Here is a 55,526-nt window from a genome sequence, read left to right on the forward strand (position 1 = left end):
GCGCCGCAGTGGATCAATCACCGCCAGGCAATCAAACAGGTGCTGGGTCAACATTTCCGCCGGATCGCGGACCGCCGTCAGGTTGTAGGTCGAATTCCAACGCTGGAGCAAATTCAGGTAGGCGATCAGGCGATCGGCAGTGGCCGTATCCAGCAGCAAGCCGAGTTGCGCAGAAGCGTCGGCAAGCTGTTGCCGACGGGAATCCTGGGCTTCATTCATGGGGGTGAGCGTTCGATTCGAGGCAGTTAGGGATGTGCGCCGTCAGGTGACATGGCGATTCTTGCGGCTCGGCGCGCAAGACCCTGAATCTCGGGAAAGACAGCGCGCACTGGACGGTCAGCCGAGGGGGCTGACCTGCCAAGGACCAACCATCCCGAGTGAGGAAATGAACATGCATTTGCGCACCTTGAGCACCACGCTCGCCTTCGCCTCGGCACTGCCGATGGCCACCCAGGCGGCGGAGGTCTTTGGCTCGACCACCTTCACCTTGCTTCCGGGCAGCATCGCCGGCGCGGACTTTCCGGGCAGCTACGGCGGCGACGTCGCCGGCGCCTTCCCGGTTGCACTGGACGATGCCACCGCCCGCAGCTACGTGCTGGGCGGACCGGACGGCAAGTTCCTGACGCTGCCCGGCCAGACCGGCACGCCCTCCGGAGCACCCTTCCCCGGCGCTTACGTCGAGGTGGGATTCGGTGCCAATTTCGCCGCCAGCGGCCTGCTCAACATCTACGAAACGGGCGACAACGCTGAAAGCGCCCAGATCTTCCTGTGGAGCGACAACGGTGGGAATGTGCAGTTCGACGTGACGCGAGGCGCCAGCGGCAGGATCTCCGTCGACCTGAGCAGCTATGCGAGCACCCTGGCGCTGATCGGAGGCACGGCCTTCACCAAGGTCGGCATCGGAGGGCTGGACCTCAACGGCGCCAGCAAGGGCTTCGACCTGGATGCGGTATCCATTTCCGCGGTGCCGGAGCCGGAAACCTACGCCCTGATGCTGGCCGGACTGGGCGTGGTCGGCTGGATGGCGCGCCGGCGCCGCAGCACCTGACCGCCAGCGGTCCGCACAGACGACAAGGGCTCGGATTTCCGAGCCCTTTGTCTTTGTTGCGATGAGGGGCTCAGGCTGCGGCATCCGTCGTGGCGCGGTCATTGGCGGCAAAGCCCTTGAAGCGGCCCTTCTTCAGGTGGATGAGCAGCAGCGACACGGCCGCAGGCGTGACACCAGAAATCCGCGAAGCCTGGCCCAGCGTCTCCGGACGGTGCTTGTTCAGCTTCTGCCGCACTTCGAAGCTCAGGGCCGCGACTTGGCTGTAGTCCAGGTCATCCGGCAGGCGCAGGTTCTCGAAGTGGGCAGAACGGGCCACTTCGTCGATCTGCTTGTCGATGTAGCCGGCGTACTTCACGCTGATCTCCACCTGCTCGATCACGGCATCGGCCAGCGTTGGGCCGAATTCGGTGCGCAAGGTTTCACGTGAAACATCGGACGACACACCCGCGATGTTCGCGACCTCGGTGACCGCATCGAAGTCCACGCCCGGACGCCGCAGCAGGTCCGTCAGGCGGTATTCGTGCTCGATGGCCTTGCCCAGCAGACGTTCCGCGGCCGACGCCGGCAACGTGTCCGGCCGAACCCAGCTCGACTTCAGCCGCTCGGCCTCCCGAGCCACGGCATCGCGCTTGCGGTTGAACGCATCCCAGCGGATGTCATCCACCAGCCCCATCTGCCGACCGGCCTCGGTCAGCCGCATGTCGGCGTTGTCCTCGCGCAGCTGCAGGCGGAACTCGGCACGGCTGGTGAACATCCGGTACGGCTCGGTCACGCCCTTGGTGATCAGGTCGTCCACCAGCACGCCCAGGTAGGCCTGGTCACGGCGCGGCACCCAGGCTTCCTTGCCTTGGACTTGCAGCGCGGCGTTCAAACCCGCGAACAGCCCCTGGGCCGCAGCCTCTTCGTAGCCGGTCGTCCCATTGATCTGACCAGCAAAGAACAAGCCGCCAATGGATCGGGTCTCGAAGCTCGCCTTCAGCCCGCGCGGGTCGAAGTAGTCGTACTCGATCGCATAACCCGGCCGCAGGATGTAGGCATTCTCCAGCCCGCGCATGGATTGCACCGCAGCGATCTGGATGTCGAAGGGCAGCGAGGTCGAGATGCCGTTCGGGTAGAACTCGTTCGTCGTCAAACCTTCAGGCTCCAGGAAGATCTGGTGCGAATCCTTGTCGGCGAAGCGGTTGACCTTGTCCTCGATGCTCGGGCAGTAGCGTGGCCCCACCCCTTCAATCACCCCTGTGAACATCGGGCTGCGGTCAAAGCCGGAGCGGATGATCTCGTGCGTGCGCTCGTTGGTGTGCGTGATCCAGCACGGCACTTGGCGTGGATGCTGCGACGCATCGCCCAGGAAGCTGAACACCGGCACCGGGTCCAAGTCGCCGGGTTGTTCGGTGAGCATGCTGAAGTCGATGCTGCGGCCGTCGATGCGCGGCGGCGTGCCGGTCTTGAGCCGGCCCTGCGGTAGCTTCAACTCCTTGAGCCGCGCCGACAGGGTGATGGCCGGTGGATCGCCCGCACGCCCGGCCGAATGGTTCTGCAGTCCGACATGGATCTTCCCGTCGAGGAAAGTACCCGCAGTCAGCACCACGCACTTCGCCGCGAAGCGAATGCCAACTTGCGTGACAGCCCCCACCACACGGTCACCTTCGACGATCAAGTCATCGCAAGCACCTTGGAACAGCCACAGGTTCGGCTGGTTCTCCAGCCGACGGCGAATCGCCGCCTTGTAGAGGATCCGGTCCGCCTGGGCCCGCGTCGCACGCACGGCCGGGCCCTTGGAACTGTTGAGAATGCGGAACTGAATGCCCGCCTCGTCGGTCGCAGCAGCCATCGCGCCGCCCAGCGCATCGATCTCCTTGACGAGGTGACCCTTGCCGATCCCGCCGATGGACGGGTTGCAGCTCATCTGGCCGAGGGTCTCGATGTTGTGGGTGAGCAAGAGCGTCGCGCAGCCCATGCGCGCCGACGCGAGGGCGGCCTCGGTGCCGGCATGGCCGCCACCGACCACGATCACGTCGAATTGCTTGGGGAACAACATCGCATTGCCTATTTTTTGAGCAAACCGGGATTGTAGGCAGCGCAGCAATTTCCGTCACGCGCCACGGCCGTTCGAAGGCAGCTGACCAGAGGAGTTTCACCGCCCTTTTGCCAACACTGCCACCACAGCCGCCGCAAGCCACATCCGGTTTCAAACCCGCCCTCAACCCGTTCACTGATCCGCCCGATAACCCCAGGACAATCCCTCTGGCCTGGGCCACCGCCATGAATCGCCGACCCGTCATCCGCACTGCCACTTTCCGACCCGCCCTCACCGAGGCCCAGTGGCAGGTGCTGCGCTGGCTGCCGTTCGCCTTCGCGTCCCTGTTCAGCATCGTCATGTCGGCCATGGCGCCGGACGGCCGCCGCGCGTTCCAGATCGACTGGAGCCTGACGATGGACGCGCTGGAGTTCTCCATCGGCAAGGCGCCGCACATCAGCGCCTGCGCCGTGCTCGGCCTGCTGGGCATGATGGCCGCAGGCATGCGCCGCTGGCACGTCGCCCTGGCACTCACCGTCGCCACCGGCGCCGCCTGGGAGCTCTGCCAGACCACCGTCATCGGCCACTACGCGCGGCTGTCGGACCTCGCACCCGACACGCTGGGCGGCCTGCTCGGCTGCATGCTGGGCGCCGCCGTGCTGTGGACCATCGAGGACTGGAAGCGCGAACGCGGCTGACACCATGGAATGCCGCCCAGGCTGCGGTGCGTGCTGCATCGCGCCCTCCATTTCATCCCCCATTCCGGGCATGCCGATGATCAACGGCATCAGCAAACCCGCGGGCGTGCGCTGCGTTCAGCTCACCGAAGACAACCGCTGCAAGATCTTCGGGCACCCGGACCGACCGCAGGTGTGCTCGTCACTGCAGCCATCGGAAGACATGTGCGGCGACAGCCGCGAGCAGGCGATGCGTTGGCTGGGCTACATGGAGCGCGAGACGCGCCCCTGATCACTTCGCCAGCGTCGCGCTGTCCACGCTGCGCAGGTCCTGCGCCACCCGCCCGTCCTTGAGCACGATCACCCGGCTGGCCGACGCGATCGTCTCCGGCCGGTGCGCCACGATCACCCGCGTCAGCTCCAGCTGCTTCACCGACTGGTTCACCAGCCGCTCGCGGTCCACGTCCAGCGCACTCGTCGCCTCGTCCAGCAGCAGGATCTTCGGGCGCTTGTACAAGGCGCGCGCCAGCAGCAGCCGCTGCTTCTGCCCGCCGGAGATGCTCGTGCCCATGTCGCCGATCAGCGTGTGGAAACCCATCGGCATCGCGGCGACCTCGTCATGCACCGACGCGAGCCGCGCGCACTCCTCCACCCAGGCCAGGTCTGGCGTGGCATCGAAGAAACTGATGTTGTCGATGATCGACCCGGCGAAGAGCTGGTCGTCCTGCATCACCGTGCCGATCATGTCGCGCCAGGTGCGCAGCCCCAGGTGCGCCAGCGGCACACCGCCCACGCGCACCTCGCCCACCTGCGGTTCGTGGATGCCGAGGATGAGCTTCAGCAAGGTCGTCTTGCCGCAGCCCGACGGCCCGACGATCGCCACCGATTCGCCCGGCTCGATCGCGAAGTTCACGTTCTTCAGCACCACCGGCTCCGCATCCGAATAGCGGAAGCCCACGCCGCGCAGCTCCAGGTGCGCGCTCAGGTCGGCGCGCGGCGGCACCAGCACTTCCGTCTCGGGCGGCGTGAGCACGATGTCCGCCAGCCGCTCGCCCTGCAGCTTGAGCATCTTCAGCTCCACCGCCTTGTCGATGAGCCCGCTCACCCGCAGCGCGAACTGCTCCTTGTAGGCGATGAACGCGAACAGCATGCCCACCGAGAAGCTGCGGTCCAGCACCAGCAGCGAACCCACCCAGATCACGGCCACGCGTTCCAGGCCGAACACCAGCTTGTGCAGCACGCCAAACATCAGGTCCAGCTTGCGCGTGGCGATGTTGGCGTTCATCGCATCCACCACCAGGTTCATGAAACGGCCCTGCCGGTCTTCCTGGCGGTTGAAGAGCTTGATGGACTGCACGCCACGCAACGATTCGAGGAAGTGGCTCGCCTTCTTAGCGTCGTGGATGATGGCCTCCTCCGTCGCCGTGCGCAGCGGCTTGAAGAAGGCCCAGCGAAGGCCCGCGTAGGCGGCCACGCAGCCCAGGGCGATCAGCGTGAGCGTGCCGCTGTAGATGCTCATCATCACCAGCGTCATCACCACCAGCAGGCCGTCGAGCACCACCTCGATGAACGAGGTGGTGAGCGTCTGCTGGATCTGCTGGATGGCGCCGAAGCGCGACATCACGTCGCCCGTGTGGCGCTTCTCGAACCACGACACCGGCAGGCGCATCAGGTGCGCGAACACGTTGGACAGCCACTGCAGGTTCAGCGTGGCCGACAGGTACAGGACCGACCACGAGCGGATCGCACCCGTCGCCACCTGGATGAACACCAGGAGCCCGAAGCCCAGGCCCAACGTCACCAGCAGGTCGCGGTCGGCCGCCACCAGCACGCTGTCCACCGTCCACTGCATGAAGAAGGGTGACAGCAGCATGAACACTTCCAGCGCCAGCGCCAGAGCGAACACCTGCAGCAGCGAACGCTTGAGGCCCGACACCCGCCCCAGCAGCTGCTTCAGCGTGACCGACTGGCGCTCCACCTTGCGCTCGAACTCTGCCGCCGGCGTGAGCTCCAGCACCACGCCGGTGAAGTGCTTGGACACCTCGTCCATCGACAGATGCCGGATGCCGCGCGCCGGATCGTGGATCACGGCCTTTCCGTGCCGGATGTCGGCGAGCACGACGAAGTGGTTCAGGTCCCAGTGCAGCACGCAGGGCATCTGCAATTGCGGCAGGTGTTCCAGCTCGGCACGCAGCGCACGCGGGTTCAGCTTCATCTGGCCGGCGATGCGCGTGAGGTCCACCATCGTCACGCCCTTGAGCGACAGCGAGAAGCGCTGGCGCAGCGTGGGCATGTCGGTGTGCAGGCCGTGGTAGGCCGCGACCATCGCCAGACTGGCGAGGCCGCATTCCGCGGCCTCGGTCTGCAGCAGCATCGGCACAGAGTGCTTGCCGAAGCCGAGCTTGAGGGAAGAGAAGAATCCGCTCATGGTGTGATGTTCAGACCCGTCCGGTGACGCTCAACAGCGGCTCGAAGATCCACTCGATGATGCGCCGGCGGTCCAGCATCACGTCCGCCTCCAGCTGCATGCCGGGGGCCAGAGGCTGCGCCTGGCCATAGGCCTTCACGAACTGCTCGTTCAGCGTGACGGTGATGGGGTACAGCGGCTCGGCCGAGGGCGTGGCCTTCATCGACTCCGGCAACGGCAGGCTGGCCAGCTCCGCCGCATGCAGCGGCGTGCGCGACACCTGCACCACCTGGCCCGCATGGTGGCCGAACTTCTGGTACGGAAACGCCTGGTACCGCAGCTGCACCGCCTGGTCCGGCCGCACGAAACCCACGGCACTGGAGGGTGCGAACAGCTTGGCCTGCAGCCGCGCCTCGCTGGGCAGCAGGCTGGCCAGCGCGGTGGCCGGCGTGACGCTCGTGCCCACGTTGGCCAGCACGGCGGTGACCACGCCGTCCTGCGGCGCGCGGATCACCACCGTCTGCCTGGCGGCGTTCTCGGCCGACGCACCGGCCAGTGCGGCCAGCTCGCGCTCGATCTCCCCCTTGGCCGCCATGCTTCGCAGCGGCTCTTCCCGACGACGTGCCTCGATCATTCCCATCTCGCGCGTCTGCGCGGAGCGCTTGAGCGAAAGGGCCTGCAACTTGGCCTGGACCTCCAGCACCTCCGCCTTGCGGGTGCGCAGGTGGGCGTCCGACACGAAGTTCTCGCCACGCAGCGACTCGTACTGCGCCAGGTCCTGCTGCTTGAGCACGAGCTGCTGCTGGTACAGGCGCGCCTCGGCATCCATCTGCGTCAGCTCACGCTTCATGTCGGCGAGCTGGCGGTCCAGTCCGGCCGCCTGCTCCTGCTGCAGCTCGGTGGTGCGGCGCTGCGCTTCCTCCAGGCTGAGCTTGCGCGCGGCGATGCTGCTGAGCACCTGGGCCTGCGTATCGCCATTCAGGGTGGACCGGTCCAGCGAAAGCACGAACAGCACGTCGCCGCGCTTGACGTTCTGGCCCTCGACCGCATGGCTTTCAGACACCACGCCGGCCTGTGGGGGCACCAGGCGCAGCACGCCCCGGTCTGGCACCAGATAGCCGGTGATGTGCGCTTTTCGCGTGTAGCTGCCCTGGAAGAGGAAGCCGGTCACCAGCGCGGCGATGACCAGCACCAGCACCGTCAACACCACCAGCGGCACCGGCCGCACGAGCTGGATGCTGCCCAGCCACGCCTGCTGGCGGCCCTCGATGACTTCGGAACGGAAGAGGCTGGACATGGAACCCCTGGGCGGACTCGGACGACTTGCACGGGATTCCAACATTCCCGGGCCGCGGCGGCAACTGCCAGGGTTTACAGGCTGACGCCGGCCGTGGCGAGGCGCAGACTGCACAGCAGTCAGAAAATCAGGGCGCGGTGCGCGCCCTTCCGCCGGAACACATGCCCGGCCGGAGACAAACCGATGAACACCCTTCGCCGCGTGGTCCTGGCCGGACTGTCGGGGTTGGCCGCCTGTTCGGCCGCGCCGACGGGCGTGCACACGTCCGCGGGGCTCGACGCGGTCACGGCCGAATGCCTGGCGTCGTCGTCCGGCGTGTGCCACCTGGTGTTTCAGCCCCGGCGGGATGCAGCCGTCACCCGGCTGGAGATCCCGATGAGCGCACGAATTCGGATTGCCGATGCGGCCCGCGGGTTGCCCTATTGCCAGTCGTCGGATGCGGAGATCGACTGGCAGACCTGCACGAAGAACACGCTGGGGCAGACGGTCATGGGAAACGGGGCGTTGGTGGTGTGGCCGTAAGGCGGCGGGACCGCGGGAGAGGCAACTACAAAGATTTGCAGTTCGTAATCGCGTGCGCAAACCGATAGTACGGTCAGGTTGAACCATGCGGCACGCGCGAGATGACGCCCGAGCTTTTCCAGTGGAGCGGCGAATTTGCCGACGAGCGGCAGGAGGCTGCATTTCGCGCCGAGTATGTCGGCGACACACGGCGCCATGCCCGCCTCACGCTGCTGATCTGCGCCATCCTCTACATCGCCATGCTGCCCAGCGACCTGGGCTATCCCCATTGGCTGGCAGAGCGCCTGCCGCTGCGGCTGCTGGTCACCGCGACGGGGCTCGTCCTGTTCTGGCGCTGCGGGCGCAGCCAGCAGCCCGCGGACCACGACCGCATGGTGTTCGCCTTCGGCCTGGTTGTGGTGGCGAGCTTCTCGCTGATCGCGGCGCAAACCGGCGCGGTCACCACCAAAGGCCATGTGAGCTTCTTGCTGCTCACCGCCGCATCGTTCATCGGCCTGCCGATGTCGCTGCGCTGGAGCGTCATCCTGGCCGGCACCTGCCTGGTGTCCTTCATCACCATCATGATCGCGCTGGCTTCGCCTGACTGGACCGCCACCAGCGTCGAAATGGTGTTTGTCGCGCTGGCCAGCGGACTGCTCATGCGCTACCTGCACATCCTGCGACGCCGCGCCTTCTACAGCCTGTGCCGCGAGCAGGCCGCCGCCAGCGACGCCAGCCGCCATCAGCGGGAAGCCGAATGCGCGCTGCATGAACTCGCCCGCGCCCAGCAGCAACTCGTGCTGCAGCAAAAGATGGCCTCGGCCGGCACCCTGACCGCCGGCATGGCCCATGAGATCAACAACCCGGCCAATTTCGCGCATGCCGGCGCACAGGCCATGCAGGATCACCTGGAGCGCTTTCGCGCCTTCCTCCTCGGCTTGGCCGAGGGCGCCGAAGCCGAGATCCTGCAGGCGATGAACCTGCGCATCGACGAGCTCGCCGCGCAGGTGCGCGTGATCATCGAGGGCACGTCGCGAATTTGCACCCTGGTGAAGTCGCTGCGCAGCTTCTCGCGACTCGGCCACGCGCCCTTCCAACCGACCGCGATCGACGAGTGCCTGCAAACGACGATCCAGCTCGTGCAGTCGCGCTACACCGAGTCGGTGGACTTCTGCAGCCACATCGATGCCGACCTGCAACTGGACTGCCGCGCAGCTCAGCTCAACCAGGTGTTCATGAATCTGATCGTCAACGCTTGCCAGGCCATCGAAGCCAGCCGGCGCAGCCGGCTTGCGGCGCCGCGCGGCACGCTGCGCATCCACGCCCGCCGGCAAGGCCCTGTCCTGGCCATCGACTTCGAGGACAACGGCTGCGGCATGAGTCCAGACGTCTCGGCACGCATCTTCGACCCCTTCTTCACCACCAGAGCGGTGGGCGAGGGCGTCGGGCTGGGCCTGGCAATCTCATTCGCCATCGTGCAGGATCACGGCGGGCGCATCGACGTGCGCTCCATCGAGGGCCAGGGCACGCGCATCACCGTCAGTCTTCCGCTGAGTCAGGAGACCGCGCCGTGAAGCGGCCGATCAAAGTCCGACAACCCGAGCACCCGGCGACGCTGTTGAAGCCAGCGCGACCGCACGGACCACCGCCTGCGCGATCTTCCCGCCGCCGATGACGGAGGGCTCGATCGGGTTGGCAAAGTCTTCATCTGATGTGCAGACCAGCCGCAGCTCGATGACCTGCAACTGCTTCTCGACAGCGACCCGAACGATGGCGTCGTTGAACGCGGCCAGCGCGATGGTCACGCGCCGTTGGAAGGTCGGCTCCGGGAAGCAGCCGTTGTAGACCGTGCAGACCACCAGCGGCAGCCCACGCGCCAGGCAGGCATCGACCACCTGCCGATAGGACGACCGGAAGCCGTCCACCGCATCGGCCAGCATCAGCAGGGCCTCGCCGCTGGAGGCCACGGGCGATTCCAGCACCTCGGCGCGCAGCAAGGCGTTGTTGCCGCCCACGCTCAGGACGAGATGCGTGGCGTCGTCAGGGATGTCGGCCAGCTGCGCTGCGATGTCGTCGGTGGTCGATCCGTCGATCGCGCCGAGGGTGGCGCGCCAGCCGGTCGGCAACTGGGCCTGGAGCTGCTGGATGACGGCCGGGCCGCCGTTGGCGTAGGCGCCGTTGTCGAAGACGGAGTCGCCGAGGAGGATGAGGTGGGGCATGGTGGATGGAACAAGGCGGACGGACTTTCGAGTCGCAGCATACCGAGCTTTGCCACCCGCTCTTCCGCCCCTTGGGCTTTGCGCCGCTCGATGAACCTCAGCGATTCAACTTCAACATGAACGGCAGGTCCATGACGCAGGGCTTGCCGGCACATTTCGCAGGTTTGTAGGGCGTGTCCATCAGCACGCGGAAGACGACGGCCTGCAAGTCATCGTTCGGACTGTCGACCACCCCCACTGACTGCGCCACCCCGTCGGCCCCCACATGGATCACCAACGACAGCCGGCCGTCGATGAGCAACGAGTGCTGCATACGCGAGACAGCGGCCGCCAGTGGTTTCAGGCCGTAGAGCGGAAACGGCGGTTCGTCGGTGGGTGACAGAGACTCATATCGCGATCGCAAGTCCGCGATCTCTTCCTCCTTCAAGTCCGCATACCCACGGTCAAGTGGAATGGATGTGGCGCCGATGGCTCGCCGGATGTTGGAGCCCACATCCGGCTCTGTTTGCCGCAATCGATAGTCACCGGCGAACGCCACGCCCGAAAACGCGAGCACTGCAAAGCTCGCAGCCAGCGCCCGCAACAGGCGCGGTTTGTTATTCAAAAGTTCTTTGTGCATTTTGACTTTCCTCGTTCCCCCTGCGGCGCGCCGTCTGCCGACATGCATGTGCACCGCGCTTGACGCCATTGCATCGCAGCATGCGCATGAAGGCCATGCCCAATCTGTGCCATTGACAAACGATCGTGCGACGTGATCCGGCGGCGTGATTCAAGTGCCTCGTCGCGAGGCGCCTCGCGACGAGGCTCACTGACCCTGCAGCGCAACCAAGTCAGTCGGCCTGGAATTCACCGAATGCAGATCGACGACACGGCCTTCACTCAACCTCACCACCCTCTGAGCGCCGGCGATCGTCTCCGGTCGATGCGCGACGACGACACGCGTCAACTTCAAGCGCCCGAGCGACTGGGACACCAGCCTTTCATTGGCAACGTCCAGATGGCTGGTTGCCTCATCGAGTGCAAGCACCCTGGGACACTTGTACAAAGCACGCGCCAGCAAGACTCTCTGCTTCTGCCCGCCACTCAACGAGGAACCCATGTCCCCCACCAGAGTTTCATAGGCCATCGGCATCTTCTCGATGTCGTCATGCACCTGAGCCAATCGGGCGCACGCCTGCACTCTTGCCAGATTGGGCTGGTTGTCAAAGAAGCTCACGTTGTCCGCAATGCTTCCAGCCATCAAGACGTCTTCCTGCATGACCGTTCCCACCAAGCGACGATAGTTCTGCACGCCGATGCGTTGCATCGGCTGGCCTCCGTAGAGCACCTCTCCCTCCACTGGTTGGATCAGACCGAGCAGCACCTTCAGCAGCGTCGTCTTGCCCCCGCCGCTGGGGCCGACGATGGCAACGTTCTCTCCCGCGCTGATGTGCAGGTTCACATCCTTGAGCACCCAGGGCTCGCCATCGGCATAGCGGAAGCTCACACCGCGCAACTCGATGTCTGCTTGCAGATGACGAAGGTCCCGCCGCCTTTCGGCCTTCTCGGGTTCGGCCAATGCAATGTCGGCCAACCGCTCAGAGTGCAAGCCGAGCATCTTGATTTCGACTCCGTAGTCAATCAACGCAGCTACGCGGCTGGTGAACTGTGTCTTGTAACTCACGAAGGCGAACAGCATGCCGACCGTGAACACGCCTGCAGATCGGGCGTCCTCGCGCATCGCCATACCCGCACCGAGCCAGAGAACGAGGAGGTTCTCGATGCCGAAAATGAAGGTGTTCGCTGCGCTGAACATGATGTTGAGCTTCGCGGTGCGAATGTCCCGGTTCTGCACATCCACCAACAGGTTTTGCCATCGCGCATGGCGTTCCCGTTCACGTCCGAAGAGCTTGAGCGGAACGATGGCCCGGAGCGATTCGAGGAAGTGGGAATTTTCCCGTGCCGCAACGATCAACCGCTCGGCCGCTGCCTCCCGGAACGGTCGAAAGGCGAGCCAGCGCAGGCACGCATACGCGAGTACTGCGCCTACGACCACGGCTGTCAAAGTGGTCGAGTACAAAAGCATCATCGCGAGGGCCAGAAGACCCATCAGGCCGTCGAGAAGCGCTTCCACCACGCTTAGCGTGAGCGTTCTCTGGATCGACGACACGGAGCCAAAACGCGAGACGATGTCGCCAAGATGTCTTCGCTCGAAAAACGATGCGGGTAGCTTCAGCAAGTGCCCGAACATGTTGCTTGTCCACTGAAAGCTCAGACTTTGCCCAAGCACCATCACCATCCAGCTTCTGGCCAACGCAACCAAGGTCTGAATGAACAACAAGAGTCCGAAGCCAAGTATCAGCACGGACAGCAACTCGGCGTCATGCGAGGCCAGCGCGTCATCGACGATCAGCTGATTGACCATTGGCGCCGCCAGCGAGAACAGCTCCAGCACACATGCAAGCATCAGGATCTGAGTCAGCGACCGCCGCAGCCCCAGGACACGCCCCGTGAGCGACTTCAAGGCAACGCGCGGAGGAGCAGAGCGAGGCTTGAAGTCAGAGGTGGGAGTGAGCTCCAGCGCTATGCCTGTGAAATGCGGCGAGAACTCCTCCAGCGTCAACCGACGCTTTCCTATCGCAGGATCGAGGATCGTCACATTCCGGCTGTTGGCCGCCACCAGAACCACGAAGTGATTCATGTCCCAGTGCAGGATGCAAGGCATCTTCAATTGAGACAGTTCGTTCACTTCGACGCGCACCGGGCGGGCGTTGAAGCCCAACTCTTCAGCGTTTGCGATGAGTTGCCGCAGGTTGGAGCCTTTGAGCGAGACGCTGAAACGGCGCCGCAGTTCACCTAGATCGCCGTTGTCACCATGCGCCGAAGCCACCATCGCGAGGCAAGCCAGAGAGCACTCGTTGGCTTCAGATTGGAGGATGGTTTTCATATTCGCCAGCGCAGATAACCAGGCCGGATTTGTTCGCTCACGGCGATGAGAGTCGGTTGGATAGTCGACGAGCGACATCCACCGCAGCGTTGATCACAAGTTCGGCTGATTCCTCGGTCATAGGCCCAGTATGAACATTTGGGCCAAGCGTATGGCCAACATTGGCCAATGTGATGGCGTCGGCCGCGCTGCCTCCGCAGGACACCCACTCGCGAACTTGCTGGTCACCAGAAAGTGCGACGTCAGCATCACCATAGATGAGCCGAACTGCCGGCCTCATCGTGACCAAAAGGGAACAAGGCGAATCAGTCGAACTGACAATGTCAAGATGCGATCTCAATGTTCCTACATAGCCAGCAGGCGACGAATATTTGTCTCCCTGAGAAGCTCCTTCCAGAAAGTTTTTCGAGACCGTCTCTGTAATCTCATTAAGCAAAGCAACGGCGGTCTTCTTGCAGGCTGCACCGATACGCTCGCACTCAGAATTGATGAGGCGACGGCTTTCCTCCGGAATGCGCCCGACCGCGTAGCTGTCCCCGAGTGCGCGTTGCACGCATCGCGAGAAATGAAGTCTGAGAGCGTACTGAGACTCGCAGCGATCGATCCGTGCCTGGAACACACCACTGGTTTGCCACTGATCGTTCGCCATTCCTGTCCCGATGAGCGCTGACACGCCCACCACACCAGTCCTGGACGGTTCCAGACCATATGCCCCTTCAAAGACATCCTTCAAAACCAATGTTGTTCCAGAGTGCAGGATGAATACGACGCCCCGGTTTGCCAGATGCGTTGAAAGACTGGCATCAGCTGCTAGCAAGACCTTGCCCAAGACCTCGGCGTAGTCCGAGCGTTCCACTCTCGCAGTCTCAAACGCGCGAATGCAAAACGGGGACAACGCATCCGCAGCAGCGTGCTCTCCCTCCCGGCAACCCACGCCAAGCGGGTCATTGCGAACAGTCACAAAGCCCCGGGCCGCCAGACGCTCAGCAAGATATCTGTAGGTATAGGCGACCGAAGATCTGGGCGTGCTCCGAGCCAGAGACACCGACGGCATAGAGAAGTAGTCGCGGTCCGCCTCGGACACATAGTTGACGAAGACAACCAGAGGCCGACTGCCATCGTCATGGCATGGTGCAGTGACCTCGTAGACGGAACCAATGCCTTTGTCGATCGTGACCTGCCCCGTTCTGGATTCGATACAGGCAGGCTTCTGAGAGTCGGCCGTCATGCTCTTTGCATCTTCGGCGACCAAAGGTTTCTCGTTAACCACTGCAGCCTGTCCAGACGCAAACATCAGCAGAGCTAACGCGCCCAATAACCATCGAAGCACTTGCATGGAGCATCCCTGCACTTGTCACCGTCAATTCTTCGAGAGAAGCCCGCAGCTCGAGCCGCGGGCCCGTGAAGCTTAGTGCCTCACCTTGCTGTCTTCGTTGTCGTCACTCGACTTCGGAGGCGGCCCCGAGGGGGCGGACGAGCCGGCGCTCGGGGCGCTGGCTCCGCCAGACGGAGCGACGGGGGTGCACTTCGTGTAAGACGCTCCAAACGGCCCAATGTCGATCTTGACGGTGACGATCGTACCGTTGCAAGTATTGGTGTTGGTCGTGGTGGTGGTCGTGGTGGTCTCGCCACCCCCATACACATGATCCAACGCAGGATCCGCTTTGCTCAAATATTCCATCTGCTCTTCTTTCTATCTTGAATGGGCCACCACTCCCAGCAGGCAGCCTTCGCTGTCTTCATACTCCCCCCTCCCCGCCATGGTTCGGCTTGGGATGAGCAGCAAGAACTTTCATCTGCGTTTTCGCAGCGAGGATGGGCTCGGCGACCCACTCCCAGATCGCTCGCCGGTCCTGGACTACATCGGCATCGAGCGCAAGCCCGGGCTTCAGGGCCTGTTGCCGACCAAATGCGATCACCGTCTGCTCGTCCAGCTGCACACGGACGAGAAAGAGCGCTTCGCCCGGTCCTACCTGCGCGCCCAACTGAGCGGCCAGCGGACCAGGCAGATCGCCCAGCGTGTAGGGCGAGCCGGAGACTGACAGCACTTGTCCGCGATAGAGGCCAAACTTCTGATACGGGTAGGCCGCGTACCGCAGATAGACCCATTGGCCTGGTTGAACGAATCCGGCGGCTCGCGTGGGCGCGTAGAGATGCGCTTCCAAGGCGACGCTTCCGTCTTCGGACTCGGGCACCAAGGTGACCAGGAGTTGGCCTGCCTGAACCGCCTGGCCAAGCGCTGGACCAAGGGCAGCAACCCGGTATCGCCTGATCTTGCTGGCGGTCGACAGCGCCGGCGCAACAACCACGAACGTCTTCTTCGAGGCGTTCTCGTCCGCCTCCTGACGAATGCTTTCCTCTCCCCGCGCCAACTGTTGCAAGTCGTTCTGCCATTGGGCTTGCGCGGTTTGCCTGTCTTGCACCAGGACCTGCTGGTCATGCAGCAATGAAAGACGGACACGTTCCATCGACTGCAGGCGAGTCGTGATGTCGATCAGCTCTTCCTGCTTGCCTTGCGCCTGCACCTCGGAGACAAACCCCTCTCGGGCCAACTGGGCGAATCGGTCAGCACTTTTCTTGCCAAGCTCCACGCGCCTGCGTTGCATCGCCAACTCTTCTTCTGACTGCCGAAGCTCGGAAGACAGCGTGCGAAGGCGATCTGCCATCGATTGATCACGCTGCTTCACCTGCATTTCTCGCATCGCACGTTCCCGCTCGATGGACTGGCGCCTTGACTCGATCTGCCGGCCAATCCTGGTTTCCACGCCCCCGCCAGCCTGCTCACCGCCCAAGGCTTGGCGCTCCGTGTCAACAACCATGAGGACATCGCCGGGCTGCACCCGATCGCCCTGTGACACGAGCCGCTGCGATACCACCCCTGCCGTGGGCGCAGTGATGTTGACGCTGCCCAAGGCCGGCACAAGGAGGCCCGGCACATGCGCCTTGCGGTTGACCTCGCCCAGGAAGACAAAGCTCACCAACAACACCGCCAAGAAGGCGGCGACGGCCGTCGCTACGCTGAATCCAAGCGGCCGCACCAGACGCACTGTTCCCAGCCACTGAGCGCTGCGCGCCTCAACAGCCTCCTGACGAAAAAGCTTCATGCTCGCTCGCGCCCTTGGCACGTCCTCCACGTTGCGATGTCGCTGCATGGCATTGCATCGCAACGAGTGCATGGAGACCATGGCAAAGCTTTGTCATTGACAAACACTCGTGCGACGTGCTTTCCAGAGTCAGGGCTTCAGGTGCACTTCTGGTTTGAAGAATGACCGAACACCATCGAGGTACTCGGCAGGCACGAACCAGTCCGTCAACCCGCACGTCCCGCAAACGCGCAGCTTGTACTTGGCTCCGGTCAAGAGACCTGCCGGCAGACGATCGACCGCCACGCCACCACCGGCATGGATCTCATGGGAATAGAACCGCGCATCGCCGCAGTGCCTGCACGCGGCCTTCTGCGGATGGTCCTTCGCCGCCTCGTTGAAGTGCATGGCTGTCTCGATCTTCAACTGGCGCCGTCTGCCGGCACGGGGGTAGGCATCGGGTCTGGCAAAGGGAACTTGCCGTGCCCTGGCAGAACCGGGATGACGGGCGTCCTGGTTTGCGGGACCACCGAGCCAGCGCCGCCGATAACCGCAATTTCTTCGCTCTTCAATTCGCGCATGCGCGCCTCCTGTCGCTTGTAAGTCGGCCTGTTCGCGGCAAGCCTTTCCGCCTCATTCACGAAGCCTCAATGCTTGCGAATGAAGGGCGCAGCGTAGAAGAGCTCAGCGGTTCAAGCGATACAAAGGCTCTGGCATTGCGTAGGATGAGAACTTGGTGTAAGTCGGTGAGCTCCGGGCCGTTCTGGATTCTCAGTCAGCAGCACGCCGATCGGCACAGAGGCAACGCTATAGCGCTCGCACAAGCATGGAGCGCACGCCTCTGAAACGATCTCACCGAATCAGGCCGAGTCGCATTGCCTTCACCACTGCTTGATGCTTGTTGATGCAATCCAACTTCCGGGCCGCGTTGACGAGATGCCTCACGGCCGTCTGCTCACTGATGGACAGGATCTTCCCGACTTCCCAGGCGGTCTTTCCCTCCATCGTCCACATGAGTCCTTCAAGTTCGCGTCGAGTCAATTTTGGTGGATCGACTTCAGGCTCCGGAGGAAGCAGGACCTTCAATGCAACGTCCTGCGCATAGACGGTAAAGAGGCTGAGCTCCGCCGTCATTCGCGCCACTTCTCGCGAGTCGCTCGGCAAGGGTTGGTCGCAGTCGATACCAAAGAAGAAGTGCCTTTTCTGCGGGAGATGAAGTGCAAGTGCCACGCCAGAGTGAAACCCGAAGCGGGCCTGCCATTCCCAACGCCACCCCAAGCCTGCCTCTGTGTATGTGTTCTGATTCCACACGATGGGCCTCGTAGAGTGCTTGCAATGCTGCAAGACCGGGTCGCACTGGTTGTATTCCCGGTCGTCAAGCTCGGACGCTTCCAACGGGGTGTTGCTGACAAACAAGAAGTCGGAACCGCGGTCAGAGTGGTCCACAACGACAATGGCATTGATCGTCTTGACTTGCAGTACCGATGTGAAGTCCTCGTGAGGCATTCTTCTCTCCCTTCCTGTGCACCGTTGTCGCAGGCTTCAGCATTGCCGAGTCATTGAATCAACCCTAGCCGCATCGCCTTGACCACGGCTTGGTGCTTATTGATGCATTCCAGCTTGCGCGTGGCATTGACCAGATGTCTTACCGCCGTTTGCTCGCTGATGGAAAGAATCTGCCCAACCTCCCAGGCCGTCTTGCCTTCCATCGTCCACTTGAGGCATTCGAGTTCGCGTCTCGTCAGATCCTCGAAGTCTTCATCGACCCGAAGTGAAGGAAGCAGCAAGCGAAGGCCAGCATCCTGCGCAAAGGCGGCAAAGAGGTGCAGCGCCGACACCATGCGGCTCAGCTCTAAACGATCGCTTGGTAGAGGTTCTGCGCGATCAAGTCCGATGTAGATGTGGAACCTCCTCGGCAAATGCAAAGCCAACGCGATGCCGGTCTTGTACCCATGAGCCGCCTGCTCTTCCCAATGCGGCCCAAGTCCAAGGCTCGTGTACGTCCCTTGGTCCCAAACAATCGGCGTGCTGAATGTCTTGCAATGTTGAGCCACAGGATCGACCCGTGCACGTTCGAAATTGCAAGCCAGAGGTTCGAAGGCCGCTGGCGTGTTGTCCACCCAGGCGAATCGCGATTCAGTGTGAGTGACGTCCAGCACAACGGTCGCATTGAACTTCTCGAACCCGAGCCAGCCAGTGAACCGGTCAACTTCGGATCGAAATCCCTCTCGCGACTTGACACTGAGGACGGATGTGAACTCATCGAGGATCATTGGTCGTTGCCCTCTAGAAGCGTCTTCAGTGCAGGAGTCCCAGACGTAACGCCTTGACTACCGCGTGATGCTTGTTCACGCATCCGAGCTTGTGAGTTGCGTTGTTGAGGTGGCGAACTGCGGTCTGTTCGCTGATGGACAGGATTTGCGCAACTTCCCAGGCCGTCTTTCCTTCCATCGTCCAGCGGATGGTGTCCAGTTCCCTGGGTGTCAAGCGCGCGCAGACACGTTCTCTGGTCGTCGGCAGCAACACTTGCATCGCCGCCTCCTGAACGGAAACAGCGAACAACATCAAGTTCCCAGTCATTCGTTCGACCTCTCTACGGTCGTTAGGCAACTCCTGATCTCTATCAACGCCGATCCAGAAGTGGTGCCCGTGCGGCAGATGCAAGGCAAAGGTGATACCTGTGCAGTAACCGAATCGGGCCTGCTCCTCCCACTGCTCTCCTTGATCCACAGTCACATACGTGGTTTGGTTCCACGCGATAGGTGTGCCGTGACGCTTGCAGTGCTGCATCACGGGATCGCACTTCGCCCTCGTGACGTTTTCACAAATCTCTCGATACTCCTCCGGCATGTTGGCGACCCATGCAAACCGAGTCTCCGAGCCGATGCGATCTTCAGCAACCATTGCAGTCACTTGCTCGAATTCCAGATCCCTGGCGAAAGAAAGCACCGCCTTCAGCAGGTCATCTCGATTCTTGAGATCGAGCGTTGCCAGGCCAAAGTCAATAGCATCGACCGTCATCGAAGGATCCCCTGCCTCAAGGCCCGAATCACAGCGTGATGCTTGTTCGCGCACCCAAGCTTGTGCGTCGCGTTGTTGAGATGCCGGACCGCCGTCTGTTCACTGATGGACAGAATCTGGCCGACCTCCCATGCAGTCTTGCCCTCCATCGTCCACTGCAAGCACTCCATCTCGCGCAATGTCAATGCAACTTCATTGGCAGCGTCCCTTAACTCGGGCAGAAGCACAGCCAATGCGGGCTCCTGGACCAGGGAGGCAAACAGGCTCAGATCAGCCAGCAAACGTCCAGATTCGGTGGGGTCGGAGGGCAACTCGCCGAAGCGATCAATGCCGATGAAGAAGTGAATGCCCCGGGGGAAATGAAATGCCTGTGCCACCCCAGATGCGTAGCCAAAGGGTGCTTGATGCTCCCACTTGCCCAGGTGTCCAGCTGCCGCGTAGGTTCGGCGGTCCCAGATGATGGGCCGGGAGGATCGCTTGCAGTGCTGACACACCGGATCGATCTTGCCAAGCTCCCTCGATGAGCCGAACGGCACATAGGCCCTGGGCATGTTGTCGACCGAGGCCCACTCCGTCTGCCCGTCACCCACGTCGACGATGACGGAGGCCGTCATTCGCTCGAGTCGAGATCGTTAGCAAATCGAAGGCATTCGACGATCAAGTCTTCGCGACTTCGAACGTCCAGTACGGCGGTGAACCGCCTTTCCAGGCTGGCGTGCATGCGCCCCTCTCCCCAAAGACACGGCGGGGAGTGTGCGCGGCAAGCGCACGGAACGCAATTCCCACCTTTGTAGGACTTGAGGCTTCACAAACTGCCGGAGACAGAGATCGGCAACTTGACTAGCGCGTGTGCTCTTGGTTGTCAATGCAAGGAGCTTGGCATTGTCGAATGCCAAGTCAAGCGAGGATGATGCGCCTCAAGAAACATCCGCTCAACATTTCTCCCGCGCACTCGGCCACTCGATAGGGCCAGAATGACGAAGGCCCGGGCACGGTCATAGACACGTGGCACGGGCCAGCTAAGACACTACGACTGACGCGATGGGCCTGGAGCTATAGCAGCAATTCGGCGTCTTAACACGCCGTAGAGACTACCAAGTCGTATAAGGGCCACTGGCACTTGATGTACCACCACCGACGAGGGCAAGCAGTTTGTCATCCAACGGCATCGGTGCCGACGGCACAGCCGGCTGCGTCGGCAGCTTCGCTTGGATTTGAGCAGTGGCCGGGGTTTGCTGTTGCGACATGTGAGGCTCCTGGGATGGGGACGCACGCCCTGTGCGTGAGACTCCATTCCAGCAGCGACATCAAGGTCTCGAAACTGTCAACTCTTACAGGTGTTGACGACCTGACCGACTGTTCTAGCGAATAACTCCAAGTCTCAATGCCTTCAGCACTGCCTGATGCTTGTTAATGCATCCCAGTTTGTGCATTGCATTGTTCAGGTGGAGAACGGCTGTTCTCTCGCTAATCCCGAGAATGTTCCCAAGCTCCCAAGCCGTCTTCCCTTCCATCGTCCATCTAAGGCTTTCAAGCTCACGAGGGGTCAAATTTGGTAGGTCTCGCTCGGGTTCTGGCGGGAGCAAGACACGCAAAGCTATGTCCTGCGCATGAACCGCATAGAGTTGAAGGTCTGCCACAAGACGCGTGACTTCGCCTCTGTCGTTTGGGAGCGGCTGATCCCGATCAACAGATAAAAAAAAGTGCTTGCCTTCAGGCAGATGGAGCGCCAGCGCGATGCCAGTGTGAAAACCGAATCGCGCCTGAGCTTCCCACCGTTCGCCTAGACCAATCGATGTATAGGTGTCTTGATTCCAGATGATGGGAACGCTCGCGTGTTTGCAGTGTTGCATTACTGGATCACGCCGACTGTTTTGCGGAACATCTATCTCGTGGGCTTCAATGGGAACGTTGTTCACATGAATGAAGTCCGAATCTCGGCCAAAGTGATCAACGATAGCCACGGCGTTGACGATCTTGAATCCAAGATTCGAAGCAAAGCGCTCGAGCTCCTTTCCAAACTCATCACGCGTCTTTACTTGAAGCACCGAGGTGAATCCATCTTGGAGCATGGCTCTTCTCCACTCCCAACGAGACCTGCGCGCATCGCGCGCTTTACGACTTGACCCCTGAAAGGACTTACAGATGTCAAACGCAAAGTGACGCATCACACTGCGTTCCATCGTGACCCCATCCATCCACCAACGCAGGACCTCAAGCAGATGACACCCGCTTGGATTGTGTGCGCGTGGCCACCGCTATTGTGGCAGGCGGAGAGCGCGCCGGAGCTACATTTCGTGCACCTCGGAACGCAAGTCTTCAACGTGAAAGAAGGCGATCATCTGTACGGGCAGACCGTCTGGGGCAGCCCCTCGGCAGATCCCGCAGCCGGCGTAGCTTGGGACTGGGTGGAAGTCGCCGATGGCGTTGTTGCCATGGCCGACCCGATGGCACTGGTCACCAATCTTCACTTGATCGACTCCGAAGGGCTACCCCTGCCCACCACCCAAGCCGCAGTCCACCTCAACGGCATCGTCCACGCCCTCCCCTGGCAGTCCGAAGTCCAGCGCGCCCTGCACCGCAACGCGGCGTGACAGGCATCACACCTGACGCCCCGACGCCGCCGTCCGCGATGAACTGAGGCCCAATCCCCGGGCTTATTGCCCGGCGCGCGACGATCCACCGTGGGAGCATGGTTGACCCTTCGTGCGGGCGGTGTCGCCCATGGCGAAGGACTGAGGTCTCCATGTTGTCGTCTGCCGGTCGCCTGCTGCTGTCCTGGGTCTCCACGCTCAAGTTCAAGATCGTGGCGATCGCGGTCGTCACCGGCGTGGCCTCGGCAGCCATCAGCACCTACGTCGTGCTGGCGCGCACGCAGCAGGAGACGCAGCGCATGCTGCTGCTGCACGTGGCCGAGGAGCGCGAGCGCAGCGCCACGCTGCTTGCCAGCAAGGTGACGCTGTTCCAGACGACGCTCTCCGCAGTGGCCGCGCAGGTCTCGCCGCAGATGCTGGACGACCCTGCCGCCCTCACGCAATATCTGCGCAGCCAGGCCTCGGTGCGCGCGCTGTTCGACAACCTCTTCATCGCCGGCTCCGACGGCAACATGCGCACCCGTGTCCGGCGAGACACGGACCAGCAGGACCTGATTCCCATCGGCGACCGCGAGTACTTCCAGCGCACGATGCAAGGCGGCTTGCCGATCATCTCCCGCCCGCACACCGGACGCTCGACGAAGGCCCCGGTGATCATCTTCACCGCGCCCATCCGCACCAAGGACGGCAAGACGATCGGCATGATCGGCGGCGTGCTGGAACTTCGCCGCAGCATCCTGCTGGACAACACGAGCCACGACGACAGCATCGACCTCTCTCGCGAGATGGTCATGGACGTCACCGGCGTGGTGGTCGCGCACCCCAACCCCATGCGGCTGCTCGGCCGTGCCGAGGAAGAGCCGGGCGTGGCCGCCGCCTACCAGCAGTGGGCCCGCGACGGCCGCACCATCCACAACGAAGGCCTGGCGCAGATCATGGACGGCTACCTCGTCTCCATGGCGGGCATTCCCGAGGCCGACTGGATGGTGATCCGCGTGATGCCCGAGTCAGTCGCGCTGCAGCCACTCATCGCCGCGCAGGCCACTGCCTGGCGCGCCGCCGCCGCGGTGGGCGCCGCTGCCGCTTTGCTCGCCGGCCTGCTGGGCTGGTCGTTCACGCGCCGCATCTCGGTGCTGCGCCGTCGCGCCGAAGCCCTGCGCGATGACGAGGAACCGGCGGTGCAGGACTGGCCGCACGGCAACGACGAAGTCGGGCAGCTCTCTCGCGCCTTCCTGAAGGTGGTGCATGAACGCCACCTGAAACAGGAGGAGACCGCCGGCCTGCTGCGCCAGTTGCAGGCGGTGCTGGACAACGCGGAGGTGGGCATCGGCTTCACGCGCGACGGCCGCTTCGAGCTGGTGAGCGAGCAGTTCTCGCGCATCTTCGGCTGGAGCAAGGAGATGGTGCGCGGGCAGAACACGCGCATGATCTACGCCAGCGACGAGGCCTATGCCGCCATGGCCGAGCGCGCGCGGCCGGCGCTCATGCAGTTCGGCGCATTCGACGGCGAGCTGGAGCTGATGCGCCGTTCGGGCGAGCGCTTCTGGGCCCATCTGCGCGGCCGCGCCGTGGTGCCGGGCAATCCGTCACAGGGCACGATCTGGATCGTGGAGGACGTGACGCAGGCGCGCGAGCAGCGCGAGCGCCTGGCCTGGGTGGCCAGCCACGATTCGCTCACGGGTCTGGCCAACCGCGCCGAGTTCGAGTCGCTGCTGGAGCAGGCCACGGCACGCGCCGCGCAGCATCCGTTCTGCGCGCTCTTCATCGACCTGGACCGCTTCAAGCAGGTCAACGACAGCGCCGGCCACGCAGCAGGCGACGCGCTGCTGCGCGACGTGTCGCACGAGATCGTGTCGCAGGTGCGCCAGACCGACACCGTGGCCCGGCTGGGCGGCGACGAGTTCGCCGTGCTGCTGCCGCACTGCCCGGTGGCGCAAGCCATCGCCATCGCGGAGAAGATCCGTCACGCCGTCGAGCGCTACGAGCTGCGCTGGAGCGGCGAGCGGCTGAACGTGGGCGCGAGCATCGGGCTGGTGCCGGTGGACGGACGCTTCGGCAAGCACGCGGAGGTGCTCCAGGCCGCGGACCGCGCCTGCTACGCCGCCAAGCGCAGCGGCCGCAACCGCGTGTCGGTGCACGGGCAGGAGCCGCCGGCCAACCAGTCTTCGCCGCAGGCAGCCTGAGGTTCGGCAGGCGGCCCGAGCTCAGGCCGCGGCCAGCAGCATCTCGGTGTGCGGGATGCCGTCTTCCATGTAGCGCTCGCCCTGGATGGCAAAGCCGAAGCTGCCGTAGAACCCTTCCAGGTACGACTGCGCCGAGATGCGGATGCCATGCCCTGGGTACTGCTGGCGGGCGACCTCGACGGCCCGCCGCACCAGCTCGCGCCCCAGGCCCAGCCCGCGCCCGGCGCTGGTGGTCACGACACGGCCGATGGAGGCCTCGGCGTATTTCTCCCCCGGCGGCAGCACGCGTGCATAGGCCAGCGGCACGCGATGCTCGGGCGACCAGGCGGCGACGTGCCAGCACACCTCATCATGCCCATCGGCATCGAGGTAGGCGCAGTTCTGCTCGACGCTGAACACCAGCTGCCGCGCCATGAAGATCCTGCTGAGCTCGCGCAGGCTGAGCTGGTCGAAGTGGCAGCTGCGCCATTGGATCGATGAAGGGGCACTTGGCGAATTCATGGGTGCATCATGCCCCCACTTGCGGCCATACTGCGCACCCGACAAAACCCGAACCGGAAGGGAATCCATGCGCCGCGTCTTCCTCACGCTTGCCGCCCTCGTGCTCCTGCTCGCGGGCTACCTGCTGGTGTGGCCGGTGCCGGTCGCGCCCGAGCCCTGGGTGGCGCCGGCCGCACCGGGCTACGTCGGCCCGCATGCGGTGAACCAGAAGCTCGCCGGCCTGAACGCCATCGACCTGTCGGGCGACGAAGGCCCCGAGCACATCGTGGTGCGCGACGGCTGGGTGTACGCGGCGCTCGCCAGCGGCAGCATCGTGCGCATGAAGCCCGACGGCTCGGGCAAGGAGCTGGTGGTGCGCACCGGCGGCCGGCCGCTGGGCTTCGACTTCGACGCGAACGGCGCCCTGCTCATCGCCGACCCGATGTTCGGCGACCACGGCGGCCTGCTGCGCGCCACGGGCATGGGCGAGTCGGCCAAGGTCGAGGTGCTCACCGACAACGTGCATGGCGACCCCATCCGCTATGCCGACGGCGTGGTGGCGGCAAAGAACGGCAAGGTCTACTTCACCGACGCCTCGCGCCGCTTCGGCGCCAAGGCCTGGGGCGGCACCTTCGCCGCCAGCGTGCTGGACGTGGTGGAGCATTCGTCCACCGGCCGGCTGCTCGAATACGACCCGGTCACCCAGGCCACGCGCATCCTGCTGTCAGACCTGTGCTTTGCCAACGGCCTGGCACTGAGCGCCGACGAGCAGAGCATCTTCGTCAATGAGACGGGGGAGTACCGCATCTGGAAGCTGCCGGTCGCCACGAAGGATGCGAGCGCGAAGAAACCGCCGGCCGAAGTGACGCTGCTGCTGCAGAACCTGCCGGGCCACCCGGACAACCTCATGCGCGGGCTGGATGGCCGCCTGTGGGTGGGCCTGGTCAAGCCACGCGGCGCGTTCATCGACAACAACGCCGGCAAGCCGTGGATGCGCAAGCTTGCGCTGCGGCTGCCCAAGGCGCTGTGGCCCGTGCCGCCGGCCTACGGGCACGTGTTCGCATTCGATGAATCGGGCAAGGTGCTGGTGGACTTGCAGGACCCGAGCGGTGCGTATCCGGAAACGACGGCGATCACTGAAACTCCGGATCGCCTGTACGTGCAGAGCCTGCACGCGAAGACGCTGGGATGGTTGGAGAAGAGCAAGGCGGGCTTGTGATCGTCACCTCACCGCAGCGGTCCTGAGCATCCTCGCCACGAACCACACCCCCACCGCCGTCAGCGCCACGCACACCACCAGCGGCACCACCACCTGCTCAAGGCCGAAGCCCTCGCCCTTGAGCACGCGCGTCATCAACACGTTCTGCGCCAGGCCCGGCACCGCCAGGTGCCAGCCAGCCTCGCCACCTTCGTTGAACACGGTGAACAAGGGCAGCAGCGACACGCTGAGGATCACCACCGTGCTGTTGGCCTGCGCCTCCTTGAAGGTCTTGCAGCGGATGGCCACCGCCATCAGCACCGCCGACAACGCCGCGGCGAAGGGCAGCAGCACCATCAGGAACATCCCCGCCTCGCGGGCCCCGAACTGGAACATCGCCTGCAGGGTGTCGCTGCGCAACAGCCACTGCGCGGGCAGGAAGCTCAGGCAGCTCAACACCGCGATGAGCATGCTCAGTGATGCCACCGCACCCCACTTGCCCAGCACCAGCGCCGCGCGCTCGGCCGGGTTCATCAGCAGCGGCTCCAGCGAGCCGCGCTCGCGCTCGCCGGCGGTCGTGTCCAGCGCCGCGTTGAGCGCGCCGTAGAGCACCGCCATCAGCACGAAGAAGGGCAGCATGCCGGTGATCTGCGTGGCACGCGTCTGCGTGCTGGCCAGGTCGCGCTCCTCCACCTGCACCGGTTCCAGCAACTCGCCGGACACGCCGCGCACCGCCAGGTTCAGCATCGCGCGTTCGCGGCCGAAGCCCTGCAACAGGCGCTGGATGCGCCCGCTGCTGCCCTCGGCCTGCTTGTTGGCGCTGTCGCTCACCACCTCCACCACCGGCGATTCGGCGCGGATGATGGCGTCCTCGAAGCCCTCGGGAATGACCACCACCGGGTCGCCGAGCGTGGACTTGCGCAGCTGCTGCTCGTAGTCGGCCGGTGCCGCCTTGACGGTGTAGGTCTGGCGCTCGAAGTAGTTCTTCAGGCTGGGCGCGCGCTCCATGTGCAGCACCACCACCTCGCGCTTCTCGGCACGCGCCTCGAAGGAGGCGATGAAGGACGACAGCGCGATGAGCACCAGCGGTCCCATCATCACGCTGGACACCAGCACCACCATCAGCGTGCGGCGGTCACGCAGGGCGTCGGTGATCTCCTTGCGGAACACGGTGAACGCCGTGCGCAGGAAGGATGTGTTGGCAAAGCTCATGCTTTCACCTCTTGCAGATGACGGGCGGCTTCTTCAGCGAAGGCCAGTTTCACGAACGCTTCCTCGAAGTCCTGCTCGCGGGTCTGGGCCAGCAGCTCGGCCACGCTGCCCGAGGCCACGGTGCGGCCGTGGGAGACCACCACCACGCTGTCGCACAGCCGCTCCACCTCCTGCATGATGTGGGTGGAGAACACGATGCACTTGCCGCCGCCCTCGGGCGTGCGCAGGTAGCGCAGGGCGTCGCGCAGCGCACGCGTGGCCAGCACGTCCAGCCCGTTGGTGGGTTCGTCCAGCACGATGTTGGCCGGGTCGTGCACCAGCGCGCGGGCCAGGGCCGTCTTCATGCGCTCGCCCTGGCTGAAGCCATCGGTGCGGCGGTCCAGCAGCGGCGTCATCTCCAGCATCGCGGCCAGGGTCTCGGCGCGTGCGTTCGCCGCATCCCGCGACAAGCCATGCAGGCTGCCGTAGTAGACGATGTTCTCGCGCGCCGTCAGCCGCGGGTACAGGCCCCGCGCATCGCTGAGCACCCCCATGCGCGACAGCGCCTCGCGCGGCCGGGCGACGACGTCGATGCCGTCCACCGACATGCGTCCCGCATCGGGCGTGATGAGCCCGGCCAGCATGCGCAGGCTGGTCGTCTTGCCCGCGCCGTTGGGGCCCAGCAGGCCGGTGATGCGGCCGTCGGGTGCGGTGAAGCTCACGTCCTGCACGGCCTTCACGACCTGGGGTGCGGCACGCTTGAACGACAGGCCGCGCTTGCCCGCGGCGGGCGCAGTGAATTGCCTGGCAAGGTGTTCGACGGTGATCATTTCTTCGCGGTCTCCGTCGAGAGGTCGATGGGGCGATAGGCCGGCGGCCGGGGCACGCCTTTCGCGCAGGACACGTCGAGCTTCAGCGCGGCGGCATCGTCCTCGGCTTCGATGAAGCGGAACATTGCGTCGCGCATGCAAGGCACGGTGCCGAGCACCCCATGGCCGATGTTGGGCACGACCACATGCATCGCCGATGGGCCCAGCGCCTTGGCCGCGCGCTCGCCATGGCGCGGCGGCGTGACCGGGTCGATGCTGCCGCTGAGCACCAGGACGGGCGCCGGGCTCGGGGCCATCGAGTAGAAGGCCTCGGGCACCTCGCCGCGCGGCCACTCGGCACACACGCGGTCGTAGACGCGCGAGAAGTCGCGGTTGAAGTCGCGGCCCGGCGCGTCCTTGGCCGACGCCATGCGCGGGAAGTCTTCCGCACAGACCACGGAGAAATGCATGCCCATCGCCAGTGCCGTGCCCTTGCTTGAACCAAACAGGCTGTTGATGCCCAGCAGCGGCTCATAGCGGCCCTTCGCGGCCTCGGTGATGGCCATGGGCAGCACCGACGCCAGCAGGGGCGAGTACAACGGGCCGCGCACCGAGCCCAGCACCATGTCGCGCCTCAGTGTGAAGCTCTCGGTCTTGCCGCTGAGCGGATGCACGGCCGTCACTGGCTTGGGCAGGCTCGCCAGCAGCGCGATCCAGTCCGCCCGCAGGCTGGGGTAGGCCTTGGCGCACGCCGACTCGGCCTCGCAGGCCGCCACCACCGCATCGAAGGCCGCCTGGTTGTCGGTGGAGAAGCTGGCCGGCAGCACCATGTCCGGCGGCGCGACGCCGTCGATGACCACGCGCCGCACCTGCTTCGGAAACTGCCGGATGTATTCCAGTGCCGCCCGCGTGCCGTAGGACGCGCCCACCAGGTCCACCCGCTGCGCACCCAGGCGCTCGCGGACGGCGTCCAGGTCCTGCATGGCGATGGTGGTGGTGAAGAAGCGCAGGTCGCCATAGGGCAGCTTGCGCAACCGGCCCAGGCATTCGCGCAGGTCCTTCATCTGGCGCTCGGTGTCGGACTGGTCCGCCAGCGGCAGGTGGCGCACGTCCTCGCATTCGAGCGGCGCGGACTGGCCGGTGCCGCGCTGGTCGACGAGAACGATGTCGCGCCGGTTGTTCAGCCGCGTGAAGAGGGGCATCACCTGCGGTGCGACCTTGATGGCGCTCTGCCCTGGCCCGCCCGCCAGCATGAACACCGGGTCGGGCTGCTTGCGCCGCGCGAGCGCAGGCACGACGACGTAGTGCACGTCGATCTTCGTGCCGGCCGGCTCGGCCGGATTCAGCGGCCGGGACAAGACACCGCACTGCACCTCGTTCTTGATGCCCGGGATGCGGCAGGGCTTGAGGGCCTCCTCGGCCTGCGACGGCAGGACCGCCCCCGCGAGCAGCGCCGCCACGGCCAGGCAGCGCCAGAGAGCTTGGATCATCGGCAAGACCTTTCAGACGAGCGCGCAGTGTGCCTGCGAATCGTGGCGGCCCGATGATGTCCTGCGACGAATGGCAGCAGCGGCGGGCGATCGGCAAGCCTGGCCGCCAGGCCGCACCGCCTCACATCCCGGGCAGGCGGAAATAGCCCTTGATGCAATGCACGCTGCGCACCGCGATCTGGATGTGGTTCTTGCGCCTGAAGCCCGCACCGGGGTACAGCGCATCGCCTTCGAAAAAGGCGGCGCGCACGCTGTCGTAGGCTTCGATGCCGCTCTCGCGCCGCAGATCGTGCATGGTCTCCACCACCAGCCGGTCGCGAAAGCGCGCCGACAAGTCCGCGCCGTCGCGGTTCTCCGGCATGGGCTGCCGGGCCAGCTGGTAGATGTTCCCGATGAACTCGTAGGCCCGCTCCAGTTCGCCCAGCGATTCGGCGTCCAGCAGGTTGCAGCAGCGCCCCAGGTGCAGCACCGCGCCGATCACGTAGGGCGTCTTGACCTCGCCATTGGCCAGCTGCGGCCGCAGCCGGGCGTCGTTGGCGAACTCCATCGCCCGCCAGGGGTCGGCTTCCCAGAAGTAGATGCCCGGGCCGAGCCAGTCGTATTCGTTGTCGCTGAGCTTGAGGTGCTTGGTCGAGCCGTTGAGCACGGCTTCGGCCGCGTCACGGTCACAGCCGTGGAAGCCGAGGACGAGGGAGGGCGATTGCTTGTAGGTGTCCCAGGCCGGCGGTGCGCTGGCCACCAGCGGCTTAGCCGCCATATTTCTTGGGCACGCGTCCGCTCGGGGTGAGGAAGCCTTTGGCCTTGAGGTAGCGCATCGCGTCGGCCGGATCGCGCAGGGACTCCTGCTTGGCGTCGACGATGGAACTCACTTCGGGGTCGGTGAGGCGGCGCATCCGCGTCTCGACGGAGGAAGGCTGCGCTACCTGGCTGGCACCGGTGCGGGCAATCGACATGAAGGACGCTCCTCGACCCTGGAAAATTCAACCGTCACTGTATCAATGAACAGTGAGCCATGGGTGGGAATTTCGGCCCGCGAACATGGGATTCAAGGCTCGCCCAGCATGCGCTTGAGCTCGCCGCTTTCGATGAGGTGCTGCATCTCCTCATAGCCGCCGATCAGCACGCCGCGCACGAACACCATCGGGAAGGTGGGCCAGCCCGTCCACAGCTTGAGCGCCAGGCGCGGCTTCCACTGGCTGAAGTAGCTGCCGTATTCCAGGTAGTGGAAGGGCTGCTGCGCCTCGGTGAGGGCGCGGCGCACCTTGCGCACGAAGGGGTTCTGCGCCATGCCCACCACCAGGATGTTGTTGGAGCTGGCCGCCGCCTGCACGTTGTGGACGATGTCCGCATGCCAGTTGGCGATGCGTTCGCGCACCACCGGCAGCATGCGGGTTTCATCAAGGACGGTGCGGGTCATGGGCGGGCTCCTGGCATTCTGGGAAAGACGCCAAGCGTAGCCCACGCCCGCAGCGCGGCAGTGACAGCCTGTGCCCGTCAGCCGTGCAGGCGCGGCACGGCCGGGAAGTCCACCTCCGTGCGGGCGATGTGGTTCACCGTGTTGGTGAGCACGTTCAGCGCCACCTGCGCCACCACCTCCAGCAGCTCGGCGTCGCTGAAGCCCGCTTCGCGCGCCGCGGCGACCGATGCATCGGACACGCCGGTGCGGTCCCGCGCCACCGCCTGCGCCAGGCGCACGAGGGCGTCTTCGCGGCCGCTGGCGGCACGCCCCTGCCGGGCGGCAGCGACCTCGGCGTCAGCCAGCCCCGCGCCCTTGCCGATCGCCGCATGGGCGCTCACGCAGTACTCGCACTGGTTGGCCTCACCCACGGCCAGCGCGATCAGCTCGCGCTCGCGGGCATTGAGCGAACCGGACGCGAGCGCCTCCGACAGGCCCAGGTAGCCGCGCAGCACCGGCGTGGCATGGGCCATGGTGGACATCATGTTGGGCGTGAAGCCCAGCTTGGCCTTGACGGCAGCCAGCAGCGGCGCGGAAGCAGCAGGGGTGTTGGAGGCGGTGACGGGAGCGATGCGGGACATGCTGGTTTCTCCAGGTGTGAATCGATGCGTGCGAACTTGCACACCGACAGTGTCCCGTCCATCTCAGGACGATAGGTGACATCGAATCCACAAATCGATACCATTCGTCCAACCATGCCTGTCGATCGACTCACCAGCCTCTTCGACCGCTTTCGCGTGTCGGCCCAGATGTTCCATGCCGGCCCCTTGTGCGGCCGCACCCATTTCAGCGCCGACCCTGGTTTGGGCTACCTGCATGTGCTGCGCGAAGGCTCGATGGAGATCGAGCACCGCCAGTCCCCCGGCAGCCCGCCGCAACGCCTGAGCGTTGCCGAGCCGGCCCTGCTGTTCTACCCGCAGCCCTGGAACCACGACTTCATCTACCCGCCCGAGCAGGGCTCGCAGCTCGTGTGCGCCACCTTGCGCTTCGAAGGCGGCGCCATGCATCCGCTGGCGCGCGCCCTGCCGCCGCTGGTGCTGGTGCCGCTGTCGCAGGCCCCCTCGCTCGCGTCCACGCTGGACCTGCTGTTCGCCGAGGCCGACCACACGCGCTGCGGGCGGCCCCTGCTGGCCAACCGGCTGTTCGAGGTGCTGCTCATCCAGCTCCTGCGTTGGCTGCTGGACCGCGAGGACCTGCCCGAAGGCCTGCTCGCGGGGCTGGCCGATCCGCAGCTGTCCAAGGCGCTGGTGGCCATGCACGACGAGCCGGCACATCCGTGGGACCTGCCGGCGCTGGCCGACAAGGCCGGCATGTCGCGCAGTGCCTTCGCGGCGGCCTTCAAGCGCGTGGTGGGCGACACGCCGGCCGAGCATCTGGCGCAGTGGCGGCTCGCGCTCGCGCAGCAGCGGCTGGCGGGCGGCGAAGCCATCAAGCACGTGGCGGCAAAGGTGGGCTATGGCAGCGCATCGGCGCTGTCGCGGGCTTTCGCGGCGCGGGTGGGCTCGTCGCCGCGGGCCTGGCTGCAAGCTCGCGGGGATTGAAGCGGGCTCAGGCTGTCTTGGGCTTGAGCAGTCCGGTGCACACCGCACGCTGCGCGTCATCGGCGGGCAGCTTGGCGCACACGCCGTCAAGCTGCGCCTGCAGGCGCTTGAACGGCTCGGCATGGGCCTTGGACTTGTTCCAGTCGACCAGCCGGGTGCCCACCTTCTGCATCGAGCGCGCACTGCGTTCATAGAAGGCGTTGGGCTGCGCCGCCGCTTCGTCGAACAGCCGCGACACCGCCGACTCGATGCGCTTCTCGTCCTGCGGCGCCAGCTCCACCAGCGCACTCACGTAGGACGCGCCCCACTGCAGCCGCGTGGCCGGGCCTTCGGACTTGTCGAACGCCTCCTGCAACCAGTGCAGCGCCTCGGTCTTGTCGCCGCGCTTCTTCGCATTGGCGGCCAGCTCGGACATCAGGTAGTACGGTGAATGGCTCTTGCCGAGGTTGGCCTTGAGCAGGGCGTCGGAATCGTCCAGCAGGCCGGCGTCGGCCAACGTGGAGGCCGCGGCCGTGATAACAGCCTGGCGCTCGTAGCCATCGGTGATCTCGCGGTCCACGCGGGCGCTGTGCTCGCGCACCTGCGCCTGCAGCGCGGGCGTGGGCTGGCCCTTGTCGAGCCTGGCGAGATCCACGCGTGCGGCCAGCGCGGTGATGCGATCCGCACGCGACAGGCTGGTGTCGGCTTCCAGCGTCTTCAGCGAAGCGTTGAAGGCGTCGACCAGCTGCGCACGCTCGGCGGACTTGTCCACGCTCAGCGCCTTGACGATGTCTGCCGCGTTGTTGGTCAGCACGTCCATGTGCGCGCGTGCGGCGTTGGCATCGGCCAGCACGGCCACCACCTTCTCGCGGGTCTTCGCATCGGGCTGCGGATGGTCGGCCATCGCGGCAACGGCCTTGAGCATGAGGCGCGTCGCCGTCTCGGCCTGGTCGGCCGGGCAAGCCTGCGCGAGCTGCTTGAGCACGGCGGCGGACTGGTCCTTGGGCACGACCTGCTGCTCATCGGTTTCCCAGGAGTAGAAGGCCAGCAGCTTCCAGTCATTGGGTGTGAGGCCCGTGCCGCCAGCGCGGGCATCGGCCAGCACCGCCTTCACCGGCCGTTGCGCATTCATGCCCAGCGTCAACACCTGCGTGTACTGCGAGGCATCCACCTCGCCGGGCAGCCGCGTCAGCTCCACGCCGTCGGCGTTGAACAGCAGCATGGTCGGGTAGCCACGCACCTTGAAGCGCGTGCCCAGCTTCTGCGCGCCGGGGCTGTCGCCGTCGATGTAGACCGGCACGAAGGCGCGCGAGCGCTCGATGAAGTCCATGCGGTTGAAGAGCGTCGCCTTCACCTGGTTGCACGGCGGACACCACTTGGCGCCCCAGTAGACGAAGACCGGCTTGCGGTCGGCCTTGGCCCGCGCGAAGGCGGCATCGACGTCGGCGTCGCTGGCGGCCTGCTTCCAGGCGATGGCGGGGGCGTCGTGCGCAGCCTCGGCCTTGGCCGTGGACGCGGGGATGGCGGCGGTCGGGGTGGCCGCCGCCGAGGACTCGGGCGATCTGTTGCACGCCGCGAGGATGACCGCGGCGCCGAGGATGCAAAGGCGTGCCTTCATGGGGAACTCCTGGCAAGTCGTCGAGTGTCGCTCAGCCAGCGGCGGGCAATGACGTCCAAGGTCATTGCGCGTGCGTGGGGCGGCTTCGACACTGTGTCCATGCGCTTCAATCACTGGGTCGTGCAGGCAGCTCTCGTCATCACGTCCGTTTTCCACTTGCTGCCGGCCGCAGGCCTGTTGGGTTCGCAGCAACTGTCGCGCCTGTACGGACTGGACTTCACCGAACCGCTGCCGCTGCTGCTGATGCGGCATCGCGCCGTGCTGCTGGCACTGGTCGGCCTGGGCCTGCTGGCCAGCACGCGCGCTGCGCAGGCCCCTGTGCAGGAGCTGGCACTGGCAGCGGCCATGCTGGCCACCGGCAGCTTCGTCGCACTGGCCATCGGCCTGCCGCTGAACGCCGCCTTGACGCGGGTGATGTGCATCGACGTGACCCTGTTCGTGCTGCTGGCCGTCGCCCTGGCGCTGCGCATGTTCACTCCACGCTAGGCGCGCCCAGCCAGCTTTGCGAGTCGTCGTGGATGGCGCCTTCCACGGGCGTCGCCTTGGCCAGCGCCATCCAGGCCTGGAAGGGCAGCTTCATCGCTCGCCTCGGGGCGGGGCGGGCGACATCCAGCACGTTGTCACCAGCGACGATCACGCCGCATTCGGGCGGGATCTCCTCGGGCCTGGCGATGCCTTCGCGGATCACGTACCAGCACTCGCCGCACAGCTGCAGGTAGGCCGAGCGCTTGGCCTCGCGCTTGAGGTCCGACAGCAGGTCGGCGCGCCGCACCTTGATCTCGTGCACCACCGGCTCGAGGTAGTCCTCCACCGTGGTGTTGCGGATGGAGAAGACGTCGGGCATGGCCATCACCCAGTCGTCGCCCACCTTGGCACGCAGGCCCAGGCCACGCCAGGCGATGCGGCCGGCGCGTGTCATGTCGCGGGCCACGCGTTCGACCAGCTCTTCGTGGGCATCACGTGCCGCGCGGTTGCGTTGCAGCGTTTCGGCCAGCACGGCCACGCCGGTGTCGGTGACACGCAGCGTCTCGTGGCCGGTGTCGTGGCGCACCCGTTCGAGCCACCCTTCAGCCAGCAGCTCGACCTCGACCATGTCCTGGCACGGCCAGCCCGCTGAACGCCAGATCGCGCGAAGGCGGCGGCGGTGGACGATGGTCAGCGCCACGGCGTCCCCTCAATCTTCAATCTTGACGCCCTTCCAGAAAGCGACGCGGCCCTTGATCTCCTGCGCCGCCTCGCTCGGTTCCGGGTAGTACCAGACCGCGTCGGGGTTCAGCTCGCCGTTGACCATCAGGCTGTAGTAGTACGCCTGGCCCTTCCATGGGCAGCTGGAGCGGTGGTTGCTGAAGGTCACGTACTGCCGGTTCAGGCTGCCCTCGGGGAAGTAGTGGTTGCCTTCGACCACCACGATGTCATTGCTTTCGGCGATGACGGTGCCGTTCCAGATTGCTTTCATCAGTCCTTCTTTCAAACAGGGATCGTCAAGCGTACAACCCGGCGGCGCCGCGCGTGCGCGCCGTGATGATGCCCACCAGCGACTTGTCGCCCACCACCTCCACCGTCTCGCCGTGGCGCAGGATGTCCATCACCAGCTCCGTCGGGTCGCCGTACGGCACCTGCAGTTCGTAGCGGCCGTCGTCCAGCCAGCGGGCCTTCTGCTGCGCATGCCATTCCTCGTTGGCCACCCACTGCGCGGCCTCGGCGTTGAAGCGCAGCGTCGCCCACTTCACGCGCTGGCCGCCGCCATAGATGCCGTAGCCCGCATCCAGCTCGGACTCCAGGTCCTTGATGGACACGTGCCGCGCCTTGTGGTCCAGCGCCCGCGCCTCCTGCACCGCATCCAGCGCGAAGCGGCGCAGGCCTTCGCTGGCATGGCACCAGGCGTCCAGGTACCAGGTGTTGCGGTAGTTCACCAGGCGCTGCGGCGAGACTTCGCGCTCGCTGGTGCTGCGGTCGCTGCGCTTGAAGTAGCGCAGCCACACCCGCTTGCGCTGCACCAGCGCGCTGCCCAGCAACTCGAAGTGCCGGCTGGGCACGCGGCGGCGCGCGGGTGAGATCACCTTCACCCGGCGCATCAGCTCCTTGGCCTCGCTCTCGTCGGCGCCCAGCATGCCTTGCAGCTTGTCCATCATCGGCGCGAGGTGGCGCGAGAGCACGCCATCGTCGTCCAGGCCAGCCATCAGCTGGTGCATGGTCAGGAGCGCGTGGATCTCCTTCTCGCTGAACCACATGCCGGGCAGTTCCTGCCGCGCCGCGCCCTTCATGCCGGCCGCCTCGGCGTCGAAGCGGTAGCCGTTGTCGAAGCGGTCGTAGACGATGGGCGCGGACAAGCGGTCGCGCAGGTATTGCAGGTCGCGCTTGAGGGTGGCGGGGGAAACGTCGAGCTCTTGTTGCAAGGTGTCAAAGCTCACGCAGCCGCGTCCCCGCAGCAGCAGTTCAATCTTGTAAAAGCGTTCAGTTCTATCCATGGCAGACAGTCGTATATCCCGCTGGTGGCTCACCAGATGAGCCAGTGGCGCGGAGCATACGCCAGCTTCGAAAAGTCCTCACGCGATCCTGGTGGCTCATTTAATGAGCCAGTGAGCCGGAAAACTTCGCTCCCATCACTCAACCACCAACCAGGAGCGACCCATGACCACCGAACTCTTCACGACGGCCAACACCGTCACCGCACACGAGCACATCGGCTTCGAGCTGGGATGGGACTACGCCCACTACCGCCTCGTGCCGCCGGCCCCCTACGCGCAGGAGCCCTCGCCGCTGCGCAACGGCCTGCTGGCCGGCCAGGCCGCGTTCGGGTCCCGCACCCTGGCCGCCACCCGCCCGGTGCGCAAGTGGCTGCAGCTGCGCCTGCACGCCTGGCTGCGCGGCCGCAGCGTAGAACTCATGCAGGTCACGCCCAACTACCTGTCGCAGCTGGAAGTGAGCCACTGCCCCATCACGCGCACCGCACTCAGCACCGCCACGCTGGACAGCTCCGACGCCTCGGTGGACCGCGTCCGAAACGACGCCGGCTATGCCGCGGGCAACCTGGCCGTCATCAGCACCAAGGCCAACCATGCCAAGGCAGGCTACGGCTTCCACGACGCGCTGCGCTTCGTCAAGCAGATCGAGGCCGGCAAGCTGGGCGGCATCGATGGCCTCAGCGCCTGCCAGTGGAGCCGCGTGGCCGTGCTGTGCAGCTATGTGGAGCCGATGTCGCACGAAGAAGCCAGCACCATCCCCATGCTGGTGCTGCCGCCCAACCGCCTGCGCATGTTCAACCCGGTGCAGGCGCTGCAGGCCTTCATCAGCCAGCAGCTCATGGCCCCGGGCTGGAGCCACCGCGCCGCGCGTTTCGAAGCGATGCTGCCGGGCAAGCCCGCTCGCCGCGCCTTCCTCACCTTCTTCCACGCCCTGCTGCCGCGGGTGCTGGAGGCCAGCCGCGCCAACGGCAAGCAGCACACCCGCTGGGCCATCGAGGACGCCTGGCGCAACCCGCTGGTGCTCAAGCGCTGGACCGCATTCGCCCGCCTGCTCACCGCGACGCAGTGCGAGGAACTGGTGGCGCGCGCCAACGCGAAGAAGCTGGGCGCGCTGCGGGCGCAGCAGTTGCCCGACGAAGCCGCCACCGAAGGCTGGAACCTGGATTCGCGCGGTTACGTGCCGCATGCGGTGCTGATGAAGCGTTCGCCGACCTCGGCCCGCACCGGGCTGGGCGAGCAGATTCCGCAGCCTGTGGGCACCCAGGCCAGCCTCCCGCTGTGAGAGGGTTTGGACGAAACCTGCTGTAACTTGACCCTTCGTCGCGTCCGGCCATCCCACCACATGCAACAGTCGAGTCCGGCCATCCGCTTCTTGTCCGAAACGCGCTAGTTAAGTCAATCAAACGTTTGATTTAACTGCTAGAGTCCGGCGCCATGTCTCTCGCACCGGAACGTCAGCGCGCCACGCGCAGCGACGGCGAGCAGTCTCGGCAGAGGCTGCTGTACGCCGGGCTGCGTCTTTTCGCCACCCAGGGCTTCGCCAAGACCTCGACGCGGGAAATTGCCGAAGCGGCGGGTACCAACGTCGCAGCCATCAGCTATTACTTCGGCGACAAGGCGGGCCTGTACCGCGCCGTGTTCCTGGAGCCCATCGATGCGCCGGCGCAGGACATGTCCATCCTGTTCGACCCCGCGTGCAAGCTGCGCGACGCGCTGGCCTGCATGCTGGGCGGCTTCATCGAGCCGCTCAAGCACGACGAAACGGCGCGGCTGTGCATCAAGCTGCATTGCCGCGAGATGCTGGAGCCCACCGGGCTGTGGGAAGAGGAAATCGCCAACGGCATCAAACCGATGCATGCAGCGCTGGTCGCCCTGCTCTGCCGGCAGTTCGGGCTGGAGCAAGCCGATGACGAGGTGCATCGCCTGGCTGTGTCCATCTGCGGGCTGGGCGTGCACCTGTTCGTGAGCCGCGACGTGATCGAAGCGATCGCGCCGCAACTGTCCGCCACCCCCGAGGCGGTGGACCTGTGGGCCGAGCGCCTGGTGATGTACGCCCAGGCCCTGATCGACGCAGAAACCAGGCGCCGCAAGAACGCGCCGTCACCGCTGGCCGCGCGCAAGACCGCCAAGGGCCAGAAGAAAGAGAACACATGATCGCCGTTGATTCCTCCACGTCGCGCCGCATTCATTGGAACCGGCTCCACGGCCTTGCCGCCAGCCTGGCCGCCCTCGGCCTGCTGGCCGCCTGCGCCGGCACGCCGGTGGCACCGCAAGCCAGCTCGTCCGAGGGCGTGCCTGCCCAATGGCAGGCCCCCTTGCCCCATCAAGGCCAGGCTGCCGACCTCAAGCGCTGGTGGCAGCAGTTCGACGACCCCACGCTGGCCCAGCTGATCGAGGCCGCGCAGCAGGTGAGCCCCACGCTGGCCTCCGCCCGCGCCCGCGTCGAAGCCGCACGCGCCACGCGGACTGCCGCCGGCGCCGCCCTGGCACCCGAGGTGAACGCCAACGCCAGCCTCGTGCGCGGCCGCACCGACCTCACCACGCCCCTGGGCAACACCGCCTCCGCCGGCTTGCAGGCCTCCTGGGAACTGGACGTCTTCGGCGGTGCACGTGCCGGCCGCGACGCCGCACAGGCACGCTTCGAAGGCGCGCAGGCCGGCTGGCATGACGCCCGCGTCTCCGTGGCCGCCGAGACCGCGCTGAGCTATGTGAGCCTGCGCGCCTGCGAGGCCTTGCTGGACCAGACGCAGACCGACGCCACCTCCCGCGCCGAGACCGCGCGCCTCACGCAGCTCACCGCCAAGGCCGGCTTCCAGGCCCCGGCCACGGAAGCCCTCGCCCGCGCCAGCGCCGCGCAGGCCTCGGCCCAGCTCACCGCGCAACGCGCCCAGTGCGACGTGAACCTGAAGGCACTCGTGGCCCTGACCGGCATCGATGAGCCCGCACTGCGCGCCCAGCTCGCACCGCGCAAGGCGCAGTTGCCGCAGCCGGCGGAGATCAGCGTCGCCGCGGTGCCCGGCGAGGTGCTGAACCAGCGGCCCGACCTCGTCATCGCCTCGCGCGACCTGGTGGCCGCCAGCGCCGATGTGTCGCAGGCCCGCGCGCAGCGGCTGCCGCACATCAGCCTGAACGGCTCCATCACCGCCGGCCGATTCGAGGGCGGCGGCATCTCCACCAACGGCACCCTCTGGTCCGTCGGACCGCTGAGCGTGAGCCTGCCGATCTTCGATGCCGGCCGCCGTGCCGCCAACGTGGACGCCGCACGCGCCCGCTACGACGAGGCGGCCTCCGCCTACCGCGGCAAGCTGCGCAACGCGGTGCGCGAGGTGGAGGAAGCCCTGGTGCAGCTGCAGAGCACGGCCACGCGCAACGAAGACGCGCGCACCGCAGCCGAAGGCTTCCGGGCCTCCTACCGCGCCACCGAGTCGCGCTTTCGCGGTGGGCTGGCCAGCCTGTTCGAACTCGAGGACTCGCGGCGCAGCGCCGTTCAGGCCGAGAGCCAGTTGATCGACCTGCGCCGCGAACGCGTCGCAGCCTGGATTGCGCTGTACCGCGCCCTCGGCGGGGGCTGGTCGGCGGGTGAACTCGACACCGCCGCCGCCACCAGCACCACCCAAGCCCAATGAATGCGAAGAACCTCATGAACCTCCAGCGCAAACCCCTTGCGGCCGCCCTGTCGGTCGTCGTCATCGCCGGCGTGTCCGCCGCCGCCATCGTGGTGAAGGCTGCCGACGACCCCAAGCCCGCTCCCGCTGCGCGGGCCGCCCTCACCGTCACCACCACCACGCCGCAGTCGATGACCATCGCGCAGAAGATCAGCGCCAACGGAAACATCGCCGCCTGGCAGGAAGCCGTCATCGGCACCGAAGCCAATGGCCTGCGCCTGGCCGAGGTGCATGCGAACGTCGGCGACGTGGTGAAGAAAGGCCAGGTGCTGGCCAACTTCGCGCCCGACACCGTGCAGGCGGAGTGGAACCAGACGCGCGCGGCCGTCGCCGAAGCCGAGGCCACCCTGGCCGAAGCCTCTGCCAATGCGCAGCGTGCGCGCGAGCTGTCCACCACCGGCGCGCTCAGCGCCCAGCAGATCAACCAGTACCTCACCGCCGAGCGCACAGCCAAGGCGCGGCTGGACGCCCAGCAGGCCGCGGCGAAGACACAGCAGCTGCGCATGCAGCAGACCAAGGTGGTGGCGCCCGACAACGGCGTCATCTCGGCACGCAGCGCCACCGTCGGCGCGGTGATGCCCGCAGGCACCGAGCTGTTCCGCCTGATCCGCCAGGGCCGGCTCGAATGGCGCGCCGAAGTGCCGGCTTCCGACCTCGGACGCGTGAAGGCCGGCATGGTCGCCAGCGTCTCCACGCCCAGCGGCGCGGCCATCAGCGGCAAGGTGCGCATGGTCGCGCCCACCGTGGACGACAAGACCCGCAACGGCATCGTCTACGTCGACCTCGCCGGCAACGGCGATGCGCGTGCCGGCATGTTCGCCCGCGGTGATTTCGAGATCGGCTCCGGCCAGGGCCTGACGCTGCCGCAAAGCGCCGTGCAGATGCGCGAGGGCTTCAGCTACGTGATGCGCGTGGGCGCCGATTCGAAGGTGGCCGAGACCAAGGTCAGCGTGGGACGCCGCATCGGCGACCGCGTGGAGATCACCAAGGGCATCGAGGCGGGCACCAGCGTGGTGGCCTCGGGCGGTGCCTTCCTCGCCGACGGCGACACAGTGCGCGTGGCCAATGCCGCCGCCGTGAAGACGGCCAGCGCCAGCAAGTAAGAAGGAACGGACATGCTGAACGTTTCGTCCTGGAGCATACGCAATCCGATCCCGTCGATGCTGCTGTTCATCATGCTCACCCTGGTGGGCCTGATGAGCTTCAAGTCGATGAAGATCCAGAACTTCCCCGACATCGACCTGCCCACGGTCATCGTCACCGCCTCGCTGCCCGGCGCCTCGCCCTCGCAGCTGGAAACCGACGTGGCCCGCAAGATCGAGAACTCGGTCGCCACGCTGCAAGGCGTCAAGCACATCTACACCAACGTGCAGGACGGCGTGGCCACGGTCACGGCCGAGTTCCGCCTGGAAAAGCCCACGCAGCAGGCGGTGGACGACGTGCGCGATGCCGTCTCGCGCGTGCGCTCGGACCTGCCCGCGGACCTGCGCGATCCGGTCATCAGCAAGATGGAACTGGCGGGCACGCCCATCCTGACCTACACGGTGGCGGCCTCGCGCATGGACGACGAGGCGCTGTCGTGGTTCGTGGACAACCAGGTCTCGCGCGCGCTGCTCAGCGTCAAGGGCGTGGGCGCGGTGTCGCGCGTGGGTGGCGTGTCGCGCGAAGTGCGCGTCGAGCTCGACCCGATGCGGCTGCAGGCGCTGAACACCAGCGCCGCCGACATCTCGCGCCAGCTCAAGCAGACGCAGCGCGAAGCCGCCGGCGGCCGCACGGACGTGGGCGGTGCCGAGCAGTCGGTGCGCACCATCGCCACGGTGCAGTCGGCCGAGGAGCTGCGGGCCATGGACATCGCGCTGAGCGACGGCCGGCACATCCGCCTGGACCAGGTCGCCACGGTGACCGACACCGTCGGCGAGATCCGCCAGGGCGCGCTCATCAACGGCAAGCAGGCGGTGGGCTTCGAGATCGTGCGCAGCCGCGGCGCCAGCGAGGTGGACGTGGCATCGGGCGTGCGCGCCGAGCTGGAGAAGCTCAAGGTCGCTCATCCGGAGATCACCTTCACCGAGGCCTTCAACTTCGTGGAGCCGGTGGAAGAGAACTACCACGGCTCCATGTACCTGCTGTACGAAGGCGCGGCGCTGGCGGTGCTGGTGGTGTGGTTCTTCCTGCGCAACTGGCGCGCCACGCTGGTGTCGGCCACGGCCTTGCCGCTGTCCATCATCCCGGCCTTCGCGGCGATGTACTGGTTCGGCTTCACCATCAACGTCGTGACGCTGCTGTCGCTGTCGCTGGTGGTGGGCGTGCTGGTGGACGACGCCATCGTCGAGATCGAAAACATCATGCGCCACCTGCGCATGGGCAAGACGCCGATCCAGGCGGCGATGGAAGCGGCCGACGAGATCGGACTGGCGGTGATCGCCACCAGCTTCACGCTGATCGCGGTGTTCCTGCCCACGGCCTTCATGGCCGGCGTGCCGGGCAAGTTCTTCGTGCAGTTCGGCTGGACGGCCGCGATCGCGGTGTTCTTCTCGCTGGTGGTGGCGCGCATGCTCACGCCGATGATGGCGGCCTACGTGCTCAAGCCCCAGCCCGAACATCCGGACCCGAAGTGGATGACGATGTACATGGGCTGGGCGCAGTGGGCGTTCAAGCACCGCATCAAGGTGACGCTGGCCACGGTGGGCTTCACCGTCGCGTCGTTCATGCTGGTGGGGCTGCTGCCCACGGGCTTCATCCCGCCGGACGATCTCTCGCAGACGCAGGTCACCGTCACGCTGCCGCCGGGCAGCACCTACAAGCAGACCTTTGCCGCCGCCGAGCAGGCGCGCGAAATCGTCTCGAAGAACAAGCACGTCAAGCTGATCTACACCGCGATCGGTGGCGGCGCCACCGGCAGCGACCCGTTCATGCCCAGCGGCAGCGGCGACGTGCGCAAGGCCACCCTCACCATCAACATGACGCCGCGCGGCGAGCGCCATGGCGTGAGCAAGCAGGCCATCGAATCCCAGCTGCGCGACGCCCTGGTGGACCTGCCCGGCGCCCGTGTGAAGGTGGGTTTCGGCGGCTCGGCGGAGAAGTTCCTGCTGGTGCTGGCCGGCGAAGACGGCCGCACGCTGGTCGAGCATGCACGCCTGGTGGAAAAAGACCTGCGCACCATCCCCGGCATCGGCGCGGTCACGTCCACGCTGAGCCTGGTGAGGCCGGAGGTGATCGTGCGGCCGGACTTCGCCAAGGCGGCGGACCTGGGCGTCACGTCATCGGCCATCGCCGACACGCTGCGCATCGCGCTGTCGGGCGACTACGACCAGGCGCTGGCCAAGCTGAACCTGTCGCAGCGGCAGGTGCCGGTGGTGGTGAAGCTGCCTGCGGAAGCCCGCACCGACCTCGACCTGCTGTCGCGCCTGTCGGTGCCCGGCTCCAAGGGCCCGGTGATGCTGGGCAACGCGGCCACCTTCGACATCGACAGCGGCCCGGCACAGATCGACCGCTATGACCGGCTGCGCAACATCAACTTCGAGATCGAGCTCAACGGCCAGCCGCTGGGCGAGGTCGAGAAGCGCGCACTGGCCATGCCCAGCCTGGCCAAGCTGCCGCCTGGCGTGATCCAGCGCAGCGTGGGCGATGCCGAAGCCATGGGCGAGCTCTTCGCCAGCTTCGGCCTGGCGATGCTCACCGGCGTGCTGTGCATCTACATCGTGCTGGTGCTGCTGTTCAAGGACTTCGTGCAGCCGGTGACCATCCTGGCGGCGCTGCTGCTGTCGATCCCGGGGGCGTTCCTGGCGCTGTTCATCACGCACACCGCCTTGTCGATGCCGTCGATGATCGGCCTGATCATGCTGATGGGCATCGCGACGAAGAACAGCATCTTGCTGGTGGAGTACGCCATCATGGCGCGGCGCGACCGCGGCATGACGCGCATGGAAGCCTTGCTGGACGCATGCCACAAGCGCGCCCGGCCCATCGTGATGACCACCATCGCGATGGCCGCAGGCATGCTGCCCATCGCCATCGGCCTGGGCGTGGACCCGAGCTTCCGTTCGCCGATGGCGATCGTGGTGATCGGCGGGCTGATCACCTCCACCTTCCTGAGCCTGCTGGTGATCCCGGTGATCTTCACCTTCGTGGATGACCTGGTGCAGTGGACGCACAGGATGGTGAAGCGGCCTCATCTGCACCAGCCGCATGACAGCGGGGGACCGGTGCCAGGCTTGAAGGCGCCGGACGCGGACTCGCACCGGCACTGAAAACAAAAGGCCCGGATGTTTTATCCGGGCCTTTTTGCTGGTGCTGGTCGTTCGCCAAATGTGCGCGTCCAAGACGGTGATCGCACATTCGAGGCGTGCACCGCCAACTGTCGTTGATTCAAACGACAGTTTGATGAATCCCCATTTTTCGTTTGTTCCTGTTTTTGCAAGTGTGCGTTGCAATAACAGATGCTTTTGACTCGTCCATTGGGCCGTACCCTATGTCGCATCCAAGTGACACAGTGACATTCAACCCTTTACGACGTCATGCGCCGCCAGAACGTACAACTCATCGCACTCGCCCGCCAGGGCGACCCCATCGCCCGGATCGAAGTCGGCCGCCGCTACCTGCTCGGCATCGAAGGCTTCACCCGCCACGTGCAAACCGGCCTCGACTACCTGACCCATGCCAGCCTGCGGCACAACGAACAGGCCGCCCGCATCGTCGGTGAGAGCCTGTCGCTTCAGGAGATCGTGCAGCTCGACGCGCTGCCGCTGCTCGCCTTCGCCGCCAGGACCGACAGCGCGGTGTGCAAATTCAAGCAAGGCCTGTGGACGCTCGCCGTCGGACGCGACGAGCCTGAAGCCCGGAAGCTCGTGTCCGCGGCGGCCGCCGCCGGCCACGAGGCCGCGCAGCAGGCGCTGGCCGCCCTGCAGCGAGGCGACACCCACGGCTCGCCCTTGCAGCGCGTGCTGATGTCGCTGGCCGCCGACACAGGCATCGATGCGCAGTCCATCGCGCTGATGGCTGCGCGCTCTGCGCTCGACGCCACGGACCTTCATCATCTGCTGGACGCGCTGGCGGCCGGCACCAGCCTGCAGCCCAAGGGCAGCATCGAACTCGACGACCTCGTGGTGCAGGCCACGCGCCTGGCCGCCGCGCAGCAAGGCCAGGTGAATCGACTGAGCCCCGAAACCGTGGAAGCCAGCCTCGACCGCCGCGCCCACCAGGGCGACTCGTGGGCCGCGTTCGCGCTCGGCCGCGCGCTGTGCGGCATCGATGCCGACGGCCTCGCCGCCAGCGACCTCGCCGCCGCTGCCGCGCTGCGCCGCGGCACCGCCTTGTTGTTTCGCGCGGCCGATGCGGGCTGGACCGACGCCTGGCTGCACCTGTACCGATTGCACGCCGACCAGAAGCTGCCCATCGCCAATGCGCAGCTCGCCCGCTTCTGCCTGGAGAAGGCGGCGCACGTGGGCAACCGGCAGGCACAGACCAAGCTCGGCGCACTGATGCTGAAGTCGTCCGGCGCACTGGCGGAGACGGAACAGGCCATCGGCTGGCTGCACAAGGCCGCGACCGAAGGTGACGACCACGCGCTGGAACTGCTCAGCTCGCTGCACCTGCCGCTGCGCGGTTCCGCGGCGGAAGCCCGCAGCGCCATCGAGGAAGTGCGGCGCGACTACCCATGGCTCGCACTGCGCATGCAGCTGTCGCGCGACTTCGGGCTCACCAAGCTCGAGGCGCTGTGCGTCGACGTCGCCGACGGGCTGCGCCCCTGGGGCCTGGTGGTCGGCAAGAACCCGTTCATCGTGCAAAGCCGGCTGTCCGCACCACGCGCCATTCCCGCACTCACCGCCGCCGCGCTGGACAACCTGCGCCGCACCGCCATGCTGCTCGCGGATTCAGGCGGCGACGGCTATGCGCTCGAAGGCAACGCACGCCGCCGTTCGCTGCTGCAGCGCCGCGCCTTCGAACGCCTGGGCCTGGATGAAGCGATGTTCTTCGCCAAGGCATCGACCAACGAGCTGGACACCCTGCGCCAGGGCCCGCGCTGGGCGTTCCGCGCCAAGGCCCAGTTGCAGATGGCACTCGCTGCGTGATGTGAAATCCTGTGGCGCGCCGCTCACGCCCTGTGCCAAAACGGGGCGGCGCGGGCCGAGACAGGCCCCCCTCGTTTCGATTGCGCACCACGGGAACGCAACGCCCCCTTCCTAAGCTTCGTCCAGTCCCTGCAGCAAACCCTGCGGTCTGCTGCGGGCGCATCACTCAAACAGGCTTGAAGGACGATCATGAAGAAAGTTTCCACCCTCGCTGTGCTGGCCCTGGCTTCTGCCGCGGCTTGCGCGCAATCGGCCACCTCCAGCGTCACCTTGTTCGGCGTCATCGATGCCAACGCACGCGTGGTGAACAACGGCAACGGCTCGCTCAAGACCCTGAGCGCCGGCGGCATCAACACCAGCCGCCTTGGCTTTCGCGGCATCGAAGACCTCGGCGGTGGCCTGAAGGCCGGCTTCTGGCTCGAAACCGGCATCAACCCCGACACCGGCACCACCTCGGATGCCACCCGCTTCTGGAACCGCCGCAGCACCGTCAGCCTGATCTCCGACGAAGCCGGCGAAGTGCGCCTGGGCCGTGACTTCACGCCCACCTACAACGGCTACACCAACTACGACACCTTCGGCTCCAACGGCGTGGCCGCGGTCGACAAGTTCTTCGTGTCGTCCATCGGCGGCGCGAGCATCGACACCGGCACGCGTGCCGACAACCTCGTGAGCTACTTCACCCCGAAGAACCTCGGCGGCTTCTACGGCCAGGTGTCGGTGGCTGCAGGTGAAGGCGCATCGGGCAAGCGCTACGTCGGCGGCCGCGCCGGCTACACCGCAGGCCCGCTGGACGTGTCGGCCGCGCTGGGCGAAACCAAGGTCACCCCGGTCATCGCCGGCGAAGACCAGGTCCGTGTCTACGACTTCGGCGCGTCCTACGACTTCGGTCCGGCCAAGGTCCTGGGCATCTACGGTGAAACGAAGTACGGCAACTTCAAGCTCGACGTGCTGGAGATCGGCACCATCGTGCCGGTGGGCGTGGGCCAGATCCGCGCCTCCTACGTCCGCGCCAATGCCAAGGGCACCGGCATCGACTCGAACGACGCGAACCAGATCGCCATCGGCTACATCCACCACCTGTCCAAGCGCACCGCGCTGTACACGACCTACGCACGCGTGAGCAACAAGGGCAACGCGACCTTCGCGGTCGCCTCGGCACCGGCCATCACCACCGGCCATGATTCGAAGGGCTTCGAGTTCGGCATCCGCCACGGGTTCTGATCCCCGCCTGATCGTCAACCGGAGCCGCCTGCGACCCAGGCGGCTCTTTTTCATTGCGCACGAGGATGACGGCAAAACGGCCCCACTTGCGACCCGCCCGACGAATGACTAAGGTTCTTCCTCCGTCCCGCACGCACAAAGGCCCAGCCATGACCGCCAAACTCTCTCGCCTCCCCGGAAAGTTCGTCTGGTTCGAGCATGTCAGCGATGACGTCGCCAAGGCCCGATCCTTCTACCAGCAGCTGTTCGGCTGGCACGTCGAATCCATGCCCATGGGCGACCAGGCCTATCACATGATCCAGAACCGCAGCAGCGGCATCGGTGGGTTCCGCACCGCCATGCCCGGCATGCCCAACCACTGGATGTCCTACCTGTCGGTGGACAGCGTCGACGCCAGCCATGCCAAGGCCCTGGCCCACGGCGCCACCGAAACGCTGCCGCCCACCGACTTCGGCGATGTGGGCCGCGGCAGCGGATTGGTCGACCCGACGGGCGCCAGCTTCTGCCTGTGGACCTCCGCTCGCGACGACGATCCCGATGCGGCCCAGGTGCCCTTCGGCGACTGGTACTGGAACGAGCTGTGGACACGCGACGCGAAGAAGGCGCTGTCGTTCTATGAAGCCGCCTTCGGCCATACCCACGAGGTGATGAGCATGGGCGAGGGCGGCGACTACTACGTGCTGCATGCCGCCGGCAAGCCGCGCGCAGGCATCTTCCAGGTGCGCGACGACCAGGTGCCGCCGCTGTGGTTGCCCTACGTGCACGTCGAAGATTGCGACGCCAGCGCGGACAAGGCCGCGTCCCTGGGTGCCATCGTCTTCATGCCGCCGATGGACGTGCCCGGCGTGGGCCGCTTCGCGGCGATGTTCGACGTGCAGGGTGCGCCCATCGCCATCATCCGCGGCACGCCCTCGGCCTGAGGCCGCAGCGCGCCGCCAACGGGTCGTTGACGGGTCGTCAATGCGCCGTCGGGTCACCCGGCAAGCCGTTGCCGTGCCGGTGCTCCAGGCGGTCTTCCAGTTCGCCGATGTAAGCCGACAGCGAATTGCCGGTCTCCTGCATCGCGACCCGCGTGTGCTGTTCGAGCAGCTCCAGGCGCGCCATGAGCTGTGCACGCATGTCCGCATGCATTTGCGCCTGGGCCTTCATTTCATCGGCCACGAAGGTGTGCAGTTCCATGAAGCGCGACGCTTCCGCCTTGTCCACCAGGTCGCGCTGGGCCTGCAATTCCTTCGTGTGGCGACGCGCGTCCAGCAGCGCCGTGCCCTGGATGTAGATGAGGTAGGCCAGGCACATCGCGCCCAGCAGGAACGTCACGCACAGCATGATCACGCCCACCGGCGCCTGCACGGTGCCGAAGACCAGCGACAAGGTGGCAGGTTCGGTGAACGCGGGCCAGTTCAGCAGGGCGAACAGCACGGTGAGGCCGATCACCACGAACAGGAAGAGGGTGCGAAAGCGCATGGTCGTCTCCGACAAGCTGGATTGAACTGTCTCCAGCAATCCGCGCTCCCGGACCGGTAGGAACGGTGCTTGCCGACGGCAGGGGATGAAGCCACCTGCCTTGGCAGGCACGACCATGACCCAGAACCCGACCACCCTGTCGTTCCGCATCCTGACCGTGAACACCCACAAGGGCTTCACGATCTTCAACCGGCGATTCATCCTGCACGAGCTGCGCGACGCCGTGCATGCGGTATCGGCCGACATCGTCTTCCTGCAGGAGGTGCTGGGCAGCCACGACCTGCATGCGGCGCGCATCGCCAACTGGCCCGCGAATTCCCACTACGAGTTTCTGGCCGACACCATCTGGACGAGCTATGCCTATGGCCGCAATGCCGTGTACCCCGACGGACACCACGGCAATGCCGTGCTGTCGAAGTTTCCGATCGTGCGGCACGAGAACCGCGACGTGTCGGTCCATGGGCACGAGGAACGCGGCATGCTGCATTGCGTGTGCCGCATCCCCGGCCACGGACTGGATGTGCACGCGGTGTGCGTTCACCTGGGGCTGCAGGAGTCGCACCGGCAGCAGCAGATCGACGTGCTGTGCGAGATGGTTCGCGACGAGATTCCCACCGATGCGCCGCTGGTCATCGCCGGTGACTTCAATGACTGGCGCATGAAGGGCCACCGGCAGATCGAACGCTGCCTGAACGTGCGCGAGGTCTTCGTGCACGCGAACGGCCGCGCGGCCCGGACCTTCCCCGCGCACTTGCCGTTGCTGCAGCTGGACCGCATCTACGTGCGCAATGCCCACGTGCACCGGCCCATCGTGCTGCCGAACAAGCCGTGGTCGCACCTGTCGGACCATGCGCCACTGGCAGCGGAGGTGTTGGTATGAGCGCACCGCGCTGGAAGGGCGGGAACCGGTTCAGGCTGCTGGAGAACGGCGAGGCATTCTTCCCGGCCGTGTTCGAGGCCATTGAATCGGCGCAGCAAGAGGTCATCCTCGAAACCTTCATCCTCTACGAAGACAAGGTGGGCCTCGCGCTGCACGAATGCCTGCTGGCCGCGGCCCGGCGCGGCGTGCGGGTGGACGTGACGATGGACGGCTACGGCTCGCCGGACCTGAGCACCGCCTTCGTCCACTCGCTCACCGAGGCCGGCGTGCGGCTGCATGTGTTCGACGCCAAGCCCAAGATGTTCGGTCGGCTGCGGACCAACCTGTTCCGCCGCATGCACCGCAAGATCGTGGTGGTGGACGGACGGCGAGCCTTCGTGGGCGGCATCAACTACTCGGCCGACCACCTGGCGGACTTCGGGCCCGAGGCCAAGCAAGACTACGCGGTGGAAGTCGAAGGGCCGGTGGTGGCAGACATTCACCGCTTCGTGCACGAGGCCATCGCAATGGGCCAGGGGAGGCGCCGGTGGTGGCAGCACCGAGAGCATGCCGAGAAGCCTGAGACCCTGGCCGCGCCGGCCCCGGGCAGCGACGGCGGCCAGGCCCTCTTCGTCACCCGCGACAACCGCGAACACCACAACGACATCGAGCGCCACTACCGCATCGCGCTGCGGTCCGCGCGGCGCGAGGTCATCATCGCCAACGCCTACTTCTTTCCGGGCTATCGGTTGATCAAGGACATGCGGCGCGCCGCGCGCCGCGGCGTGAAGGTCAGCCTGATCCTGCAGGGACAGCCCGACATGCCCATTGTGAAGATCGCGGCACGCATGCTTTACGATCATCTGCTGCGCGGTGGGGTGCGCATCCACGAATACTGCGACCGGCCGCTGCACGGAAAGGTCGCGCTCGCAGACGACGAATGGGCCACCGTGGGATCCAGCAACCTCGACCCGCTGAGCCTGGCGTTGAACCTGGAAGCCAACGTCGTCATCCGCGACCGCGGCTTCAACGCGACCTTGCGCGAACGACTGCATGCGCTGATGGACCACAGCTGCCAGGAAATCGATCCTCACCACGCGAAGGCACGCCACTGGTGGCAACTCGCCGCCAGCGTCCTGGCTTTCCACGTGCTGCGGCGCTTTCCCGCGTGGGCTGGCTGGCTGCCCGCCCACGAACCCACGCTGGCGCCCGCGAGCGACTTCGCTGCCGAACGACCCATGCCCCCGGCGGCGCAGACCTGGCAGTGGCGCGATGGCGTGGACATGGTGAACGCGGACGACCCTCCCTGCCGGCCGGCGCGGCACAGCGCGCAGACCGAGCCCGTGGCATGACCCGGCACGCGCTCGCCGAACGCATCGCACCGCCGGCCACCCCGCGTCCCTGGTGGGCGCGGCTGCGCCGGCTGCTGACCATCGTGTTCCTCATCGGCGTCGCCGCGTTGCTCGTCGCGTTGGCCAGACGCGTCGACTGGGACGAGGTGTGGACGGCGCTCGCCGCCTACCCGGCGTCCACCCTCGCAGGCGCAGCGGGGCTGGCGGCCGTCAGCCACCTCGTCTACAGCAGCTTCGACCTGCTCGGCCGCGCCTGGACCGGGCATCGCCTGCCCCTGCGGCAGGTGCTGGCCGTGACCTCGGTGAGCTACGCCTTCAACCTCAGCTTCGGCACGCTGGTGGGCGGCCTGGGCTTTCGTTGGCGGCTGTATTCACGGCTGGGCCTGGGGCCGGGCGACATCGGTCGAATCCTGGCGCTCAGCATGGCCACCAATTGGCTGGGCTACCTGCTGGTGGCCGGCTCGGTGTTTGCCGCCGGCGTGATCGCGCCGCCACCCGGCTGGGACTTCAGCGCAGGCGCCGCAAGGGTCATCGGGGGGGTGATGGCACTGGCAGCACTCGCCTATGTCGTCATCTGCGCCAAGGCGCGGCGTCGCGAGTGGGTGCTGCGCGGCCGTGTGATCTCTCTGCCTCCTGCCAGGCTGGCCGCCTTGCAGATCGCCCTGTCCAGCCTGAACTGGATGCTGATGGGCGGCATGCTGTGGGTGCTGCTGCAAGGCCGCGTGGACTACGTTCTCGTGCTGGCCACGCTGCTCGCCGGGGCACTGGCCGGGGTCCTGGCCCACGTGCCGGCCGGGTTGGGCGTGCTGGAAGCGGTGTTCGTCACGCTGCTGGTGCCGCCGCTGTCGCGCGGCGAGGTGCTGGCCGCCTTGCTGGCCTATCGCGGCATCTACTACCTCGCGCCCCTGCTCATTGCCAGCGGTGTGTATTTGTTTCTCGAAATGCAGGCCCATCGCGCACAGGCCACCCGCGATTGACGAAGCGGTGGGTCGCAGCGCGAAATGCGCCACGAAAGACTCGCGTTTCCACGCTTCACGGCGCCGCTGCAAGGACTATCGTGTCCACAGGTGCCATGCCGGCGCCGTTCACGCCGTGACAGCGAGCGAACCATGAGCCACCGCCCCACATCCAAACCCTTGCGCGCCAGCACCGGCCCCGTCCCGATGCGGGTGAAGCAGGCCGGCGGCTGCCTGGTCATCGAGCGCCTGCTGCCCGCGTCGGCCCGCCCGCTGCAGGCCGACGTGAAAACCCTGGAGCGCTTCTGCGCGCTGATGGCCGCCGAAGGCTACCTGGCGCACGTCTCGGCGCTGGCCTTCGACCGCATCTATGCCCGCGAGCGATTCATCTTCGCCAAGCGCCGCGGCAACCCCGAACTGGCGGGCCTGGCCATGAGCCTGCTGCACTGCCACCGCTACGGCAACACCCGAGCCGCACGCTGACGTCGAATCGTTGAAACGCCGTGCCGGGCGCGCGGCTTGCCCCTCTTGTGGCACACCCACAACAGGAGGCCGTCATGCGTCGTTGGCTTCACGCTCCGCGCCTTTGTGCGCTCGCACTGTCCCTTTCCACCCTCGTTCTTGCCCCCGTCGAGCCGGCATTCGCTGCACGGCGCGTGGTCACGCCGCCACCGCAGATCACCGGCTTCGAGATGGAGCAGGCGCCGGCGGTGGCACCAGGCAACGAACTATTTTTCCGAGTGCAGGGAACACCGGGCTCGCGCGTGACCGTGCGCGTGGGCGGCGTGTCGCGCACCCTGGTGCTCAACGAGGTGGACGACGGCGTCTACGAAGGCGGCTACACGCTGCGCCCGAACGACCGCGCCAACGCCGGCTCCAGCGCCACCGTGACCCTGCGCCGCAACGGCCGCAGCAGCTCCAGCACCCTGGCCCGGCTCAATGCAGCGCCGACGCCGGTGGCCGCCGCGCCGCAGCCGGCCAAGCCGGTGCAGCTCGCGTTGAACCGCTTCGTCGCCACGCCAGTGGACAAGCTGGAGCCCGGCACCGAACTCAAGTTCAGTGCCGACGGGACCCCGGGGCAGAAGGCCACCTTCAGCATCGAGAACGTGGCCAGCGGCATTCCCATGCGCGAGGTGTCGCCCGGCCGCTATGAAGGCAGTTACACCCTCAAGCGCCTGGACCGCGTGATCGGCGGCGTGCCCATCGTCGCCACGCTGGAAGGCGGCGGCCAGGCCGTGCGCAGCAACCTCACGCGCAACCAGATGCTGGTGGACTCGCGCCCGCCGACCATCCGCAACCAGCAGCCGCACGACGGCGAGACGGTGCATGCCACCGGCCCGGTATCCGTGTCGGGCACCTTCGACGACCGCGGCGGCCTGGGCGTGGACCCCAAGACCGTGAGGATCGTGCTGGGCGGCCACGACGTCACGGCCAACGCGAGCGTCTCGCGCGACTTCTTCACCTATCGCAGCGAGCTGGCGCCGGGCCGCTACGTGGCCGACGTGACCGCCAAGGACGCGGCCGGCAACGCGGTGCGCAGCGCCTGGACCTTCAGCGTCGAGCAGCAGCCGACGGCCGCCATCGGCCTGCCCTTGACCATCACCAGCCACGCGCCGAACACCACGGTACCGGCGGGTGCACCGGTGGTGATCCGCGGCAAGACGGCACCGGGCGCGACCATCGATGCGGAGGTCGTCGGCGTCGCATCGGTGGTGGGCATGATCGGCACTGCGCAGCGGCTGTACAGCGACCGCATCACCGCCGACGCGGACGGCAACTTCAGCTTCGCCATCTCACCGCAGATGCCCATCCCCGGCATGCGCTACGAGGTCGAACTGAAAGTCTCCGGCAACGGCCAGACGCGAGACACCAAGCTGGTGCTGTTCCAGCAGCGCTGATCCGCACGGCGGTCAGCTTCCCGTGCTGCGATGCGCGCTAGCATCGCGGCATGGAATCCTGGTTCTTCATCAGCCGTTTCGGCGAAGCACAAATCCTGCTGCCCATCGCGCTCGTGATGTGCCTGTGGCTCGCACGCCGCGACGAGGCGCGGCCGGTGGTGGTGCGCTGGCTGGCGTGGATGAGCGGCGCGGCCGTCGTCACCACCATCACCAAGGTGGCCTTCATGGGCTGGGGCATCGGCAGCGCGGCACTGGACTTCACCGGCATCTCGGGGCATTCGATGTTCTCCGCCGCCGTCTATCCGCCGTTGTTCTACCTCACCGCCGCGGCCCAGCCGCCCCGCTGGCAGAAGGCCGCCTGGCTCTCAGGCTTCGTGCTGGCACTGGTCATCGGCGTTTCGCGGGTGGTGATCGAAGCGCACTCCTGGTCCGAGGTGGTCGCAGGCCTGGCCATCGGCAGTGCGGTCAGCATTTCCACGCTGTGGATGGCCCGCTCGCGGCACGCCCGCGTGCCGCTGTGGTTGCCGGTGGGCATGGGGTTCTGGCTCGCCCTCACGCCCATCCACGCACCGGCCTCCACCACGCACGACATGGTCACGCGCCTGGCGCTCAAGCTCTCGGGCCGGCAGACGCCCCACACGCGTGAAGAGATGCACCGGGCGCACATGAGCGCGGCCGCCCGGGCCGCGGTGCGCTAGAGGCTGCCGAGACACCCCGGCGCGCCGCAGCGGCAGCGCAGCCGGCCTTCGTGGTGGGTCTCGCCGTAGTTCACGGTCAGTTCTTCACCGGCGGCGATGTCACGCATCGCATAGAACTCCACGCGCCCCTGTCGGATGCGCATCACCGCGTTGGGCTGGCAGGAGTGGTTGGTGAAGCGCATCGGGTCGGTGGAGTGCGACGCATCGATGGCCCGCTTGTCACTCACCTCGACCATCATGATGCGGGCCTGCCCGCGCGCCCGCTGCCTCGCCTCGCGAACGCTGATGGACTCGCCCCTCACTTCGCCGATCTTGCGCCGCGCGGGAATGGGCTGGGCCGCGAAGGCGCCCTGTCCGTCGATGCGGCTGGGCTTCACATCCACCGCGAACTTCTGCGGATCGGCGGGCTGGCCCTTGACGCGAGCCGGTGACTCATGAATGGCGGCGGCCGGTGGAGGAAGAGAACGCAGTTGCGGCATGCGCCGATTGTCGGCGCCGGCCGCTGCCGCGGCCAGCAAGCATCCACCGGCTCAGATGGCATTCACGCTGCCGGTCACCGGCAGCACGATGCCCGAGATGTAGCTCGAACAGCAAGGCGCCGCCAGGAACACGTAGGCCGGCGAGAGCTCCTCGGGCTGCGCGGCGCGCTTCATGTCGGTGCCCTTGCCGAACTCCGCCACCTTCTCGGCCGGCGCATCGGCCGGGTTCAGCGGGGTCCACACCGGCCCCGGCGCCACTGCATTCACGCGGATGCCCTTGTCCATCAGGTTGGATGCCAACGACTTCGTGAACGCATGGATCGCGCCCTTGGTGGTGGAGTAGTCCAGCAGCTTGGGGCTGCCCTCCAGGCCCACCACCGAGCCGGTGTTGATGATGGACGCGCCTTGCTTCAGGTGCGGCAGCGCAGCGCGCGCCATGTGGAAGTAGCCATAGACGTTGGTGCGCAGCGTCTCATCAAAGCGCTCGTCGGTGATGTCCTCCAGCGACTGCGCATGCAGCTGGAAGGCCGCGTTATTGACGAGGATGTCCAGCTTTCCGAAGGCCTTCACCGTCTGCTCGACCGCCTGGTCGCAGAAGGCCGAATCCTTCACGTCGCCGGCGATGAGGATGCAGCGCCGTCCCTCGGCTTCCACCCAACGCTT

General features: G+C 66.0%; 54 protein-coding genes (2 of these 54 only partly in view). 24 read left to right on the forward strand and 30 right to left on the reverse strand.

Annotated features, from left to right (window positions below; genetic code table 11):
- A protein-coding gene (rsmG, locus tag DZC73_RS13370) for a 16S rRNA (guanine(527)-N(7))-methyltransferase RsmG (RefSeq protein WP_124540808.1) crosses the window boundary here: on the reverse strand, nucleotides 1–219 show its 5' end (the start). 450 nt of this gene lie to the left of the window's left edge; 219 of the gene's 669 nt are visible here — the first part of the coding sequence; it begins with the start codon at nucleotides 217–219; its stop codon lies beyond the left edge, outside the window.
- 172 nt (nucleotides 220–391) lie between these two features.
- On the opposite strand from rsmG, the gene DZC73_RS13375 reads away from it, so the two are divergent.
- Entirely contained in the window at nucleotides 392–1,048 is a 657-nt protein-coding gene (locus DZC73_RS13375; protein WP_235835117.1) for a PEP-CTERM sorting domain-containing protein, read from the forward strand.
- 70 nt (nucleotides 1,049–1,118) lie between these two features.
- On the opposite strand, the gene mnmG is transcribed toward DZC73_RS13375, so the two are convergent.
- The gene (gene mnmG, locus DZC73_RS13380; protein WP_124540809.1) at nucleotides 1,119–3,086 is read right to left on the reverse strand and encodes a tRNA uridine-5-carboxymethylaminomethyl(34) synthesis enzyme MnmG; all 1,968 of its coding nucleotides are present in this window, start codon (nucleotides 3,084–3,086) and stop codon (nucleotides 1,119–1,121) included.
- A 224-nt stretch (nucleotides 3,087–3,310) separates the two neighbouring features.
- On the opposite strand from mnmG, the gene DZC73_RS13385 reads away from it, so the two are divergent.
- Entirely contained in the window at nucleotides 3,311–3,763 is a 453-nt protein-coding gene (locus DZC73_RS13385; protein WP_124540810.1) for a VanZ family protein, read from the forward strand.
- 4 nt (nucleotides 3,764–3,767) lie between these two features.
- Complete coding sequence (locus tag DZC73_RS13390; protein ID WP_124540811.1) at nucleotides 3,768–4,034, forward strand: YkgJ family cysteine cluster protein; 267 nt, start codon at nucleotides 3,768–3,770, stop codon at nucleotides 4,032–4,034.
- Here the strand turns inward: DZC73_RS13390 and DZC73_RS13395 are convergent, their stop codons facing one another.
- Complete coding sequence (locus DZC73_RS13395; RefSeq protein ID WP_124540812.1) at nucleotides 4,035–6,170, reverse strand: peptidase domain-containing ABC transporter; 2,136 nt, start codon at nucleotides 6,168–6,170, stop codon at nucleotides 4,035–4,037.
- A 10-nt stretch (nucleotides 6,171–6,180) separates the two neighbouring features.
- Nucleotides 6,181–7,446 carry an HlyD family secretion protein gene (locus tag DZC73_RS29690; protein ID WP_161974570.1) on the reverse strand — a complete coding sequence of 422 codons (1,266 nt, stop codon included), beginning with the start codon at nucleotides 7,444–7,446 and terminating at the stop codon, nucleotides 6,181–6,183.
- A 183-nt stretch (nucleotides 7,447–7,629) separates the two neighbouring features.
- Between DZC73_RS29690 and DZC73_RS29695 the strand changes: the two genes are divergently transcribed.
- Both DZC73_RS29695 and DZC73_RS13405 read left to right on the forward strand, forming a co-directional pair.
- Entirely contained in the window at nucleotides 7,630–7,968 is a 339-nt protein-coding gene (locus tag DZC73_RS29695) for a hypothetical protein (protein ID WP_161974571.1), read from the forward strand.
- Nucleotides 7,969–8,069: 101 nt separating this feature from the next.
- Nucleotides 8,070–9,521: a sensor histidine kinase gene (locus DZC73_RS13405; RefSeq protein ID WP_124540814.1), complete on the forward strand. Its 1,452-nt coding sequence runs from the start codon at nucleotides 8,070–8,072 to the stop codon at nucleotides 9,519–9,521.
- A 9-nt stretch (nucleotides 9,522–9,530) separates the two neighbouring features.
- Here DZC73_RS13405 and DZC73_RS13410 read toward each other — a convergent pair whose 3' ends face one another.
- The 11 genes from DZC73_RS13410 to DZC73_RS30610 all read right to left on the reverse strand — a co-directional run bounded on the left by DZC73_RS13410 (nucleotide 9,531) and on the right by DZC73_RS30610 (nucleotide 21,268).
- Nucleotides 9,531–10,166: an SGNH/GDSL hydrolase family protein gene (locus tag DZC73_RS13410; RefSeq protein WP_124540815.1), complete on the reverse strand. Its 636-nt coding sequence runs from the start codon at nucleotides 10,164–10,166 to the stop codon at nucleotides 9,531–9,533.
- 97 nt (nucleotides 10,167–10,263) lie between these two features.
- A complete protein-coding gene (locus tag DZC73_RS13415; protein ID WP_124540816.1) occupies nucleotides 10,264–10,785 on the reverse strand; it encodes a hypothetical protein in 522 nt (173 codons plus the stop codon).
- 186 nt (nucleotides 10,786–10,971) lie between these two features.
- Nucleotides 10,972–13,170: a peptidase domain-containing ABC transporter gene (locus DZC73_RS13420; RefSeq protein WP_235835118.1), complete on the reverse strand. Its 2,199-nt coding sequence runs from the start codon at nucleotides 13,168–13,170 to the stop codon at nucleotides 10,972–10,974.
- Entirely contained in the window at nucleotides 13,130–14,428 is a 1,299-nt protein-coding gene (locus DZC73_RS13425) for a hypothetical protein (RefSeq protein WP_124540817.1), read from the reverse strand. The genes DZC73_RS13420 and DZC73_RS13425 overlap by 41 nt, the downstream gene beginning before the upstream one ends.
- 403 nt (nucleotides 14,429–14,831) lie before the next feature.
- The gene (locus tag DZC73_RS13430) at nucleotides 14,832–16,196 is read right to left on the reverse strand and encodes an HlyD family secretion protein (protein WP_161974572.1); all 1,365 of its coding nucleotides are present in this window, start codon (nucleotides 16,194–16,196) and stop codon (nucleotides 14,832–14,834) included.
- A 129-nt stretch (nucleotides 16,197–16,325) separates the two neighbouring features.
- Entirely contained in the window at nucleotides 16,326–16,583 is a 258-nt protein-coding gene (locus DZC73_RS13435; RefSeq protein WP_124540819.1) for a hypothetical protein, read from the reverse strand.
- Between the two features lie 444 nt (nucleotides 16,584–17,027).
- On the reverse strand, nucleotides 17,028–17,681 hold the full coding sequence (locus DZC73_RS13440; RefSeq protein WP_124540820.1) for a helix-turn-helix transcriptional regulator: 654 nt from the start codon (nucleotides 17,679–17,681) through the stop codon (nucleotides 17,028–17,030).
- A 50-nt stretch (nucleotides 17,682–17,731) separates the two neighbouring features.
- A complete protein-coding gene (locus tag DZC73_RS13445) occupies nucleotides 17,732–18,448 on the reverse strand; it encodes a helix-turn-helix transcriptional regulator (protein ID WP_124540821.1) in 717 nt (238 codons plus the stop codon).
- Nucleotides 18,449–18,473: 25 nt separating this feature from the next.
- Entirely contained in the window at nucleotides 18,474–19,196 is a 723-nt protein-coding gene (locus tag DZC73_RS13450; RefSeq protein ID WP_124540822.1) for a helix-turn-helix transcriptional regulator, read from the reverse strand.
- Complete coding sequence (locus DZC73_RS13455) at nucleotides 19,193–19,810, reverse strand: helix-turn-helix transcriptional regulator (RefSeq protein ID WP_124540823.1); 618 nt, start codon at nucleotides 19,808–19,810, stop codon at nucleotides 19,193–19,195. Before DZC73_RS13455 ends, DZC73_RS13450 begins: the two co-directional genes overlap by 4 nt.
- Before the next feature lie 747 nt (nucleotides 19,811–20,557).
- Nucleotides 20,558–21,268: a helix-turn-helix transcriptional regulator gene (locus DZC73_RS30610; RefSeq protein WP_161974573.1), complete on the reverse strand. Its 711-nt coding sequence runs from the start codon at nucleotides 21,266–21,268 to the stop codon at nucleotides 20,558–20,560.
- Nucleotides 21,269–21,493: 225 nt separating this feature from the next.
- Between DZC73_RS30610 and DZC73_RS13465 the strand changes: the two genes are divergently transcribed.
- Complete coding sequence (locus DZC73_RS13465; protein ID WP_124540825.1) at nucleotides 21,494–21,790, forward strand: DUF4902 domain-containing protein; 297 nt, start codon at nucleotides 21,494–21,496, stop codon at nucleotides 21,788–21,790.
- Nucleotides 21,791–21,942: 152 nt separating this feature from the next.
- Nucleotides 21,943–23,973 (forward strand): PDC sensor domain-containing protein, encoded by a 2,031-nt coding sequence (locus DZC73_RS13470; RefSeq protein WP_161974574.1) that lies wholly within the window; start codon nucleotides 21,943–21,945, stop codon nucleotides 23,971–23,973.
- A 21-nt stretch (nucleotides 23,974–23,994) separates the two neighbouring features.
- Here the strand turns inward: DZC73_RS13470 and DZC73_RS13475 are convergent, their stop codons facing one another.
- On the reverse strand, nucleotides 23,995–24,474 hold the full coding sequence (locus DZC73_RS13475; RefSeq protein WP_124540827.1) for a GNAT family N-acetyltransferase: 480 nt from the start codon (nucleotides 24,472–24,474) through the stop codon (nucleotides 23,995–23,997).
- Between the two features lie 67 nt (nucleotides 24,475–24,541).
- Between DZC73_RS13475 and DZC73_RS13480 the strand changes: the two genes are divergently transcribed.
- Entirely contained in the window at nucleotides 24,542–25,672 is a 1,131-nt protein-coding gene (locus DZC73_RS13480; RefSeq protein ID WP_124540828.1) for an SMP-30/gluconolactonase/LRE family protein, read from the forward strand.
- Nucleotides 25,673–25,675: 3 nt separating this feature from the next.
- On the opposite strand, the gene DZC73_RS13485 is transcribed toward DZC73_RS13480, so the two are convergent.
- From DZC73_RS13485 to DZC73_RS13515, 7 genes are all read right to left on the reverse strand, one after another.
- Complete coding sequence (locus DZC73_RS13485) at nucleotides 25,676–26,863, reverse strand: ABC transporter permease (protein WP_124540829.1); 1,188 nt, start codon at nucleotides 26,861–26,863, stop codon at nucleotides 25,676–25,678.
- Entirely contained in the window at nucleotides 26,860–27,672 is an 813-nt protein-coding gene (locus DZC73_RS13490) for an ABC transporter ATP-binding protein (RefSeq protein WP_124540830.1), read from the reverse strand. The genes DZC73_RS13485 and DZC73_RS13490 overlap by 4 nt, the downstream gene beginning before the upstream one ends.
- On the reverse strand, nucleotides 27,669–29,141 hold the full coding sequence (locus DZC73_RS13495) for an alpha/beta hydrolase (RefSeq protein ID WP_124540831.1): 1,473 nt from the start codon (nucleotides 29,139–29,141) through the stop codon (nucleotides 27,669–27,671). Before DZC73_RS13495 ends, DZC73_RS13490 begins: the two co-directional genes overlap by 4 nt.
- A gap of 121 nt (nucleotides 29,142–29,262) precedes the next feature.
- Nucleotides 29,263–29,898, reverse strand: a complete 636-nt coding sequence (locus tag DZC73_RS13500) for a hypothetical protein (protein ID WP_124540832.1) — start codon at nucleotides 29,896–29,898, stop codon at nucleotides 29,263–29,265.
- Nucleotides 29,888–30,094, reverse strand: coding sequence for a hypothetical protein (locus DZC73_RS13505; RefSeq protein WP_124540833.1), 207 nt, complete (start codon nucleotides 30,092–30,094; stop codon nucleotides 29,888–29,890). Before DZC73_RS13505 ends, DZC73_RS13500 begins: the two co-directional genes overlap by 11 nt.
- 92 nt (nucleotides 30,095–30,186) lie before the next feature.
- Entirely contained in the window at nucleotides 30,187–30,558 is a 372-nt protein-coding gene (locus tag DZC73_RS13510) for a glutaredoxin family protein (protein WP_124540834.1), read from the reverse strand.
- Nucleotides 30,559–30,635: 77 nt separating this feature from the next.
- Complete coding sequence (locus DZC73_RS13515; protein WP_124540835.1) at nucleotides 30,636–31,178, reverse strand: carboxymuconolactone decarboxylase family protein; 543 nt, start codon at nucleotides 31,176–31,178, stop codon at nucleotides 30,636–30,638.
- A 114-nt stretch (nucleotides 31,179–31,292) separates the two neighbouring features.
- On the opposite strand from DZC73_RS13515, the gene DZC73_RS13520 reads away from it, so the two are divergent.
- Nucleotides 31,293–32,138: an AraC family transcriptional regulator gene (locus tag DZC73_RS13520; RefSeq protein WP_124540836.1), complete on the forward strand. Its 846-nt coding sequence runs from the start codon at nucleotides 31,293–31,295 to the stop codon at nucleotides 32,136–32,138.
- Between the two features lie 7 nt (nucleotides 32,139–32,145).
- On the opposite strand, the gene DZC73_RS13525 is transcribed toward DZC73_RS13520, so the two are convergent.
- A complete protein-coding gene (locus DZC73_RS13525; RefSeq protein ID WP_124540837.1) occupies nucleotides 32,146–33,735 on the reverse strand; it encodes a thioredoxin family protein in 1,590 nt (529 codons plus the stop codon).
- A 48-nt stretch (nucleotides 33,736–33,783) separates the two neighbouring features.
- Here DZC73_RS13525 and DZC73_RS13530 point away from each other — a divergent pair, with 48 nt between their 5' ends.
- Nucleotides 33,784–34,221: a phosphopantetheine adenylyltransferase gene (locus tag DZC73_RS13530; RefSeq protein ID WP_124540838.1), complete on the forward strand. Its 438-nt coding sequence runs from the start codon at nucleotides 33,784–33,786 to the stop codon at nucleotides 34,219–34,221.
- Here DZC73_RS13530 and DZC73_RS13535 read toward each other — a convergent pair.
- Genes DZC73_RS13535 through DZC73_RS13545 form a run of 3 tightly spaced genes read right to left on the reverse strand, consistent with a single transcriptional unit; the run spans nucleotide 34,208 to nucleotide 36,203 of the window.
- Nucleotides 34,208–34,900, reverse strand: coding sequence for a hypothetical protein (locus DZC73_RS13535; protein ID WP_124540839.1), 693 nt, complete (start codon nucleotides 34,898–34,900; stop codon nucleotides 34,208–34,210). The two genes, DZC73_RS13530 and DZC73_RS13535, sit on opposite strands and share 14 nt — an antisense overlap.
- A 9-nt stretch (nucleotides 34,901–34,909) precedes the next feature.
- Nucleotides 34,910–35,191, reverse strand: coding sequence for a DUF427 domain-containing protein (locus tag DZC73_RS13540; RefSeq protein WP_124540840.1), 282 nt, complete (start codon nucleotides 35,189–35,191; stop codon nucleotides 34,910–34,912).
- Nucleotides 35,192–35,216: 25 nt separating this feature from the next.
- Nucleotides 35,217–36,203, reverse strand: coding sequence for a helix-turn-helix transcriptional regulator (locus tag DZC73_RS13545; protein ID WP_124540841.1), 987 nt, complete (start codon nucleotides 36,201–36,203; stop codon nucleotides 35,217–35,219).
- Nucleotides 36,204–36,366: 163 nt separating this feature from the next.
- Between DZC73_RS13545 and DZC73_RS13550 the strand changes: the two genes are divergently transcribed.
- The 8 genes from DZC73_RS13550 (at nucleotide 36,367) to DZC73_RS13585 (ending at nucleotide 48,077) form a co-directional block, all read left to right on the forward strand.
- Nucleotides 36,367–37,482, forward strand: coding sequence for a hypothetical protein (locus tag DZC73_RS13550; protein ID WP_124540842.1), 1,116 nt, complete (start codon nucleotides 36,367–36,369; stop codon nucleotides 37,480–37,482).
- Between the two features lie 152 nt (nucleotides 37,483–37,634).
- On the forward strand, nucleotides 37,635–38,354 hold the full coding sequence (locus DZC73_RS13555) for a CerR family C-terminal domain-containing protein (protein WP_124540843.1): 720 nt from the start codon (nucleotides 37,635–37,637) through the stop codon (nucleotides 38,352–38,354).
- On the forward strand, nucleotides 38,351–39,826 hold the full coding sequence (locus DZC73_RS13560) for an efflux transporter outer membrane subunit (RefSeq protein WP_124540844.1): 1,476 nt from the start codon (nucleotides 38,351–38,353) through the stop codon (nucleotides 39,824–39,826). Before DZC73_RS13555 ends, DZC73_RS13560 begins: the two co-directional genes overlap by 4 nt.
- A gap of 14 nt (nucleotides 39,827–39,840) precedes the next feature.
- Entirely contained in the window at nucleotides 39,841–40,968 is a 1,128-nt protein-coding gene (locus DZC73_RS13565; protein ID WP_124540845.1) for an efflux RND transporter periplasmic adaptor subunit, read from the forward strand.
- 12 nt (nucleotides 40,969–40,980) lie between these two features.
- Nucleotides 40,981–44,112, forward strand: coding sequence for an efflux RND transporter permease subunit (locus DZC73_RS13570; protein ID WP_198414851.1), 3,132 nt, complete (start codon nucleotides 40,981–40,983; stop codon nucleotides 44,110–44,112).
- A gap of 267 nt (nucleotides 44,113–44,379) precedes the next feature.
- The gene (locus DZC73_RS13575; RefSeq protein WP_124540846.1) at nucleotides 44,380–45,933 is read left to right on the forward strand and encodes an SEL1-like repeat protein; all 1,554 of its coding nucleotides are present in this window, start codon (nucleotides 44,380–44,382) and stop codon (nucleotides 45,931–45,933) included.
- A 189-nt stretch (nucleotides 45,934–46,122) separates the two neighbouring features.
- Nucleotides 46,123–47,157 carry a porin gene (locus DZC73_RS13580; RefSeq protein WP_124540847.1) on the forward strand — a complete coding sequence of 345 codons (1,035 nt, stop codon included), beginning with the start codon at nucleotides 46,123–46,125 and terminating at the stop codon, nucleotides 47,155–47,157.
- Nucleotides 47,158–47,306: 149 nt separating this feature from the next.
- Entirely contained in the window at nucleotides 47,307–48,077 is a 771-nt protein-coding gene (locus DZC73_RS13585) for a VOC family protein (RefSeq protein WP_124540848.1), read from the forward strand.
- Between the two features lie 37 nt (nucleotides 48,078–48,114).
- Here the strand turns inward: DZC73_RS13585 and DZC73_RS13590 are convergent, their stop codons facing one another.
- Nucleotides 48,115–48,621 carry a LapA family protein gene (locus tag DZC73_RS13590; protein WP_124540849.1) on the reverse strand — a complete coding sequence of 169 codons (507 nt, stop codon included), beginning with the start codon at nucleotides 48,619–48,621 and terminating at the stop codon, nucleotides 48,115–48,117.
- Nucleotides 48,622–48,736: 115 nt separating this feature from the next.
- Between DZC73_RS13590 and DZC73_RS13595 the strand changes: the two genes are divergently transcribed.
- The 6 genes from DZC73_RS13595 (at nucleotide 48,737) to DZC73_RS13620 (ending at nucleotide 54,384) form a co-directional block, all read left to right on the forward strand.
- Entirely contained in the window at nucleotides 48,737–49,501 is a 765-nt protein-coding gene (locus DZC73_RS13595; protein ID WP_124541145.1) for an endonuclease/exonuclease/phosphatase family protein, read from the forward strand.
- Complete coding sequence (gene clsB / locus DZC73_RS13600; protein ID WP_124540850.1) at nucleotides 49,498–50,832, forward strand: cardiolipin synthase ClsB; 1,335 nt, start codon at nucleotides 49,498–49,500, stop codon at nucleotides 50,830–50,832. The genes DZC73_RS13595 and clsB overlap by 4 nt, the downstream gene beginning before the upstream one ends.
- Nucleotides 50,829–51,809 (forward strand): lysylphosphatidylglycerol synthase domain-containing protein, encoded by a 981-nt coding sequence (locus DZC73_RS13605; RefSeq protein WP_124540851.1) that lies wholly within the window; start codon nucleotides 50,829–50,831, stop codon nucleotides 51,807–51,809. Before clsB ends, DZC73_RS13605 begins: the two co-directional genes overlap by 4 nt.
- A 132-nt stretch (nucleotides 51,810–51,941) precedes the next feature.
- On the forward strand, nucleotides 51,942–52,271 hold the full coding sequence (locus DZC73_RS13610) for a hypothetical protein (RefSeq protein ID WP_124540852.1): 330 nt from the start codon (nucleotides 51,942–51,944) through the stop codon (nucleotides 52,269–52,271).
- A 74-nt stretch (nucleotides 52,272–52,345) separates the two neighbouring features.
- A complete protein-coding gene (locus DZC73_RS13615; protein ID WP_124540853.1) occupies nucleotides 52,346–53,686 on the forward strand; it encodes a hypothetical protein in 1,341 nt (446 codons plus the stop codon).
- 50 nt (nucleotides 53,687–53,736) lie between these two features.
- A complete protein-coding gene (locus DZC73_RS13620; RefSeq protein WP_124540854.1) occupies nucleotides 53,737–54,384 on the forward strand; it encodes a phosphatase PAP2 family protein in 648 nt (215 codons plus the stop codon).
- Here the strand turns inward: DZC73_RS13620 and DZC73_RS13625 are convergent.
- Nucleotides 54,381–54,863, reverse strand: coding sequence for an SET domain-containing protein (locus DZC73_RS13625; protein ID WP_124540855.1), 483 nt, complete (start codon nucleotides 54,861–54,863; stop codon nucleotides 54,381–54,383). The two genes, DZC73_RS13620 and DZC73_RS13625, sit on opposite strands and share 4 nt — an antisense overlap.
- Nucleotides 54,864–54,914: 51 nt before the next feature.
- Nucleotides 54,915–55,526, reverse strand: the 3' portion of a protein-coding gene (locus DZC73_RS13630) for an SDR family oxidoreductase (protein ID WP_124540856.1). It continues 393 nt past the right edge of the window; only the last 612 of its 1,005 coding nucleotides appear in the window; its start codon lies beyond the right edge, outside the window; its stop codon occupies nucleotides 54,915–54,917.

Origin of the sequence: Rhizobacter terrae (assembly GCF_003852895.1) — a bacterium.
Lineage (GTDB): Bacteria > Pseudomonadota > Gammaproteobacteria > Burkholderiales > Burkholderiaceae_C > Albitalea > Albitalea terrae.

What these genes read in the sequence shown, in the direction of transcription:
- DZC73_RS13375 (WP_235835117.1), top strand. Translation starts at nt 392, where the DNA reads ATGCATTTGCGCACCTTGAGCACCACGCTCGCCTTCGCCTCGGCACTG.
- mnmG (WP_124540809.1), bottom strand. Translation starts at nt 3,086, where the DNA reads ATGTTGTTCCCCAAGCAATTCGACGTGATCGTGGTCGGTGGCGGCCAT.
- DZC73_RS13385 (WP_124540810.1), top strand. Translation starts at nt 3,311, where the DNA reads ATGAATCGCCGACCCGTCATCCGCACTGCCACTTTCCGACCCGCCCTC.
- DZC73_RS13390 (WP_124540811.1), top strand. Translation starts at nt 3,768, where the DNA reads ATGGAATGCCGCCCAGGCTGCGGTGCGTGCTGCATCGCGCCCTCCATT.
- DZC73_RS13395 (WP_124540812.1), bottom strand. Translation starts at nt 6,170, where the DNA reads ATGAGCGGATTCTTCTCTTCCCTCAAGCTCGGCTTCGGCAAGCACTCT.
- DZC73_RS29690 (WP_161974570.1), bottom strand. Translation starts at nt 7,446, where the DNA reads ATGTCCAGCCTCTTCCGTTCCGAAGTCATCGAGGGCCGCCAGCAGGCG.
- DZC73_RS29695 (WP_161974571.1), top strand. Translation starts at nt 7,630, where the DNA reads ATGAACACCCTTCGCCGCGTGGTCCTGGCCGGACTGTCGGGGTTGGCC.
- DZC73_RS13405 (WP_124540814.1), top strand. Translation starts at nt 8,070, where the DNA reads ATGACGCCCGAGCTTTTCCAGTGGAGCGGCGAATTTGCCGACGAGCGG.
- DZC73_RS13410 (WP_124540815.1), bottom strand. Translation starts at nt 10,166, where the DNA reads ATGCCCCACCTCATCCTCCTCGGCGACTCCGTCTTCGACAACGGCGCC.
- DZC73_RS13415 (WP_124540816.1), bottom strand. Translation starts at nt 10,785, where the DNA reads ATGCACAAAGAACTTTTGAATAACAAACCGCGCCTGTTGCGGGCGCTG.
- DZC73_RS13420 (WP_235835118.1), bottom strand. Translation starts at nt 13,170, where the DNA reads ATGTCGCTCGTCGACTATCCAACCGACTCTCATCGCCGTGAGCGAACA.
- DZC73_RS13425 (WP_124540817.1), bottom strand. Translation starts at nt 14,428, where the DNA reads ATGCAAGTGCTTCGATGGTTATTGGGCGCGTTAGCTCTGCTGATGTTT.
- DZC73_RS13430 (WP_161974572.1), bottom strand. Translation starts at nt 16,196, where the DNA reads ATGAAGCTTTTTCGTCAGGAGGCTGTTGAGGCGCGCAGCGCTCAGTGG.
- DZC73_RS13435 (WP_124540819.1), bottom strand. Translation starts at nt 16,583, where the DNA reads ATGCACTTCAACGAGGCGGCGAAGGACCATCCGCAGAAGGCCGCGTGC.
- DZC73_RS13440 (WP_124540820.1), bottom strand. Translation starts at nt 17,681, where the DNA reads ATGCCTCACGAGGACTTCACATCGGTACTGCAAGTCAAGACGATCAAT.
- DZC73_RS13445 (WP_124540821.1), bottom strand. Translation starts at nt 18,448, where the DNA reads ATGATCCTCGATGAGTTCACATCCGTCCTCAGTGTCAAGTCGCGAGAG.
- DZC73_RS13450 (WP_124540822.1), bottom strand. Translation starts at nt 19,196, where the DNA reads ATGACGGTCGATGCTATTGACTTTGGCCTGGCAACGCTCGATCTCAAG.
- DZC73_RS13455 (WP_124540823.1), bottom strand. Translation starts at nt 19,810, where the DNA reads ATGACGGCCTCCGTCATCGTCGACGTGGGTGACGGGCAGACGGAGTGG.
- DZC73_RS30610 (WP_161974573.1), bottom strand. Translation starts at nt 21,268, where the DNA reads ATGCTCCAAGATGGATTCACCTCGGTGCTTCAAGTAAAGACGCGTGAT.
- DZC73_RS13470 (WP_161974574.1), top strand. Translation starts at nt 21,943, where the DNA reads ATGTTGTCGTCTGCCGGTCGCCTGCTGCTGTCCTGGGTCTCCACGCTC.
- DZC73_RS13475 (WP_124540827.1), bottom strand. Translation starts at nt 24,474, where the DNA reads ATGAATTCGCCAAGTGCCCCTTCATCGATCCAATGGCGCAGCTGCCAC.
- DZC73_RS13480 (WP_124540828.1), top strand. Translation starts at nt 24,542, where the DNA reads ATGCGCCGCGTCTTCCTCACGCTTGCCGCCCTCGTGCTCCTGCTCGCG.
- DZC73_RS13485 (WP_124540829.1), bottom strand. Translation starts at nt 26,863, where the DNA reads ATGAGCTTTGCCAACACATCCTTCCTGCGCACGGCGTTCACCGTGTTC.
- DZC73_RS13490 (WP_124540830.1), bottom strand. Translation starts at nt 27,672, where the DNA reads ATGATCACCGTCGAACACCTTGCCAGGCAATTCACTGCGCCCGCCGCG.
- DZC73_RS13495 (WP_124540831.1), bottom strand. Translation starts at nt 29,141, where the DNA reads ATGATCCAAGCTCTCTGGCGCTGCCTGGCCGTGGCGGCGCTGCTCGCG.
- DZC73_RS13500 (WP_124540832.1), bottom strand. Translation starts at nt 29,898, where the DNA reads ATGGCGGCTAAGCCGCTGGTGGCCAGCGCACCGCCGGCCTGGGACACC.
- DZC73_RS13505 (WP_124540833.1), bottom strand. Translation starts at nt 30,094, where the DNA reads ATGTCGATTGCCCGCACCGGTGCCAGCCAGGTAGCGCAGCCTTCCTCC.
- DZC73_RS13510 (WP_124540834.1), bottom strand. Translation starts at nt 30,558, where the DNA reads ATGACCCGCACCGTCCTTGATGAAACCCGCATGCTGCCGGTGGTGCGC.
- DZC73_RS13515 (WP_124540835.1), bottom strand. Translation starts at nt 31,178, where the DNA reads ATGTCCCGCATCGCTCCCGTCACCGCCTCCAACACCCCTGCTGCTTCC.
- DZC73_RS13520 (WP_124540836.1), top strand. Translation starts at nt 31,293, where the DNA reads ATGCCTGTCGATCGACTCACCAGCCTCTTCGACCGCTTTCGCGTGTCG.
- DZC73_RS13525 (WP_124540837.1), bottom strand. Translation starts at nt 33,735, where the DNA reads ATGAAGGCACGCCTTTGCATCCTCGGCGCCGCGGTCATCCTCGCGGCG.
- DZC73_RS13530 (WP_124540838.1), top strand. Translation starts at nt 33,784, where the DNA reads ATGACGTCCAAGGTCATTGCGCGTGCGTGGGGCGGCTTCGACACTGTG.
- DZC73_RS13540 (WP_124540840.1), bottom strand. Translation starts at nt 35,191, where the DNA reads ATGAAAGCAATCTGGAACGGCACCGTCATCGCCGAAAGCAATGACATC.
- DZC73_RS13545 (WP_124540841.1), bottom strand. Translation starts at nt 36,203, where the DNA reads ATGGATAGAACTGAACGCTTTTACAAGATTGAACTGCTGCTGCGGGGA.
- DZC73_RS13550 (WP_124540842.1), top strand. Translation starts at nt 36,367, where the DNA reads ATGACCACCGAACTCTTCACGACGGCCAACACCGTCACCGCACACGAG.
- DZC73_RS13555 (WP_124540843.1), top strand. Translation starts at nt 37,635, where the DNA reads ATGTCTCTCGCACCGGAACGTCAGCGCGCCACGCGCAGCGACGGCGAG.
- DZC73_RS13560 (WP_124540844.1), top strand. Translation starts at nt 38,351, where the DNA reads ATGATCGCCGTTGATTCCTCCACGTCGCGCCGCATTCATTGGAACCGG.
- DZC73_RS13565 (WP_124540845.1), top strand. Translation starts at nt 39,841, where the DNA reads ATGAACCTCCAGCGCAAACCCCTTGCGGCCGCCCTGTCGGTCGTCGTC.
- DZC73_RS13570 (WP_198414851.1), top strand. Translation starts at nt 40,981, where the DNA reads ATGCTGAACGTTTCGTCCTGGAGCATACGCAATCCGATCCCGTCGATG.
- DZC73_RS13575 (WP_124540846.1), top strand. Translation starts at nt 44,380, where the DNA reads ATGCGCCGCCAGAACGTACAACTCATCGCACTCGCCCGCCAGGGCGAC.
- DZC73_RS13580 (WP_124540847.1), top strand. Translation starts at nt 46,123, where the DNA reads ATGAAGAAAGTTTCCACCCTCGCTGTGCTGGCCCTGGCTTCTGCCGCG.
- DZC73_RS13585 (WP_124540848.1), top strand. Translation starts at nt 47,307, where the DNA reads ATGACCGCCAAACTCTCTCGCCTCCCCGGAAAGTTCGTCTGGTTCGAG.
- DZC73_RS13590 (WP_124540849.1), bottom strand. Translation starts at nt 48,621, where the DNA reads ATGCGCTTTCGCACCCTCTTCCTGTTCGTGGTGATCGGCCTCACCGTG.
- DZC73_RS13595 (WP_124541145.1), top strand. Translation starts at nt 48,737, where the DNA reads ATGACCCAGAACCCGACCACCCTGTCGTTCCGCATCCTGACCGTGAAC.
- clsB (WP_124540850.1), top strand. Translation starts at nt 49,498, where the DNA reads ATGAGCGCACCGCGCTGGAAGGGCGGGAACCGGTTCAGGCTGCTGGAG.
- DZC73_RS13605 (WP_124540851.1), top strand. Translation starts at nt 50,829, where the DNA reads ATGACCCGGCACGCGCTCGCCGAACGCATCGCACCGCCGGCCACCCCG.
- DZC73_RS13610 (WP_124540852.1), top strand. Translation starts at nt 51,942, where the DNA reads ATGAGCCACCGCCCCACATCCAAACCCTTGCGCGCCAGCACCGGCCCC.
- DZC73_RS13615 (WP_124540853.1), top strand. Translation starts at nt 52,346, where the DNA reads ATGCGTCGTTGGCTTCACGCTCCGCGCCTTTGTGCGCTCGCACTGTCC.
- DZC73_RS13620 (WP_124540854.1), top strand. Translation starts at nt 53,737, where the DNA reads ATGGAATCCTGGTTCTTCATCAGCCGTTTCGGCGAAGCACAAATCCTG.
- DZC73_RS13625 (WP_124540855.1), bottom strand. Translation starts at nt 54,863, where the DNA reads ATGCCGCAACTGCGTTCTCTTCCTCCACCGGCCGCCGCCATTCATGAG.